We start from the raw sequence: 53,716 nt of genomic DNA, 5'->3' as shown, positions 1-53,716 counted from the left end.
GACCGGGTGCCGTGACGGAGCTGTTCGCCATGGTGGTACGGCCCGCGCCGACCCGGTACGCGGGCGCCTTGGCGCGGTCGGTGATCCCGCCGGGCGCCCATTCGGACCAGGGCCCGCGCGCGATGCGGATCTGGTATCGGCCGGGCGCGGGCACGGATACGACGAACGCACCGGCGAGGTCGGTGCTCGTCCTGGCCACCTCGACACCGGCCGGATCCGACGGATACACGATGATCGTGGCGTCGCGCACCGCGGCGCCCTGTGTGTCGCGGACGGTGCCGCCGAGCCTGCCGGTAGCGGCCTGCGCGAACGTCGGCGACGCGCCGGCGGACGGGGCCGAGGTCCCGGCGAGAACCGCGGCGAGGACGCTGACGACGGATAGAAGTCGCCGCATGACAATCCCCTTTCTCACGTTCCATTCCGCGGACGAACGGCAACGCCGAGGAGCAGGTCGACGGTGGGGGACAACTCACCGGACCCGGGCGTGGTCGCCCGATCCCATGGTTACGAGGCGCGGCGGCATCGATAAGAGTCGGTGTGCTCTCGAGCGCTGCCGTACGTCCCACCGACGACGAGCGCAGTGCGTGGCCCCGCACCGACACCCGCGACGAATATGGCCGCCACCTCGGCGAATGCATCCCGTCGCAGGTCAAAGTTGCGAATAGTCGCGATTCGCCTGGAGCAAAACGGCCGGTTCCGGCGGGCTGAGCAGCGGGGGCGTCCTCGCTCAGGAACCGGCGGGCGACGCCACGCCGGGCCTAGTGAAGTGGATCCGGTGCCGGTCCTGGCATGTTCGGCGCAAGCGTCAGGTGGGTCTCCTGCTGCGCGGGTGGTGATGCCTCGACCGGTTGGTGGTGCAGGTGACGCGCGAAGCCGATCGCGGTGGGGGTGTCGGGGAAGACGAGACCGGTCCGATACAGGTACGCGGTGCCGGCGACCGTCGACAATACCTTTTCGTGGCGCGGGTCGACTCCGGACAGCAGCACGGTGATTCCCCGGTGCCGCAGGCGGGCGACGGCGTCGCCGAGGATGTGGGCTCCGGTGGCGTCGATGGTGGAGACGCGGGACATGCGCAGGATGACGACGCGGATGTCGGCGACCTCGGTCAGCTGGATCAGAAAGTCATGAGCGGCGGCGAAGAAGAGCGGCCCGTCGAGGCGGTACGCGACGATGTGTTGTGCGAGAAGGGATTGTTCCTCGGCGGTGAAGTCGCCGGTCTCCAAGGGGATCTGTTCGATCCGGACCGACCGGGCCACCGACCGCAGAGCGAGCAGGGCGGCCACGCCGAGGCCGAGCGCTACGGCGGTGACCAGGTCGAACACGAGGGTGACGGCGAAGGTCAGGACCAGCACGACGGCGTCGCGGCGGGTGGCGCGCAGCAACGCGAGGACGGATGCGGCCTCGACCATCCGTACGGTGGTGGCGATCAGGACGCCGGCCAGCGCCGCGAGCGGGATCCGCGAGACCAGCGGGGCGGCGGCCAGGACGACGCCGGCCAGGACGACGGCGTGGGTGAGTGCGGCCAGTTTCGAGCGGGCGCCGGCCCGGACGTTCACCGCGGTGCGCGCGATCGCCGCGGTGGCGGGGACGCCACCCATGATCGGGGTGATGATGTTGGCCAGGCCTTGGCCGAACAGCTCCCGGTCGGGGTGGTGCCGTTCGTTGACGGTCATGCCGTCCGCGACCGTGGCCGAGAGAAGACTTTCGAGGGCGGCGAGCGCGCTGACGGCCAGGGCGGCGGTCATCAGGTCCGGCAATGCGTGCCAGTCCCAGAAGCTGATCGACGGGGCGAGGAATCCGGACGGCAGGGCACCGATGCGGGCCAGGTGCAGCGGGGCCAGTTCGGCGACGATCGTGCCGGCAGCGACGGTGAACAGTGAGAACGGCAGGGCCGGGCGCCACCGGGCACCCGCGAGGATGACGCCCGCGACCACCACGGTCATCACGACGGGGGCCGGATTCGGCTGCCGGGAAAAGCGGATTACCGCATCGCCGGCGACGGCCCACACCTTGTCCCCGTGGGCGTCGGCGACGCCCAAGGCCGCGGGTATCTGCTGCAGGGCGATCACCGCCGCAATACCCGCGGTGAAACCCTCCACGACCGGAGTGGGCAGATATCGCACGTAGCGGCCGAGGCGGGCGACGGCCAGGGCGATCAGCAGGAGGCCGGCCATGGCGCCGACCATCAGTACGCCCGGTCCGCCGAAGCGGTGCACGATCGGGAGCAGCACGACGGTCATCGCCCCGGTCGGACCGGAGACCTGCAGGTTGGATCCGCCGAACAGGGCTGCGACAGCACCGGCGACCACGGCCGTGATCAGACCGGCCTGGGCGCCCATCCCCGAGGCGACCCCGAAGGCCAGCGCCAGCGGCAGCGCCACGATAGCGACGGTCACGCCGGCCAGGATGTCGCGGCGTGGCGAGCGACGGGCCGCGGTCCAGTCGGAGCGCTGAGGCAGCAGCTCGACGAACCGCGTGGCCATCGGGCTCACCGGGAGGTGCCTTCGAGACGTAGCTGTTCACGCAGGCCGTCCCGGTCGTCGAGCACGGAGGCGAGGATGCGGCGGCCGGCAGCGAGCAGATCGGCCACATCGGTGGTGCTCAGCATGTAGATGACCAGGGCTCCCTCCCGGCTGGAGGCGACCAGGCCGGCCCGGCGCAGCACGGCGAGCTGCTGGGACAGGTTCGACGGCTCGACGTCGATCTCGTGGAGCAGGTCGCGAACCGCTCGCGGCCCGTCCTGGAGCAGTTCCAGCACCCGGACCCGCACTGGATGACCGAGCGTTCGGAACAGCTCGGCCTTGACCTGATGGAGGGGAACACCCACGACATCGTCCCGTCGTCTCGTTGCGGATACGAAGAATTTATCACTTGAAGAATTCTTCAAGTCGAGAGGTAGCGTGTCGCCAGGTCGCGGTCCGGCGGCAACCACACGCCTACGACGTCACCGAGCAGGTCCGGCTCGAACAGCAACTGAGCGTACCGGCGTAGCGACGCTCGTCCGGCCGTGCTTTCCTCAAGCCCATGAACACGGAGGAATGGGTACGGCCGGGGCCGACGGCCGAGCAACGCCGAGCGGATCTCTGGATCGGGCTCGGCGTTGCCGCCGTCGCCGTGCTCAACGTCTTCGTCACCCGCAGCGCCGGCGTACTGGCGACCGAGCATGCTCCGGCCGTCGCCGAGCAGATCGCGTGGTCGGTCGCCACCACCCTGCCGCTCGCCTGGCGCCGCAAGTATCCCGAGCTGGTGGCCGTCGTGGTGGCCGTCGCCTTCGTCGGCGGGCAGTTGCGGCTGGCCCAGGAGCAGCAGATCGCCTCCGGTGCGCTCTTCGCCGCGATCTACACGCTCGGCGCCTGGGGCCGGAACCGGCAGCGCTCTCGCGTCCTGCGGCTGGGGATCATCGCGGCGATGTTCCTCTGGCTCAACGTCGCCTTCTTCATGGCGCACGACGAGATCACCGCCGCCCGGCAACCGGACGCCTCCGGCGAGCTGCCGGTGATCTGGTCGTTCCTGCTGTTCCTGATGATCGTCAACGTGGGCTTCTTCGCGTTCGGCTACCTGATGGGCGATGCCGTGTGGCAGAGCGCCCGGCGGCAGCACCGCCTGGAGAGCCAGGCGGCCGAGCTACGTGCCGCGCAGGGCCTTGCCGAGGAGCGCGCGGTCATCGACGAGCGGGTCCGGATCGCCCGCGAGCTGCACGACGTGGTCGCGCATCACGTGTCGGTGATGGGCATCCAGGCCTCCGCGTCGCGCCGGGCGCTGGACCGCGACCCGGCCCGGGCCCGTGACGCGCTCGTCACGATCGAGGAGAGCGCCCGGACGGCGGTCGACGAGCTCCGGCGGATGCTCGGTGCGCTGCGGGCCCCGAGCGCGGAGGTGATCGCCGGCGCGGACCTCGACCACGCCGGTGACCTGGTCGAGAGCGCACGGGAGACAGGCATGCAAACCCACTTCGAGGTGTACGGCGATCCGGTGCCCGTGCCGGACTCGGTATCCATGGCCGCCTACCGGATCGTGCAGGAGGCCGTGACCAACACGCTCAAGCACGCCGGCGCCGCCGCCCTCGACGTCCGGATCCGCTACCTCGCCCGGGAGCTGGAGATCGACGTCTCGGACGACGGCCGGGGCGGCCCGGCCACGACCGGCGGGATGGGCCTGATCGGCATGCGGGAGCGGGTGGCCATCCACGGCGGCACGCTGGAGTACGGCCCGCGTTCCGGCGGCGGCTTCCGGGTGCGCGCCCGCATCCCGTACGCGCGAGAGCTGGCCACCCGATGATCCGGGTCCTTCTCGCGGACGACCATCAACTCGTCCGCACCGGTTTCCGGGTGATCCTGGAGATGGAGGACGACATGACCGTCGTCGGCGAAGCCGCCGACGGCGAGGCCGCGGTGGAACTGGCTCTGCGGCTGGACCCCGACGTCGTCCTGATGGACGTGGAGATGCCGGAGGTCAACGGGCTGGAGGCCACCCGCCGGATCGCGGCGAAGAACGGTCCGTCGGTGCTCATCCTCACCACCTTCGACCACGACGAATACCTGTTCGAGGCCCTGAGCGCCGGGGCGAGCGGGTTCCTGCTCAAGAACGGCACCCCGGAGGCCCTGATCGAGGCGGTACGGGTGATCGCCGCGGGAGACGCGCTGCTCGCCCCGGCGATCACCCGGCGCGTGATCGCCGCGTTCTCCGCGCCCCGCCCCCGCGTCCCGGAGCCGGGGGTGCGGCTCGGCGAGCTGACCCCGCGCGAGCACGAGGTGCTGGTGCTGCTGGCCGGCGGTGCCACCAACGCCGAGATCGCGGCCGCCCTGCACCTCGGCGAGACCACCGTGAAGACGCACGTGAGCCGGGTGCTGATGAAGCTCGGCGCCCGGGACCGGACGCAGGCAGTCGTGCTCGCGTACGAGCTGGGCGTGGTCCGCCCCGGGACGTGAGGTCCTCCGCAAGGAGGACCCCCGCGGGTCCTCCCCCGGCCGGACGACGCAGCCGGTCCGCTCCACCTACGTTGATCACATGACCACCACCGTGCTCGTGGTCGGGGCCGTCGACCGGTCGTTCGGTGACCGGCAGGTCCTCAAGGACGTGTCGTTCTCCGTGGCGGCCGGGCGCCTCACCGGCTTCGTCGGCGCGAACGGCGCCGGCAAGACCACCACCATGCGGATCATCCTGGGCGTGCTCGCCGCCGACTCGGGCACGGTGACCTGGCGCGGCGCGCCGGTCACCCGGCAGGCTCGGCAGCGCTTCGGCTACATGCCGGAGGAGCGCGGGCTCTACCCCAAGATGGCCGTTGCCGACCAGGTGGTCTACCTGGCCCGCCTGCACGGGCTGAGCGCCGCCGACGCGCGCCGGCGCACCACCGCCCTGCTGGACCGCCTGGAGCTGGGCCCGCGGGCCGGCGACCTGGTGGAGAAGCTGTCGCTCGGCAACCAGCAGCGGGTGCAGATCGCCGCCGCGCTGGTGCACGACCCGGAGCTGCTCGTCCTCGACGAGCCGTTCTCCGGCCTGGACCCGCTCGCCGCCGACTCGGTGGTCACGGTGCTGCGTGAGCGGGCCGCCGCCGGCGCCGCGGTGCTGTTCTCCAGCCACCAGCTGGAACTCGTCGAGCGCCTCTGCGACGACCTGGTGATCATCGCGGACGGCACGATCCGGGCCGCCGGCGCCCGCGACGAGCTGCGCGGCCGGCACACCCTTCCCCGGTACGCGATCGAGGTCGAGGCCGACGCCGGCTGGCTGCGCGACGAGCCCGGCGTCACGATCATCGACCTCGACGGCGCCCGCGCGGTCCTCGAACTTGCTCCGGGCACCGACGACCAGCAGGTCCTGCGGGCCGCGCTGGCCCACGGCCAGGTCCGGTCGTTCGGGCCGGTCCGCCCCTCGCTCGCCGAGATCTTCCGAGAGGTGATCAAGTGACCACGTTCGCCGCCGCCCGGCTGGTCCTCGGCCGCGAGATCCGGGCCAAGCTGCGGGACAAGGCGTTCCTGTTCAGCACCGTCTCCTTCCTTCTCATCATCATCGCGTCGATCTCCATTCCGGCCCTCATCGAGAGCGGTGCCACCAAGGTCGCGGTGGTCGACAGCGGCTCGGGCGCGGCGCTGCGGCAGGCCGGCTTCGAGATCGTGGCGGTCCCGGACACGGCCGCCGCCGAACGGCTGGTCCGGGACGGTGACGTGGCGGCGGCCGTCGTCCCGGGCCCGCGCGTGGTGGCCCTGGACGAGACGCCCGACGAGGTGGTGAAGGCGCTCAGTACGGCGCCCGAGGTGCAGTTGCTCGACGCGCTCGGGTACAACCCGGCGCTGGCGATCTTCGTGCCGCTGGCGATCGCGATGCTCTGCTACCTGACCTCGCTCCTCTTCGGATTGCAGATCGCGCAGAGCGTGGTCGAGGAGAAGGCAACCCGGATCGTGGAGATCCTGGTCTCCAGCGTGTCGCCCCGGGCCCTGCTGGCCGGCAAGGTCGCCGCGATGTCCATCCTGGCCTTCGCCCAGATAGCGCTGCTGGCCGTGGTGACCGTGGTCGGGTTGACGGTGACCGGCACCGACGCGGGCCTGCTCGACGTCCTGGCGCCGGCGCTCGGCTGGTTCCTGCCGTTCTTCGTGCTCGGCTTCGTCATGCTGGCCACCGTCTGGGCCGGCGTGGGCGCCCTCGCCGCCCGGATCGAGGACCTCGGCAGCACCTCCGGGACCGCGCAGATGATCGTGCTCATCCCGTTCTTCGCGGTGCTCTTCCTGCGGGACAACGCGGCCGCGCTGACGGCGCTCTCCTACTTCCCGCTCTCCTCCCCGATGGCCATGCCCATCCGGATCTTCCAGGAGGGCGCGGCGGGCTGGGAGCCGTTCGTGGCGCTCGCGATCCTCGCGATCACGGCGGTCCTGCTGCTCGGCGTCGGCGCCCGGATCTACGAGGGTTCGCTGCTGCGCACCAACACGCGGACCTCGATCCTGGCGGCCTGGAAGACCCGCCCCACGGCCGGCTGAGCCTCACCAGCGCACATTCGCGACGCCCGTCACAGATACTTTATTTCCGATATTTCGGCCTGCGCCGTTGAGGATAATTTTCGCGACCGGATCCACCGTCGTGAAGAGGAAGCCCCAGCGTTGCCGCAGTCGCCGATCACGATCGTCGCCGCGAGCCTCGTGCTCTGCGCGGTGGTCGCGGCGTTGCTGCGCCGCAAGGTCAAACCGGCTGCCGAGGCGGCCGGCCGGATCGTGCTCGACCGGGTGCGACCGTATCTGCCGGCCGGCGTGCGCCGGGTGGCACGCCGGTGGCACGAGCGGATCGACCACGCCACCGTCCGCACCGTGGTGGTGGCGGCGATCGCCGCCGGCATCGCCTGGTTCGCGGCCGAAACCCTGCATCTGGCGGGCGCGGTCACCGCGTCGATCTCGGCGATCCTGTCGGTGCACCTCAGCTCGCACGCCTCGGTGCGGGACGGCACCCGGCGCATGATCGGCACCCTCGCCGGGGTCGGCTTCGCGGTGAGCGTGTGGGGGGTGTTCGGCCCGAGCCCGCTGTCGATCGCCGCGATCGCCGGGTGCGGGCTCGTCGTCGGCCGACTGCTGCGCCTGGGCGACGGCGCGGTCACCGTGCCCGCGACGTCGCTGGGCGTGCTGGTCGCCGGCAGCGCCGGCACCGAGCACCTGGTCTGGGAACGGGCCGGGGCGACCGGGCTGGGCATCGTGGTCGGCGTCATCCTGTCGCCGCTGGTCGGCGGCATGACGCCGCTGGAACGGGCACACTGCAAGCTGGCCTACCTGTCCACCGAGATCGCCCGGCTGCTCGGCGACCTCGGGGCCGGCGCGGCCCGCGGGTACGGCCGGGACCAGGCCACCCAGTGGCTGGCGCGGTCCCGGGCGCTCGGCGAGACCCTCGGCGAGGCGGTCGACGCGGTGGAGGACCTGGACCGGCAGGCCCGCTGGTCGCTCACCACCCCCATCGCCGAGGTGGCCCCGGTGCACCACACGTTCCGAGTCCTCGAGCACGGGGTGCACCAGGTCAACTCGGTGGCACGGTCGATGTTCGACGCCGCCGCGACACCGGACCACCCCGGCGTACCGGACCAGATCGGACCGCTGCTCGCGGCCGCCTCGGAGGCGTTCGCCGCGCACGCCTCGCTGGAGACGGACCCGGACGCCGACCCCACCCAGGACGCCGACAGCCTCGAGGATCTGCTCGACGGCCTGCGCGAGGTGCGCCGGGAGACGCTGCACAAGGTGCGCACCCAGATCGAGGACACCGGGGTGCTGGTCCTCACCGGCTCGATCATCACCGACATCGACCGGATGGCGGGGTCGCTGGAGCGGTCGGCGCCGGCACTCGCGGTCGGCGCCCGCGAGACGGGCCCGGGCATCCCGGCGGTCTCCGAGGTCGTACCCGCCGTCCGTAGCTTCTGGGAGAAGGCCGTGGTCACGAAGGCCGACCCGGACACCGTCAACCGGCGGGCGTCGTCATGAGGGCCAGCGCGGTCAGGAAGTCGCCGAAGGCTCCGTCGGCTCGGGCTTGTCGCCGGTCGCCTCGATGTCCACGATCAGGCCGCGGAGGTAGGGGCGGCCGCCGAGCCGGTCATCGCCTGCCATGTGTGCCGCAGCGTGGTCAGGTAGGGCTCGCCCGGCGACTATCGCCGACATCGTGGCCGCTGCCTGATCCGACCAGCCCTCGGAGAGCACAGAAGGTCACTGGCGTGACCCTGACCAATCGACGACGATGCGTGGATGACCGTCGCCGCCCGGCGCATCCTCGCCGTACTGCTGCTGCTTGCTGGTTTTGTCGTGGTTCCGGTGGGATCCGCGGCCGCTGCGCCGCCGGATGATCCGATCGCGCATGACCCGACGATCATCCGGCAGGGGCATTACTACTACAGCTTCATCACCGGTGACTCGGCTACGCGTACCTATCTGCCGATGCGTCGCTCGGCCGACCTCGTGCACTGGAGCGATCTCGGGCCGGTCTTCGCGACCGTGCCCGGCTGGGTCACCGCGGAGCTCGGCACGACGCCGCCGGATTTCTGGGCGCCGGACATCAGCTGGTTCGGCGGTGCCTATCACCTCTACTACTCGGCCTCGTCGTTCGGCACCAACAACTCGGTGATCGGGCTGGCGACCAACGTGACGCTCGACCCGGCGAGCCCGGCCTACCGCTGGGTCGATCACGGCCTGGTGCAGCGGTCGGGGCCGGCGGACAACTTCAACGCCATCGACCCGGAGCTGGTCCTGGATGCGGGCGGCGGGGCGTGGCTGGCGTTCGGGTCGTTCTGGGACGGCCTCAAGATGCGCCGCCTCGACCGGACGACCGGGATGCCGGCCGGCGATGTCATCGGGCTCGCCTCGCGCGGTGGGGCGTCGATCGAGGGTGCGTCGATCACCCGGCACGGCGGTTACTACTACCTGTTCGCGAGCCTGGACTTCTGCTGCCGTGGCATCAACAGCGATTACCGCGTGGTGGTCGGGCGGTCGACGAGCGTCACCGGGCCGTACGTCGATCGCGCGGGAGTGCCGATGCTTGCCGGCGGCGGCACCGAGCTGCTCCGCGGCTACCACGAGTTCCGTGGTCCGGGCGGTGGTGACGTCTTCGGCGATTTCTACGCCCATCACTACTACCACCTCGACGACAACGGGCTGCCCAAGCTCTCGGTCCGGCCGATCCGGTGGGCGGGCGGGTGGCCGGCGCTGGGTGATCCGCTGTCCGGCAGCCGGGAGATCGGCCACGGACCGGCGTACGTGACCCTGGTGAACCGGGTCGACGGCAGCGTGGTGGCCAACCCGTCCTGCGGTTACGAGGGCGCGGACATCACCCTGGCGGCGCCGGTCGCCGGCGACCCCTGCCAGCAGTGGCGGCCGGACGCGCGCGGCGACGGGGTGGTGAGCCTCGGCAACCGGTTCAGCAACAAGGTCGCCGAGGTCGCGGCGTGCGTCAACGCCGACGGCGCACGGGTGGCGCAGTGGGGCTGGCTGAACAACGACTGCCAGCGCTTCCGGTTCGAGGCCGGGCCGGACGGCTGGTCGGTGGTGCGGAGCGAACTCGCGGGCCGGGTCCTGCAGGGAGCCGGCTGCGGTGGCGCCGGGACACCGGTGCAGACCGCGACCCCGACCGGCCAGGCGTGCCAGCAGTTCCGCCTTCAGCCCGTCGGCGAGGTGCTGCTGGTAGACGCGGACGGGCGGCTCGCCCTCGACGGATGCTTGGCTAAAGCCGCATATCGTCCATATCGCTCCGGCGGCTGCCAGCGGTGGCGCTTCGAGCATGTGGCGGACGGTTACTACCGGGTGGTCAACCGGAACCGGTCCACCCTCGGCGGATCCGCACTCTGGCGCATCGAGTCCGGCCGGCTGGTCGATGGGCTCGGGCACCCGCTGCCGGCCCGCATCGAGGAGCCCTGATGAGCGACTACCCGCAGGCGATTGCTCAGGTCAACCACAGGGAGCCGGTGCCGCGGCGGATCCGGGCCATGCTCGCGGGCCGCGTCGTGCTGGACACCACCCGCGCCGTCTACCTCTGGGAATGGCCGCCCTATCCGCAGTTCTACGTCCCGATCGACGACGTCGCGGCCGATGTCCTGGTCGACGAGCAGCATGAGCAGCGGCTCAGTCGCGGGCTCGCCCGGCGGTTCGGGCTCCGGGTCGGCGACGCATTTCTCCTAAGCGGGCACGATGGTCAGGCCGACCTGGGCGCCTCGCTCGACGGTCCGGCTGACCGTGCACTGCCGTTCGACGGCGGTCCGCATCGCCCGGATCACGCGCCGGCGGGTGTCCTCGTCGAGGAAGTCGAGATCCGCGCGCAGCAGCACCTCCAGCCGCTGATACTCGCGGCCGCCCTCGGCCCGCTCGTGCGTCACGGTCGCGACCATCCGCGCGTCGTCGCCGGCCCGGCGGGTGATCAGCTCCTCGGTGGTGACCGCGGTACATCCAGCGGTAGCTATCTGTAACAGCTCGCCGGGGCTGAACGAGCCGTCCGCGCCGGCCCGGCCGATCCGCACGATCGCGCCACGATCGTTGCGACCTAGGAATTCGTGTGTGCCGATCCGTTCAACCGAAAGCTCTGCCACTCCGTATCCCTTCACGCCGATCCCCCTTGGTTCGTCGACAAAGAGTGACGGCCGACGCAGTTGTGTGTCGCGTGATCAGGGTAAACTGCCGCCACGACGGGGAGGTCGCTGTGCAGATGCTCGCGGGGCGTTACGGGTTGGAACACGCCCTGAGTCAGGGTGGCGACACCGTCGTGTACGGCGGCTACGACAGCGTCCTGATGCGCGCGGTCGCCGTCAAGATCTTCTACGGGGCCGGTGCGGCGGTCGAGGTTCTCGGCGAGGCACGCACCGCCGCCGGGCTCAACCATCCGAACATCGCGCAGATCTACGACTACGGCGAGTTCGGCGACGGACGTCGTACGCCGTACCTCGTCATGGAATTTCTTGATGGGGAGACCCTCGCCGACCGGCTGGCCCGCACCGGCGCCTTCCGGTGGCGCGAGGCCGCCGAGATCTGCGCCGACATCTCCGCCGCGGTGGCCGCCGCGCACGCGCAGAACCTCGTGCACGGCGACGTCAGCGCCCGCCGGGTGATGCTGACCCCGGACGGCGTGAAGGTCCTCGGTTTCGAGACGGCCACCGCCGGCGACCCGGACGGGACCGGCATCGCCGCCGACATGGCCGCGCTCGACCTGCTGTTCACCGAATGCCTGATGGGGTCGCCGGGCATGCGGGACGTCGCCCGGCTGCCGCGCGCGCTGCACGACTTCCACCAGGCCGGCACGGCCGCCTCGGTCACCGAGGTCCTCCGGCGGGCCACCGGTCCGACGCCGCTCCCCCGCACCAGAAGGCCGGCGAGCAAAGGCCGGTCCCGGCGGCGCGCGGCGGTCATGGGGTCGGTCGCGGTCGTCACCGCGGTGGTGAGCATCATCGGGCTGCAGCTGGCCAACGGCACGACCACCCCCGGCGGCCAGTCGGCCGAGGCGGCGGTGGAAGCCCCGCAGCCGGCCCGGACCACCACCCCGCACATCAGCAGCCTGGCGCCGTCCGACCCGGCGGTCACCCCGGCCCGCAAGCGCACGGCGCCCACCACCGGGACCGTCCGCAAGAAGGTCCGGACCACCACGCCGACGACGCCGAAGGTCACCCCGACGGCGAAGCCGACCAAGACGCCCGGCAAGCCGACGACCTCGCCGACCACGTCGCCGACTCCGGAACAGACCGAGCCGACGACCGAGCCGACCACCCCGGAGACGACCGAGCCGACCCCGGAGGACACCCCGACGGACACCCCGACCAGCGAGGGCCCGACGGCTACGACGCCCGTGGTCTGAGCAGGGTGATCCGGGAGGCGCCCAGCTCGGACACGTAGAGGTTGCCCTGGTTCTGGGTCACGTCCAGCGGCTGGCTGAAGCCGGTGAACCCGGTGATGCCGACGGTCCGGTTGGACAGCGCGCCCGACGCGGCCACGTCGAACGTCTCGATGTCCTGCCCGGCCGAGTAGCGGACCACCAGCAGCTTGCCGTCGAGCGCGCCGCCGCGGTATTCGATCGCCCCGTCGGCCGAGGCGTGCAGGCCCGCGTCGTACGTTCCGGCCAGGTCGAAGTTGGGGTCGGGCGCGGTGCCGGCCGGATAGGCGGCGACCTCGAACGGGTCGGCGCCCGCGGTCGGATTGCCGGCGGCGAGGACCCATTCGCAGCGCACCGGGTTGGGATGGCCGTAGTAGCGGCCGGTGCGCACGTCGAAGACGTAGTCGGTCTCGGCGGTCGGCACGTTGGTCAGCCCCGGCACGGCCGGTCCGGTATAGCCTCGCCGGGCACACGCGGCGGGCAGGGTGGCCGGGGTGGCGGGCGTGTTCCCACCGGCCGCCGAGCCGTTGGTCGGCGCATACAGATGACCATTTCGATGCCAGACCAGATCGAACGCATTGCGTACGCCGGTGGCGTACAGAGTCAGCGGCGCTCCCACGGCGTACGGGTCATAAGTTCCGCCTTCGTCGGTTTTGACGTCGAGTGGCAGCGAGGCCGGCAGCCGCGCCCGGTCGAGCCGGAGGATCGCCGCACTGAGCAGCCGCTCGGGCCGATTGCCCCAGGTCGAGTCGGCGGCGCCCATCGCGTTGTTGGCGCCCTGCGACACGTAGAGCGCGCCGTCCGGCCCGAAGGCCAGCGAGTTCGTCTCGTGGTCCTTCACCGACCGCGGCAGGTTGACCACGACCGGCGTGTAGGTCGCCAGGTCGGCCCCGGTGAGCCGGCCGATCCGCCCGGACCAGTCCGGCACGTTCAGCGGCCCCACGTACTCGTAGTTGTCGGTCACCCAGAGGATCGGCGCGGCGGCGGTCGACGCCGGGTCGAACACCATCCCGATGACGCTACGAGCCGGAGCACCCGGCAACCCCAGGGCAGAAGCGTTTTCCCGTACGGCGTTGATGACCGTCGCCGTGCCGAGCGTGCCGTCGGCGTTGATCGGGAAGCGGAAGATCCGCCCGTCGAGGGTGCCCGCGTAGAGCCGCCCGTCCGGCCCGGTGACCAGGGTGGTGAAGGAGGCGCCGGTGGCCACCCCGACGGTCTTGTCGAAGGCGACCGAACCGCCGGTGGTCCCGCCGCTCGCGGTGGTGAAGACCATCGAGTACGGCGCGAACGGCTTGCCGGTCACGTCGGTGACGCCGCCGGTGACGGTGAAGCGGTACGCGGTCAGCGGCGCCAGCGGTGCGGTCGGCGAGAGGTTGATGACGTCACCGCCGCCGCTGGTGATGACGGTCGCCGGCACGGCCGCACCGTCGGACAGCCGGGTCAGCGTGACCGTCGAACTCGACAGCGAGGCGGCCCGGACGCCGCCGTTGGGCAGCACGAGATCCTCGACGACGCTGCCGGTCAGCGGCACCCCGGTCGCACCGTTGGCCGGGGTGCTGGTGCGCACGGCCGGGATCGTCTCGCCGCCGGCCACACCGGCGATGTCGGCGTACGCGACCTTGGTGTTGCTGCCGCCCGCCGGGCTGATCGTCAGCCGCCCGTCGGTGACCCGCACCGTCCGGGTGGCGGTCGCGAACTTGGTGGTGGCGGTCGGGGTGAACGCCGCGATCGCGTTCTGGTCCTCGATGGACACCCAGTTCGTGCTGTCCACCGCGGTGCCGGCGTCGCCGACCGCGACGGTCACCGTGTAGAGCCCGGCCGGGACGGTGGCCTCCCACGCGCCCGGCGTCGCCACCCCGGCCGAGCCGGCCGGCAGCTGCGCGTGCATGAAGGTGGCGAGCCGCTGGTCGGCCTGCCCGGCGGCCGGGTTGCGGTTGCGGCCGTTGCCGGTCAGGTCGACCGGCGTGCGCTCACCGAGGTCGACCCAGCCGTAGCCGCGGGCCGCGGTGAACGCGCCGCCGGAGTCCCGGACGTAGCCGGTGGCCGGCGCGGTCGCCGCGTCGGAGAAGTCGACGTTCAGCGCGACGTCGGCGGTGACCCGGCTGACGTCGACGTAGTTCAGCTTGGTGTTGGTGCCACCCGCGGCGTCGAGGGTGAGCCGCCGGTCCGCGACCGCGACGGTCACGGTGGCCTGCCGGAACTCGGCGGCCGCGGTGGACACGAAGCCGTCGACGGCCAGGACCCCTTCGGCCCGCACGGTGTGCCGGCTGTCGTAGGCGGGCTGGTCCCCCACCGAGACGGTGACCTGATAGGTGCCGTTCGGCACCGCATACTCCCAGGCACCCTCGGTCAGCACCCCGTTCGTCCCGCCCACGTCGCCGTACTGCACGTGGATGAGCGTGTTGAGCCGCGCGTCGATGCCGGCCCGGGCCCGGTCCCGGGTGTTACGGGTCAGGTCGAGCGGCGTGCTGGTCCCCCGCTGCACCCAGCCGTACCCGCGGCCGGCGTCGAACGCCGCCCCGGTGTCGGCGGTGTAGCCGGCCGGCACGGCCGAGGCGGCGGGCTGGAAGTTGACCTTGGCGACCGGCGTGACCGCGGCGGCGGCCGGGCGGGCCGGCAGCGTGAGACCGGAGACGACAAGGACGGCGGCGACTATCCACGAACGACGGCGCATGCCCGTCAACGTCGCACAGCGAAAGACCATCGCCGGAGTCGGAAATTGGCAGCCGGGCCGGTTTCAACATCAGCGGGAACAGCGACAGTTGGGGCAGACCCCGTAGTGCGGACAGGTACCAACCTTGACTTTCTTGGAAAGCCGCAGAAACACTAAGGAAACATTTCTGAGAGCGCTCTCCGCGCCGCCATCGCGGGCAGGCCACAAGAAAGAAGGACGGCACATGAAGGTTGTCCCTCGACGGCGCCGCCGCGGTTTGCTCGCGGCTCTGGTGCTCGCGATGGTCGCCGCACTCGGCCTCATCGGCCTCCAGTCCGCCTCCGCCGCCGCCATCGTCGGCAACACCATCGCCGGGCCCGGCGGGAAGTGTGTCGACGTCGGTGGTGACGACACCGGGGTCAACGGCACCGCCGTGCAGCTCTGGGACTGTCAGACCAACAGTGCCGACCAGCACTGGAGCTGGAGCGGCACGGCGCTGACCACGATCGGGCGCTGCCTCGACATCGTCAGCGGCGGCACCGGCAACGGCACGCAGATCCAGCTCTACGACTGCAACGGCACCGGCGCCCAGCAGTGGGCGCAGCAGACCAACGGCTCGCTCAAGAACCCGCAGTCCGGGCGCTGCCTGGACGCGCCGAGCGGGGCCACCGCCAACGGCACCCGGCTGCAGATCTGGGACTGCAACGGCACCGGCGCCCAGGCCTTCACCGTCACCACCGGGACGACCCCGCCGACCGGGACCTGCCCGACCTACTCCGACACCCCGGACTTCGGGGCCAACGTGCACATCTACGACCACTCGATGACCGACGCGGCCATCCAGTCCTCGCTGGACAGTGTCTTCAACGCGCAGAAGGACACCCTCTCCGCGCAGTTCGGGACCCGCCGGGACGCGCTGGTCTTCAAGCCGAGCACCACGCCGTACGCGGTCGGGGCGAACCTCGGCTTCAACACGTCGATCCTCGGCCTCGGGCAGAACCCGGACGACGTACGCATCAATGGTGCCGTCACGGTCGACGCGTTCAACGCCAGCGATGCCGGGAACGCCACCCAGAACTTCTGGCGGTCGGCCGAGAACCTGTCGATCAACTCGCTCGGTGGCGCCGACCGGTGGGCCGTCGCCCAGGCCGCGCCGTTCCGGCGGATCCACGTGGTCGGCGGGCTCAACGCCTACCCGGCCAGCTACGGCTGGGCGAGCGGCGGCTACATCGCGGACAGCAAGATCGACGGGACCGTCGAGTCGGCCTCGCAGCAGCAGTGGTACTCGCGGGACAGCACGTTCGGCGCGTGGAGCGGCTCCAACTGGAACATGGTGTTCTCCGGGGTGAACGGCGCGCCGGCCACCAACTTCAACACCGACCCCGCCTCCGGGCCGCGCTACACGACCCTGGCCACCACGCCGGTGTCCCGCGACGTGCCCTACCTCTACCTCGACTCGGCCGGGAAATACCGGGTCTTCCTGCCCTCGTTGCGCACCAACGCTTCCGGGCCCAGCTGGGCGAGCGGCAGCACCCCGGGCACCTCGCTGCCGATGAGCAACTTCTACGTGGTGAAGCAGGGTGACACCGCCGCCAACATCAACACGGCGCTCGCCAACGGCTGCAACATCTTCTTCACGCCCGGCATCTACCACGTCAACCAGACCCTGCACGTGACCAAGGCCAACACCGTCGTGCTCGGCATCGGTTACCCGACCATCATCCCGGACAACGGGGTCAACGCGATGGACGTCGCCGACGTCGACGGCGTACGCCTCAAGGGTTTGCTCTTCGATGCCGGAACCACCAACAGCGACACGCTGCTGAAGGTCGGCCTGGCCAAGACGTCGGTGGCGCACGCGGCCAACCCGACCACGGTGCAGGACGTGTTCTTCCGGATCGGCGGCATGGTGGCCGGCAAGGCCACCAACAGCCTGGTCGTCAACACCAACAACACGATCATCGACCACACCTGGGCGTGGCGGGCCGACCATGGCGCCGGCATCGGCTGGACCGTGAACACCGCCGACAACGGCCTGACCGTCAACGGTGACAACGTCCTCGCCACCGGCCTGTTCGTCGAGCACTACCAGAAGAACGAGGTCGTCTGGAACGGTGCCAACGGCAAAATCATCTTCTTCCAGAACGAGATGCCGTACGACCCACCGAACCAGGCGGCCTGGATGAACGGGACGACGCAGGGCTACCCGGCGATCAAGGTGGCGTCCGGGGTCACGACGTTCGAGGCCTGGGGTCTCGGCAGCTACTGCTTCTTCAACGTCAACAATGCCGTGGTCTCGGCCCGCGCGTTCGAGGTGCCCGCGGTCGCCGGCGTGAAGTTCCACAACATGGCGGTCGTCTCGCTCGGCGGCGTCGGCACCATCTCGCACATCATCAACAACACCGGCGCGGCGGCCAACGCGAGCTACAACAACTCCTACCTGGTCAACTTCCCCTAGCAAGGCAGGCGGCCGGGCCCTCGGGCCCGGCCGCCGGCGCTCAGCTGAGGGCGAACCGCTGGTTCGCCTGCCCGCTGCAGTCGTAGAGCTGGACCTGCTGGCCGTTGGCAGTGCCCCAGACATCCAGGCAGCGTCCGGATTGCACGCCGGTGATGGTGCCGTTGGAGTTGACGTTCCACTGCTGGTTGGCCTGGCCGTTGCAGCTGTAGATCTGGACCGCCGCGCCGTTGCCGGAGCCGGCCGCGTCCAGGCACCGGTTGCCGTACACCGTCAGTTGCTTGCTCGACGTCAGCGTCCAGGCCTGGTTGCTCTGGCCGTTGCAGTCATACAGCTGGACCCGCGTGCCGTTGGTGGTCGACGAACTCGGCACGTCGATGCACCGGCCCGACTGGGCGCCGAGGATCCGGCCGCCACCGCCCGGCGAGACCGTCGGCGAGGTGGTGGTGCCCGGCGAGGTCGGCGACGTCGTCGGGTTCGGGGAGGCCGAGTTCAGGGCGTTCAGCACCGAGGTGTACGCCGCCTTCTTGTTGCCGCTGTTGTCGAACAGCAGCGGGCTCTCGCTCGACCGCCAGGAGTCGCTGTCCCGCACGCCCCAGACGGTGATGCCGATGCAGCGCGGCACGTTCATGCAGGCCTGGGTGAGCCCGGCGTACTGCGACGTCGACGCGCTGGTCACGTCGACCTCGGTCAGCGCCACGTCCACCCCGAGGGCGGCGAAGCTCGACAGCGTGGTCGGGAAGTTGCCCGGCAACGAGCTGCCGCCGGTGAAGTGGGTCTGCAGGCCGACGCAGTCGATCGGCACGCCGCGGGACTTGAAGTCCCGGATCATGTTGTAGACGCCCTGCGTCTTGCCGTAGGACCAGTTCTCGATGTTGTAGTCGTTGTAGCAGAGCTTGACCGACGGGTCGGCGGCGCGCGCCGTGCGGAACGCCACCTCGATCCAGTCGTTGCCGGTGCCCTGCAGGTTGGACGACCGGCGGCTGCCGTCCTCGTTGAACGCCTCGTTGACCACGTCCCAGGCCGCGAGCTTGCCCTTGTAGTGGGCCATCACGCCGTTGATGTGGTCGATCATCGCCTGGCGCAGGCTGCTGCCGTTGAGGCTCTGCATCCAGCCCGGCTGCTGCGAATGCCAGGCGAGGGTGTGACCGCGGACCTTGAGGCCGCGCTGGGTCGCCCAGTTGTAGATCTGGTCGCCCGAGTTGAAGCTGAACTGCCCGCGGTTCGGCTCGGTCGCGTCCGGCTTCATCTCGTTCTCGGCGGTGACCATGTTGAACTCGCGCCCGGCGATGGTGGTGTAGGTCGAGTCACCGAGGCGGCTCGCGGCGATCGCGGTGCCGAAGTAGCGGCCGGACTGGGCGGCGGCCGCGCCGAGCGTGCTCGCCGCGGCGTTCGCGTCCGGCATCACCATCACGACGCCGAGCGACGCGACGGCGGCCACGGCCGCGGCGATCAGCGGCCGGACCCGCGGCGACCGCGCACGGGGGGATTCGGGGATTTGGGCAGGGGAGCTCGTTGCCACGATGGCGTCCTTTCAGGGAATGGGGAATGACGCGACCGGAACCGGAGAACAACGGATTTCGATGTGAGGCGATGCTGTCACGGTAACAACAGTGAAACAACAGCTTCCGGAGAACTTCCGGAAGTTATCGGTCGCACTCATCCGGAAAAGAGCGAAATAAACAGGCATTACGGCCGCCGAGATCGCCGTTCCGACCCCTCTCAAGATCCATCATTTCGAAACTTCCGGACTACTTAAAAGCGTTATCCGGACGACCGCTGGAAAGTCGTCGAATTGCTATCGGCTCAGCCCGGCGGCCAGATCGGAGACGGTATGCGCCCGGATACCGGCGAGCCGGCCCGCCGCCGCGCGTACATGTTCCTGGGCGGCCACCGCCAGTCCGTCGTAGACCGCCGTGAAGAGATCCCGGGCCGGCTCACGCAGCCAGCCCGGTGGCAGCAGCGCGATCGGCAGGTGCGGGTCGAGGATGGGCAGCCGGCGGTAGGTGTCCATCACCTCGGTGCGAGCCCGGACCGCCGCCGCGCCGGTGATCGCCGGGGGCAGCGCCGGGCTCCACCGCCGGATGAACAACTCGTACTGCCGTGCGATCTCCGCCGTGTCCCACGCGTCGAGCGGGTTCCGCCGGACGGTCGCGTCGAGCTCGACGTGCCGGGCGCGGAAGACGGTCAGGGTGCCGAGGGTCAGCTCGGCGAGCCGCGCTCTGGTCTTCTCGCTGAGGTCGTGCGGGGAGATCCACAGCCCGTCGTACAGCGGCGCGTACCCCATCCAGCGCAACTGGCCGCGCAGCCCGCGCCGGAGCGCGCCCTCCTCCTGCGGGAGCGAGAAGGCGATCAGCGTCCAGTTCCCGTCCCACGACGCGCCGGGCGCTCCGGCGATGGCGCTGCCGCCGATGGCCAGGAACGTGGCGGCCGCCGCGGCCAGCAGGGCCGTCACCGCCGCGCCGGTGAGTTTCCGGAGGGACATCACGATGCCTCGATTCGGCGATGGGGAGCTCGCCGGCCCCGGGGAGCCGGGCCGGCGAGGGGACGGGTCAGCCCTTGCCGAGGCCGCTGGTCAGGCCGCCGATCAGCTGACGCTCGGCGAGCGCGTAGCAGATCAGGGAGGGCAGCATGGCGAGCGTGACGTAGGCGAGGATGCGGGCCGTGTCGGCCGAGTACTGCGACTGGAACTGCTGCACGCCCAGCGGCAGCGTCCACCAGCGGGAGTCGTTGAAGACGATCAGCGGCAGCAGGTAGTTGTTCCAGCTGCCGACGACGGCGAGCACCGAGACGGTGCCGAGGGCGGGCCGGGCCATCGGCAGCAGGATGCGCCAGAAGAACCGGAACGGTCCGCACCCGTCGAGCACCGCCGACTCCTCGACCTCGGCCGGGATGGTGCGGAAGAAGCTGCGCAGGATGACGATCGTGATCGGCAGGCCGAACGCCACCTGCGGGAGGATGACGCCGAGCGGATTGCCGAGCAGGTTCATGCCGCGCAGCAGCACGAACAGCGGGAGGATGGCGACCGCGAACGGGAACATCAGCCCGATCGCGAACAGCGTGAACAGGAACTCCCGGCCGGGGAAGGCGAAGCGCGCGAAGATGAACGCGGCCATCGCGCCGACCCCCACCACCAGGGCCGTGCTGGCCACGGCGATGACGACACTGTTGGCCGCCTGCTGCCAGAACGCCGTCGAGCGGAGCGCGTCGAGGTAGTTGCCGGGCAGCCACGGGTCGGGCAGCCCGAACGGGTTGGTGAACAGCTGGCCGTTGTCCTTGAACCCGCCGAGGATGCCGAAGACGATCGGCACCACGACGGCGGCACCGACGACGAGGCTGGTCGTGTGCAGGGCCGCGGAACGGGTCCGGGTCATCATCGCTGGTCCCCCATCGTGGTGACCGCGCCCTCGAGGTCGCGGCGCAGCACGAACCGCTGGTACAGCAGGCCGAAGGTGACGCTGATCAGGAAGATGACCATGCTGATCGCGCTGGCGTAGCCCACGTGGTACCGCTTGAAGCCCTCCTGGAACATCGTCACGGCCAGGGTTTCCGAGGATCGGATCGGCCCGCCGCCGGTCAGCACCCAGACCATGTCGAAGAGCTGGATCGTCCCGAGAACGGACAGGAACACGCTGATCCGGATGGTCGGGCCGAGAAGCGGCAGGGTGATGTGCCGGAAGGCCTGCCACGGCCCGGCACCGTCCATCGCGGCCGCGTCGTGCAGCTCCGGCGGGATGCTCTGCCGGCCGGCCAGGTAGAGGATCGTGTGGAAGCCGAAGTACTTCCACGAGATCACGAAGAACAGCGCATACATCACGGTGTCGGTGTCGGCGAGCCAGGTCCCGGCGATCAGGCCCTGATTGGGCGAGAAGACCATCGTGAACAGGACCGCGGTCACCACTTCGGACAGCACGTAGGGCGCGAAGAACAGCATCCGGTAGACCCGGCGGCCGCGCAGCGGCTCGTTGAGCAGCATCGCCAGGGCCAGCGAGATCGGGATCTGAATGCCCAGCGACAGGGTGATCAGCAGCAGCGTACGGCGCAGGTCGCCGACGAAGATCTCGTCGGTGAGCAGGCGCCGGAAGTTGTCCAGCCCGACGAAGTTGCTGGGCGCGCCGAAGCCGTTCCAGTTGAAGAAGCTGGCGTAGGCGGCCACCACGATCGGGGTGAGCACCAGGAGTCCGAAGAGGAACAGCGCCGGGCTCAGGAACAGCGCCACGGTCGGCCAGGGACGGCGCCGCCGGCGGACGGCCTCGGCCGGCGGCGGTATCGCGGCCGGAGCCGGCCGTCGCTCGTCGGTGAGCACCGCGGTCAGCCCTGCTTCGCCGCGGTGGTGATCGCCTGGGCGACCTTCTCCGGCGTCGCCTTCCCGGCCAGCAGCTCGGCCACGCTGTCGTTGACCTGCTGGCCGACGGCCGGCGCGTAGGCCTGGTCGAGGTAGAGCTGGAAGCCAGTGGACGCGGCCAGCGCCTTGCCGACCAGTTTGAGGTTGGGGTCGGTCACCGCGTCCCCGGCCGCGGCGACGACCGGCAGCACTCCCGCCGTCTTGGCCTCGATCCGGGCGTTCTCGGGCTGCGCGATGAACTTGAGGAACTCGATCGCCTCCGGTGGCGCGTCCTTGCCGACGGCGAACCCGCCGCCACCGCCGAACACGTCCGTCCCCTGCCCCTTGCCGCCGTCGACCGCGGGGAAGGCGAAGAAGCCGAGCTTGTCGCCGAGGCCTTTCTTGCCGGCCGAGTTGTCCCGCTGCACCACCGGCGCCCACTGGCCCATCAGCTCCATCGCGGCCTTGCCGTTGCCGACCGTGGCCGCCTGCCCGTCGGCGGTGGAGTAGCCGGCCGCCAGGAACCCGGTCTGGAACGGCTGCAACGCCACCAGCTCGGCCAGCCGGGTGCCGGCCGCCACGAAGTCCGGCGTGCTGAAGTTCTTGTCGGCGGCGGCCTGCCGCAGGGCGTCCAGACCGCCGACCCGCATCGCCAGGTAGGCCCAGTAGTAGTGGCCCGGCCACTTCTCCTTGCCGGCGAGGGCGATCGGGGTGGTGCCCGCGGCCTTCAACCGGCGCACGGCGTCGAGATAGTCGGCCCAGGTGGCCGGCGGGGCGTTGACGCCGGCCCGGGCGAAGAGCTCCTTGTTGTACCAGAACCCGACCATCCCGGTGTCCACCGCGGACGCGTAGGTCTTCCCGCCGCTGCTGTAGGCGTCGAGCGCGGTCGGGATCAGGGTGTCCTTCCAGCCGCCGACGTCCGCGGTGAGGTCCTTGACCATGCCCGCCTCGGCCTGCTGGAAGAGCACCCCGCCACCCCAGGTGTGGAAGATGTCCGGCGGGTCGCCGGCCTGGATGTTGGTGGTCAGCTTGGTCTTGAACGCCTCGTTCTCCAGTGGAGTGATCTTGAATTTCACGCCCGGGTGAGCGGTCTCGAAGCGGCTCGCCATGGCGGCCCACTGCGAGAGCATCGGGTCGGTGTTGGCGATGTGCCACCAGCGGATCGCCCTGGTCCCGGTGGACGACTCGCCCTCGCCGTCACTGCAGCCGCCGAGGACCGCAGCCGCGGCGCCGGCGCCGGCGAACTCCAGGAACGTTCGTCTATTGAACCGGATCGACGACATCACGGATCTCCCTTCCAGGCAATTCACGGAATAGGAAGCAGCGAAAGTTGCGGACATTGATCCTCGCCACTTTTCGGCTGCAAGCGCACGTTACGGCCGTATGTCTGGTCGGTCAAGACCGTTTGCCGTCAATGGCAATTGCGGAAAGTTCGGGGGCAGATCGATACTTTCGGAACACAATTGCCCGCTGAAAAGTCGTTATGAAAAGCCATGCCGGGAAGTCGTGTGCAACCCTGTGACCGGTCCGGGTGTGTAGTGGCCGTGACAGCAATCGCCGGAACGAGACCGGAGGCGCTGCCCGCCGTGCCGAACGAGACATCGTCCTTCGACGAGATCTATGCCGCGCACTACGGCGACCTCACCGTGCAGCTCTATGCCTACTTCGGGGATCGGCAGGAGGCCCAGGACGTCGTCCAGGAGGCGTTCTGCCGGGCGTACGCGAAGTGGCGCACCATGTCCCGCTACGACGACCCGGTCGCCTGGGTGCGCCGGGTCGCCTGGAATCTGGCCATCAACGGATGGCGCCGCAAGCGCACCGCCGGCCGTTTCCTGCGCCGCCAGCGGCCGGCCGAGCCGCAGATCGACGGGCCCGGCCCGGAACGGGTCGCGCTGATCGCGGCCCTGGCCACCCTCCCCGACCATCACCGCCGCGCGGTCGTGCTGCATTACCTCGCCGACCAGTCGGTCGCCGAGATCGCCGACCGGCTGGGCGTCGCCGAGGGAACTGTGAAGTCCTGGTTGCACCGGGCCCGCACGGCCCTGGCCGCCCAGCTCGATCTCGCCGAATCGGAGGACCCGCGATGACCGACGAACTCGAGAAGCTCTTCAAGGACCTGCGCACCACCACCCTGAGCGAGATCGTCCCGCCGGGCACGCCGCAAATTCGAGCCACCGTACGCCGCCGGCGCGGGACAACCGCACTCGTCGGCACCGGGGCCGCGGTCGCCACCGTGCTGCTCGGCGCGGGCGTGGCGCTGTATCCGGGCTCCGGCACCGAATACGACGTGGGTGACCCCACCCTGCCCAGCGTCTCGGCGTCGGACGTGCCGGTGATGCCGGAGCCGTCCGGGCCGGCGTTCGACCGGATGCAGGCGGCCGGCGAGCTGCTCGCCGACCGCGACAAGACCCCGACGTCGATCAACGCGACCGCCGCGGTGGTCGCCGCGTCCTACGAGAACCGGATGAACGACATGCCGGCCGACACCTACACGTTCCACTTCTACTGCGTCGGGGAAGGCTCGGTCGACGTCGTGGTCAAGCAGGGCGACAGGGGCAACACGGTGCTGGGCCAGGGCACCGCGACCTGCGCCGAGCACGACGCCACGCCGCTCACCCTGACGATCCGCCAGCCGAAGTGGGACAGCCTGCGGATCTCCGCCGCCGGTGACGCCCGATCGGCCGGCCAGGCCGGCTTCGCCTTCGAGTTCCTCAGCGCGACCGGCCGGACCACGTTCGGCCCGTCCGGCCCGCCGTCGTCGGTGCTGCCGACCGTGGCGATCTCGAGCGGGCGATAGGAAGCGGGGGCCCGGCTTTCCGCGTACGGACGGAAGCCGGGCCCCGGAAATTCACCAGCGCAGGAAGTTGTCCTGGGTCTGGGCGTTGAAGACGTTCGTCCGGAAGTGCTTGGCGATCGCCGTGCGCGGGTCCTTGAGCTCGAGCACGTCGACGCCCTTGGCCATGTCGTTGGAGTAGATGAAGCCGTTGTACCAGTACGCCGACCAGGAACCGCCGACGACGAACTGGGTGGCCGAGATCGGGCCCCGCTCCCAGTGCGCGAGCTCGCGCGGGTGGCGCGAGTCGGTGAAGTCCCAGACCGAGATGCCGCCCTGGTACCACGCCTGCACCATGATGTCGCGGCCCGGCACCGGGATCAGTGAGCCGTTGTGCGCCACGCAGTTCTCGGTGTCGGCGTTCGTCCGCGGGATCTTGAAGTAGCTGCCGAAGACGAGCTTGCCGCGGACGATGTCGTAGACGGCGTCGGCACCGCGGTCCGGGCCGATCGTCGGGTTGCAGGTCGCCGCCCCGCCGCCGCCCAGCTCGTCGGTGAAGACCACCTTCGTGCCGCTGTTGTTGAACGTCGCCGAGTGCCAGAACGAGAAGTTGACGGTGTCCCGGACCGACGTGATGACCCGCGGCGCGGTGCGCTTGGAGATGTCGAAGAGCACGCCGTCACCCATGCAGGCGCCGGCGGCGAGGTCCTTCTCGGCGTACACGGTGATGTCGTGGCAGCCGGTCGTCGGCGAATGGCCGGTGCTGCCGCCGTAACCGCCGTCCGGGAACAGCACCGGCGCGGCCACCACCGTGGCGGCGGCCGGGTTGCGCTCGGGCACCTGGATGATCGAGATCTTGTCGTGCGGGAGCGCGCAGTTCGGCTGGTCGACCCCGGCCAGGTTGTACGACGAGATGTACAGGTAGAGGTTCGGGTCGTGGCGCTTGCCGGGCACCAGCGTCTGGGTGTGCGAGCCGCAGTCCGTCTTGACCGACTTCAGATACCGCGGGGTCAGCGGGTCACTGATGTCGAAGATCTTGATGCCTTCCCAGCGCTCGCCGGGCGCGGCCGTGGTCGAGGCCACGTTGTCGCAGGAGTCGTTGCTGCGCTGCGAGTCGGTGCCGAGGAAGAGCAGGTGGCCGCTGATCGAGATGTCGTTCTGCGAGCCGGGGCAGAGCACCTGGGTCGCCACCGTCGGCGCCTTCGGATTCTTGATGTCGTAGACGGCGAATCCGTTGTAGTTGCCGCCGTAGGCGTAGCGGCCCTGGAACGCCCAGTCCGAGTTGATGGAGGTGGCGAACGGGCCGGTCTTGTCGAGGTGGGCGACCTGGGTCAGGTTCGGGCTGCTGACGATCTCGTCGACGCCGGGGATCGCCGTGGTTGCTCCGCTCGCGGGCGCCGACAGCAGCGCTGCGACCAGCATGGCTGCGCCGGTGAGCAACCACCCTCGTGAGGCGGTGTGCTTCATACAGCTCCTTCCGAATAACAGTAAGTATTCGCTTAAGTCGGTACAGTAGCGGAGTGATTCGACGATCATCGATTGTTATCGCCGGACTCGCGGTCGCGGCGGCAGCCGGATTAGCGGTCGCGGCAAGGGCCGGCGCGGGCGGATCGGCGGCGGCGCCCAGGTCTTCGGCGGCCTCGGCCTCGGCTTCCAGCCCGGCGGTCCGCGTCGTGCTGCCCGGCCGCCCCGGCGAATCCGCCCGGGTCAGCGACTCCGACAAGGTGGCGGCGCCGGACGGGTCGACCTACAACGTGATCGACACCACGTTCGTCCAGATGATGATCGTCCACCACGGACAGGCGATCGAGATGGCGTCGCTGGCCGGCACGCGGGCCGGCGACGATCAGCTGCGCGCGCTGGCCGGCCGGATCGGCGCGGCCCAGGGCCCCGAGGTGGCCTGGATGCGGGCCTGGCTGCGGGATCGGGGCCTCCCGGAGAGCGACCCGGGGCACGACCACACCGGCATGCCGGGCATGCAGAGCGCGGCCGACCTGACCGCCCTGGCCGGTCTGAGCGGGCCGGCCTTCGACCGCCGCTTCGCGACCATGATGACCGCCCACCACCAAGGCGCCGTCCAGATGGCCGGCGACGTCCTGGGCGGCGGCAGCGACGAGCGGCTGCGCGAGGTGGCCGGCGAGATGGCGGTCGAGCAGAGCAGCGAGATCCGCCGCATTCAGGAACTGGACCTGGCCGCCTGATCGCGCAACCACGCGACGACGTCGGCGGCGCCGCTGCGGGTCGCCGCATCCAGCGGGGTCAGCCGTTCCCAGCCGGGGATCCCGTTGAGGTCGGCGCCGTGGCCGAGCAGGACCTGCGCGGCGGCCAGTTGCCCGCCGTGGCAGGCGCCCCAGAACGCCTCGTCGACCGCGGCCGGCGCCGGGCGGGTGGTCTCGGTGAAGTAGGCCGCCAGGCGGTCGAGCAGGCCCAGCGCCGCGGCGTGCCACAGTGTCGTCCGCGCCCCGCGCTCGACCAGGCGCCGCGCCGCCCGCCACTGCGCGAAGGCGGTCGCGTCGTCCAGTGGGGTGCCGCCGGCGATGACCGCGCCCGGGGCGTCGATCTCGGCGCCGGCGTCCAGCAGCGCGTCGAGCACGCCGACGTCGTCGCAGCTGGCCGCCCAGTGCAGCGGCGTCTCGGTGTGCGCTCCGGCGAACCGGGCGTTGACGTCGGCCCCGGCCTCGACCAGCACGGCCACCATGGCCGGCCCGTCCGGGAAGTGGCCCGGCCAGTCGGTGAGCACGTGCAGCAGGGTCCGTTCGCCGATCCGGCCGGTGGCCAGGCCGGGCTGCTCGGCCAGCAGCCGCCGCAGCGTGCCGGTGTCGCCGCCGCGGATGGCCTCGGCGACCGTCACCGCGAGGGGGTCTTCCCGGTCGAGGACGAGCACAAGGGAACTTTAGAGGATCGGGCGGCCGACGTTCCGGCTGCGACCGCGGAACTCGGCGATCGGCTCGCCCGTACCCAGCCGGAACACGGTGACGTCGTAGACCCCGGTGCGGCCCTTCAGGGCTCGCTCCTGCGCGCGGGCCAGCAGGTGGTCGCCGATCCGGCCGGGTTCGAGGAAGGTGATGTCGAACCCGGCCGCGAGCGACAGGACGCCGTAGGAGTTGCAGGCGACCGCGAACGCCGTGTCGGCGAGCGTCGCGATCAGGCCGCCGTGGCAGATGTCCCAGCCGTTGGCCATGTCCGGCCGGACCAGCATGGAGACCTCGCCGGTGCCGGGGGCGACACTGCGAAGCTCGATGCCCAGCGACCGGGCCGCTCGGTCGGCGGCGAGCATGGTCTCGGCCGATCGCCGGGCGGTCTCCTCGGGACTCATGACTGGCTGAATCCCATCCGGGCCAGCACGGCCGACTCGACGACGCCGAGCGCCTGGTAGATCAGCAGCGTCGCGAGGGTGATCAGCACGGCCAGGGCCCATACCGCGCCGATCTGCGACTCGCCGACGGCGGCGACGATCGCGTACCCGATGCCCTTGCCGGTGGCCAGCCACTCGGCGATCAGGGCGCCGGTGATCGCGCCCGGTGCGGAGATGCGCACCGCCGCGAACAGTGCCGGCAGCGCGGCCGGGACCGCGATCTTGCGGAGCGTCTGCCAGCGGCCGGCGCCGTAGACGGTGGCCAGGTCGATCGCGGCCCGCGGCGCGCTGCGCAGGCCGAAGGTGATGTTGACCAGCGCCGGGAAGAGCACCACCAGGCCGCCCATCACGGCGACCGTCGCGGTGCTCCGGCCGAAGATCAGCACCAGGATCGGCGCGATCGCGATCAGCGGCACCGACTGGAGCAGCAGCACGATCGGCAGCAGCGCGCTCTCCAGCGGCCGGACCAGCAGGAACAACGCCGCGACGAGCAGCGCTACGCCGAGGCCGGCGACGAACCCGATCAGCGAGTCGGCGAGGGTCGCGCCGAGCAGGTGCACCGCCTCCGACCGGTTCTGCGCCGCCTTCGGCAGGGTGAAGAAGTAGTCGACGACGTCCATCGGGCTCTTGCCGACGAACGCGGGGACCCCGAAGACGCGCAGCCCGGCCACCCACAGCACCAGGATCGCGACGATCGAGATGGCGGCCCGGCCAGTGCTGCGGCCGATGGCCCGCGCCACGCGCAAGCCGGTCATCGGCCCTCCTTCGTTCCGGCCGCCCACGGCGCGGCGAACCGGCCGATCAGCGCCACGATCAGATAGCCGGCCAGCGAGACCAGCCCGGCGACGAGTGCGATGCCCCAGGTCCGCGGGATCTGCAGGGTCTGCTGGGCGTTGATCAGGGCCGGCCCGACACCCACGTCGACGCCGCCGAGGTATTCGCCGAGCACCGCGCCGAGGAAGGCCGAGGGGGCGGCGACCTTCAGCGCGGTCAGGATGCTGGGGATCGCCGCGATGATCCGCACCTTGGTGAGCTGCTGCCAGCGGGACCCGCCGTACGCGGCGACCAGGTCCAGGGTGGCCTTGTCGGCCGCCTTGAGACCGAGCAGCGCGCCGACCACCGTGGTGAAGAAGACCAGCATGCCGGCCAGGAACACCGCGGTGCCGGCCACCTCGCCGCTCTGCGGCGGGTCGATCAGGATGCGCAGGATCGGGCCGATCGCCACGATCGGGATGCAGTAGGAGACGACCGCGAGCTGGGAGACGATCCCCTCCAGCTGCCGGACCACCATCACCGCCGCGGCCAGCGCGATCGCGATGAGGTTGCCGCCGACGTAGCCGATCACCGCCTCGCGCAGGGTCAGGGAGACGTTCGGGCCGTAGAACGAGAAGCCGTCGCGGACCGCGGTGGAGACGACCCGGGCCGGGTCGGGGATCGATCCGCCGCCGTCGGCCGAGGCGGCACCGACATGCTTCAGGACGGTGTCGGCCAGAAGCCACCAGATCGCGATGAGCCCGGCCGCCCCGGCGCCGGCGCGCAGCCACCCCCTCACGAGGTGCTCGCCGCCGGCGTCGCGCCCTCGAACAGCAGGGCCGACGCGCGGTCCTGCAGCGCGTGGAACTCCGGCGTCCGCAGCATCTCGGCGGTGCGCGGCCGGGGCAGGTCGACGTCGATCACCTCGACCACCCGCCCGGGCCGGGCGCTCATCACCGCGACCCGGTCGGACAGGAAGATCGCCTCGCCGATGCCGTGGGTGACCATCAGGGTGGTGGCCGGCTTCTCGCCGAGAATGCGCAGCAGCTCGCCGTTGAGCCGCTGCCGGGTCATGTCGTCGAGCGCGCCGAACGGCTCGTCGAGCAGCAGCACCGACGGCTTGAGCACCAGCGACCGGGCGATCGCGACCCGCTGCCGCATGCCGCCGGACAGCTGCGCCGGCTTCGCCTTCTCGAAGCCCCGCAACCCGACCAGCTCGATCAGCCCGGTGATCAGGCCCGGTTCCGGCTTGACCCCGGCCACCTCGAGCGGCAGCCGGATGTTGCTCTCCACCGACCGCCAGCTCAGCAGCGCCGCGTCCTGGAACGCGATGCCGAGCGCGTGCGACTCGCGCAACTCGCGGGGTGTCTTCCCCTCGACGGTGGCGGTGCCCTCGGACGCCGTCTCCAGACCGGCGAGGATCCGCAGGATCGTCGACTTGCCGCATCCGCTCGGACCGAGCAGGGAGAGGAACTCCCCCTGCCCGGTCGAGAGGGACACGTCCTGCAACGCCGTGACGACCGACCCGCGGAGGGAGAAGCTCTTGCTCAGGCCGCGGATGTCGATGCCGGTTTCAGGCATGTCGTGGTTCTCCGATCGACGAGCAGGTCACTTGAGCAGGTCCGGGTGGTCCTTGTAGACCTCGGCGATCAGCGAGGTGTCGAAGAGGTCGCCGGCCGCGATCTGGACGCCGGACGCCTTCAGCGTCGCGAGGCTGGTGGCGATCGCCTGATCCGAGATGGTGAGCAGGCCGTTGGTCGCCGTCTCGTCGCTCTGGATCAGCTTGTTCGCCTCGGTGGCCTGCAGTTTCTGGGTCGCGGCGTCCAGGTCGAGCGTCTTGCCGTAGTTTTTCACCGCCAGGTCGACGGCGCCGTCGGTATCGGCGACCGCGTCCTTCCAGCCCCGGATCGTCGCGTAGAGGAAGTCCTTCAGCGCCGCCCGCTTGGTGTTGATCGAGTCCGTGCTGACCACGAAGCTCTCGGTCACGAACGGCAGCCCGTTGTCGGCGAACGGGAGGTTCTGCACCTGGAAGCCGCGCTGCTTCAGGGTGATCGACTCGCTGGTCACGAAGGCCAGGTAGCCGTCGACCTCGCCGTTGGTGAGCACCGACGGGTCGTACTGCACCGGCACGATCGTCACGTCGGACTCCTTGAGCCCGTTGACCGCGAGCAGCGCCTTGAACAGGCCCTCGTTGCCGGTCTGCACGCCGATCTTCTTGCCGGCCAGGTCCTTCGGCGTGGTGATGTTCGCCTTGTTCGCGAGCGACAGGATGGTGAACGGGTTCTTCTGGTAGGTCGCGCCGATGATCTTCAGCGGGGCCTGCTCGTTGTTCACCGCCTGGGCGACGGTGATCGGGTCGCTGATGCCGATCAGCGACTTGCCCGAGGCGACCTGGGTCTCGGTCGAGCCCGGGCCGGCCACCAGGTTCACCGAGCTGAACCCGGCTTCCTTGTAGTAGCCCTTCGAGTCGGCGAAGTACTCGCCGGCGAACTCGATGTCCTTGACCCAGGACAGCTGGACGGTCAGCGCGCCGTGGTCGCCGCCGGCCGAGGTGGCGGCGGAGTCGTCCCCGCCGCCGCAGGCGGTCAGGGCGAGGGCGGCGGCGGTGAGAACGGCAACGAATCGAGGCGTTGAGAATGACAGCACCGTCATAGCGGCGGCTCCTAGACTCAGAAAGGTGGGGGGCCGTGAAATTCCATCTTTAATGGAATTTTGTTCACCTATACCGAACACTAGGGACAGCAGATTTCCACCTGCGGCGCCCGTGTTTCGGTGATGTAACAGCTGGCCTGGCCAGCAAGAACAACGATCAGTACGAAGGTGGGGCACTCGAGAACAGCAGCACGGCCGGTTCGTCGGTCGGGTTCTCGAGGCGGTGCGGGCAGCTCGGGTCGTAGGACAGGGTGTCGCCCTGCCGGAGATCGAAGCGCTCGGGGCCGAGCCAGACGTCGACCCGCCCGCTCTCCACGAACACGGCCGTCTCGGCCGCGCCGTAGGCCAGCATCCCCTCGCCGGTGGTGCCGCGCGGCGCCAGCGTCGAACGGATCACCTGGAGCTTGGTGAACGCTCGTGGCGTCAGCAGCTCCTCGTCCCACTCCGCGTTGGGATGGACCAGTCGCGGACCCTGGCCGGCTCGCACCAGCCGGGAGTTCGATCGGCTCTCGAACATGCTGCCGATGGTCTGGCCGAGCGCCTTCGCGATCCGCATCAGCGTGGCGATCGAGGGGCTGGCCTCGCCCCGCTCGACCTGGGACAGGAAGCTCACCGAGACGCCCGAATCGGCGGCCAGCGACCGCAGCGACACCTTGCGCTCGAGCCGGAGCTCGCGGATGTAGGTGCCCAGCTTCCGCTCGAAGCCGGCAGCATCCGTCGTCACGTCCTCGGGCGTCGTCACGAGAGCACAGTATCGGTCGGGTGGGTTCCGGACAGTGGTGTCCACGCCGCGGTCAGCGCGTCCACCTTCGCCCCGATCTCCTGCACGTCGACGGTCAGCAGCCGGCCGTCCCGCACGACGGTCCGGCCGCCGACGACCACCCGCTCCACCGCTTCCGGCAGCATCGAGTAGACGACGTTCTGGGTCGCGGTCCGCCGCGGCCGCAGCGACGGCGCGGTCAGGTCGAGGCCGACCAGGTCGGCCCGGTAGCCGGGGGCGATCAGCCCGACCGGCAGGCGCAGCGCCCGGCCGCCGGCCGACGTGCCCATCCGCAGCGCGTCGGTCGCGGTCAGCGCGGTCCCGTCCCGGTCGAGCGCCTTGGCCAGCAGGGCGGCCATCCGCATCTCCTCGAACAGCGACTGGCGGCTGTTCGCGCCGCCGGCGTCGGTGCCGAGGCAGACCGGGATGCCCCGGTCGAGCATGCGGCGCACCGGCGCGATGCCGCCGCCGAGGAACGCGTTGGCCGACGGATTGTGCACCACCGTGCTGCCGTGCTCGGCCAGCAACGCGAGGTCGCCGTTGTCGACCCGGACCGCGTGCACGGCCAGGGTCCGCTCGTCGAGCACGCCGAGCGCGGCCATCCGGCCGATCGGGGTGACGCCGAACCGGGTGATCGACGTGTCCACCTCGCCCTGGCTGTCGGCCAGGTGGACGTGCACCGGGACGTCGAACTCGGCGCCGAGGGCGGCGCCCAGTTCCAGCATGACCGGGCCGGCCCCGAGCACCGAGTGCGGCGCCGGGTGGATGTCGATCAGCGGGTCGCCGGCCACGGCCGTACGCAAATCGCGGAAGTTCTTCTCGAAGAGCGCCGGGGATTCCCGGTAACGCGGCGGCCCCGGATCGGCGTCGAACATGCACCGGGCGAGCACCGCCCGCAGGCCGACCTCGCGGGCCGCCTCGATGATCGCGAGGGCGTTGTCGTTGCCGCCGTCGTGCAGGTAGAAGAACTCGACCGCGGTGGTGATGCCCATCCGGAGCATCTCGGCGAAGTCGTAGCGGGCGGCCAGCGCGATCGCGTCCCGGTCGAGCCCGGCCGCGGTCGGATGGACCAGCCGGCCCATCCAGTCGGCGAACCGCAGGTCGTCGCCGAAACCGCGGATCAGCGCCTGGAACGTGTGCCCGTGGCCGTTCACGCCGCCGGGCACGATCGCCCGGTCGGTCCAGACCTCGGCACCGTCATGATCGACGGCGATGGCGGAGGCGGGCCCGGCGGCCACGATGGTGTCGCCGTCGACAGCGATCGCGGCGTCGGCGATCCACTCGTCGCCGACGAACGCCAGGGGCGCCGTGATCAGCCGGGTCATGCCGACAGCACCTGGTCGACGAGAGCCTGGTCGCCCTCGAAGAACCGGACGGTGGCGAGCTTGCCGTCGCGGACGGTGGAGAGGATCAATCGGCGCCAGCTCACCCCGTTGGCGCTCGCCGTGGCGACCGTGACGACGTGCTCCTCGCCGGCCAGCAGGTCCTCCGGGACGAGCCGGAACGTGCCGCCGGTCAGCCGGGCCATCGTCGCGCCGAACTCCCCGACGCCGGCGTGGCCCCGATAGATCCCGGCGGCCGGGTGCGCGCCGGGCACTTCCAGCACCACGTCCTCGGCGTAGAACGGCATCGCCGCCGGCGGGCCGCCGGCCTTCATGGCGTCGAAGTAGCCGCGGAGCACCGCGAGGTTGTCGTTCATGCCACGTCCCGGATGTACGAGCCGTGGCCGGACCTGCCGACGAGTTCCTCGTCGCGGACCACGAACTGGCCGCGGACCATGGTGTGCCGGGGCCAGCCGCGCAGCGGCATGTCCTCGTAGAGCGAGTAGTCGGAGAACGTGCCCAGCCACGCCGGGTCCGGGGTGCGGGTCTTCTGCAGGTCGACGATCGCGAGGTCGGCGTCGAGGCCGACCGCGATGTCGCCCTTGCGGTGGTCGGCCTGGATCAGCTCGGCCGGGTTCTTCGCGGTGAGCTCGGCGATCCGCTGCAGCGGCAGGCCGCGGCGGTGGTAACCCTCGGAGAGCAGCACCGGCAGGGTGGTCGGCGCGCCCGGGAAACCGGCACTGGCCTTCCAGATGCCGCCCTCCTTGGCGACCCGCTGCCGGCCGACGTGGTCGGAGCCGAGCGTGTTCACGGTGCCGTCGGCCAGCGCGGCCCACAGCGCCTCCGGGTGCCCGGCCGTGCGCAGCGGCGGGTTGACCTTGCCGACGATGCCGCCGGCCCAGTCCGAGGTGTGCGTCAGGTAGTGCGGGCAGGTCTCGGCGAACAGGGAGTCGGAGGCGAACTCGAGCCGGGCCTTGCGCAGCTGGTCGAGCGAGTCGGCCGTGCTGACGTGCACGAAGTACATTCGGCAGCCGGTCTGCTGGGCGAAGAACGTCGCCTTGCGGATCGCCTCGGCCTCGACGAACGGCGGGCGGGACTCGTCCCAGGCGGCCAGGTCGTCGCGGCCGGCCGCGATCAGCTGGTCGCGCAGCACCCAGACGATCTCCGGGTTCTCCGCGTGCACGAGCAGCAGGTCGCCGCGCTCGGCGACGGCCTTGGCGATGCCGAAGAAGCGCCCGTCGTGGGTGCCCTCGACGTTGAGGTACGCGCCCTCGTCGCCGCGGAAGTGCATGAAGTACTTGAACGACCGGAGCCCGTAGCGGCTGCGCAGCTCGTCGATCTGGCCGACGTGCTCGTCGGTCATCAGCGTGCAGTGGTAGCCGAAGTCGATGTACGCGAACGCGTCCGCCGTCGTCGTGTGCTCTTCGAGCATCGGCAGGTAGGACCCGCCGTTGGAGAGCATGTACATCATCGTGGTGACGCCGCCCTTGGCCGCGGCGGCGGTGTCGGTGCGGTACTCCTCGAGGCCCGAGGTGGACAGCGCGATGTGGTTGTGCGGGTCGACGCCGCCCGGGAAGACGTGCAGGCCGGTGACGTCGACCGTCTCGGCGGCCTCGACCGCGGTGCCCGGGGTGAGGACCGCCGCGATCCGGCCGTCCCGGATACCGATGTCAGCGAGGCGGGGTACGTCGCGGGGGCGGACGACCGTGCCACCGGTCAGCAGTCGTTCGAACGGGGGTTCCATGAAAACTCCTAGAGGCCGAGAAGGCTGAGCGGGCGGTCGTCGATGATCGACTCGAGCAGCGCGGAGTCGAAGTCCAGCGACCGGAACTGGGCCAGGCAGTCGGCCGGCCGGTAGATGGGAAAGTCGGAACCGAACAGCACCCGGTCCTGGACGCCGTAGTCGAGCAGGTTCTGCAGGATCTGGGTGAGCTGCGCCGGGCGCCCGTAGCGGGCCGACAGGTCGGTGAAGACGTTCGGGTTCTTGAACATGACCGCGGCGGTCTCGAACGACCACGGCTGCCCGGCGTGCGCGATGATGATCTTCGTGTCGCGGAACGTGCGTGCCACCCGGTCGAGCAGCATCGGCTGGGCGTATTCGAGGTAGCCGCTGCGCAGGAACACGCCGCCCTGGTGGAACGTGAGTGCCAGTCCGTGGTCGGCGGCGGCCCGGTAGACGGCGAACGCCTCGTCGCTGTGCGGGTGGAAGCCCTGGTAGGGCGGGGAGAGTTTGAGCCCTGTGAGCCCGAGGTCGGTGGCGGCGTAACGCACCTTTTCGACCGCGTGCTTGTCGGACGGGTCGACGCTGCCGAACCCCCGCAACTTATCCGGATTTTTCATTACGAGACCGGCTATGTACTCGTTGGGGATGTCCAGGTCGATCTCGCAGGCGACCAGACCCAGGATCACCGCGGCGTCGATGCCGGCCTCGCTCATCGCCTCCTGGTGGGCGTCCCAGTCGCCGTCCGCGCTGGGGTGGGCGGACACGTTCGCGTCCAGCTCCGGGCCCCAGTGCGGGCCGAGGTGCTCGGGCAGCCAGGTGTGGCTGTGCCAGTCGACCCTCATGCCAGGCCGCCCAGGTATGCGCCGGCCGCTTCGGTGGTCAGCAGGTCGGCGTACTTGGACGCCAGGTCGAAGAGGGCGACCTCGTGCACCACGTCGAGCCGGTCGAAGACCGCGTCGCCGACCACGCCGACCCGGAAGCCGGCCGAAAAAGCGTCCACCGCGCTGGCCCGCACACAGCCGCTGGTGGTCGCGCCGGCCAGCAGCACGGTGTCGACGCCCCGCTGGACCAGGTGGGTGAGCAGGCCGGTCGCGAAGAACGCGCTCGGATGATCCTTGGCGATCAGCACCTCGCCGTCGTGCGGAGCGGCCTCGGCGACGAAGTCGTACGCCCCGGCGCCGGTCGAGGCCAGCGTCGGGGTCTTGCCGGCGTAACCACCGGCGGTGAGCTTCGTCTTCGGGGCGACGTGCGGGTGGAAGACCGGGATGCCGGCCGCCCGCGCCGCGGTGAGCAGCCGGGCGATCCGCTCGACGGCCGTCCAGCCGCGGTCACCGGTGGCGGTCGGGAACTCGGTCATCGCGTCCGCGATCGGCACCCGTTCGTGGCCGACCGTGCGGTACTGCACGTCGATCACGAGGAGCGCCGGGCGTACACCCAGACCGGACACCCGGCCGAAGCCGGCCCGCTCGTACAGGGTCTCGTCCGCCGCGGCGATAGCGGTCGGCCACCAGGAACTGGACATGGCGCCGAGGCTAGGTTGCCTGCTCGGCCGGTGTCAACCAATACAAGAATTTTGTCAAGAGCCACTGGACACGTATCCCGTGGGCCTGTAATCCTGTCCGGCATAGGTTCACGGCTGGTGGGAGGACGTTGTGCAGTTCGATTACTTGTTCACGATGGACAACCCGGGCAACGCCCGGTCCTATCGCGAACTCCTCGACATGGCCACGGAACAGATCGTGCATCTCGACGAATCCGGGTTCGGCACGTTGTGGCAGGGCGAGCACCACTTCGGTGGCGAGGGCTTCGAGATCAACCCCAACCCGATCCTGGCCGGGGCGTATGTCGCCGGGATCACGACGCGACTTCGGATCGGAACCGGCGCGGTTACGCCGCCGTTCTGGCACCCGCTGCGGCTGGCCGAGGACCTCGCCCTGCTCGACCAGATGAGCCGCGGCCGGCTGGACATCGGCGTCGCCCGCGGCATCCAGCGCCGCGAGTTCACCAACTTCTACCCGGCCGCCGACCGGGGCGCCGACGAGCAGCGCAACTGGCGCTTCTTCCTGGAGCACATGGAGATCCTGAAGAAGGCCTGGACCCAGGAGGCGTTCAGCCACCAGGGCGAGTTCTGGACCTTCCCGGCGCCGGGCATCCCGGACGGCGCGACGTGGTACCCGCGCAATCCGCTCTGGCGGGCCGAGGACGGCGAGTACATCGCCATGTCGATCATCCCGAAGCCGTACCAGAAGCCGTACCCGTCGCTGTGGAATCTTTTGGATAAAACGCCCGGCTTCGTCACCTCCGCGCAGGAGCGGATGAACGTGATCACCTGGCTGCGCTCCCGCGAGGGCCTTCGCGAGGTGATGGACGCCTATCAGGGCGCCCTGTCCGAGACGCTCGGCCGGCCCGCCGCGCGCGGTGAGGGCGTGTCGCTGATGCGCATGGTCTACGTCGCCGAGACGGACGCCCAGGCCGAGGCCGACACCCGCGAGCTGATCAACGCGCTCTACTCCTACGTCGGCGGGGTCCGGCCGCGCGGCATGTTCGCCAACCCCGGCGAGAAGCTCACCGACGAGGAGCAGACCGGCGAGTGGTGGAAGTTCCTCTTCCCCCGCGAGCACCTCTTCATCGGTTCGCCGGAGACCGTAAAAGCACAGATCAAGAACTTGCAGGATGAGTACGGGGTTCAGCGGCTCGTTCTGTGGTCGTGGATCCCGGGTCTCGACCAGGAGCAGGTCATGCGCTCGAACCGGCTCTTCGCCGACGAGATCATGCCGCACTTCCCGGAGCCGGCGCCCGAACCGGTCCGGCCCGAGATGCCGGCCGGCTTCGGCCCGCTGACCGGGGACTGAGGCCGTCGTGCGCCGGATCATCCGGGTGCCGCAAGGGCCCCAGTACGACGACTCCTATCCCCTGTCGCAGGGCGTCGAGACCGAGACGATGGTCTTCGCGAACGGCATGGCGTTCGACAACGACACCCGGACCCGGATGGCGGCGGCCGCGTCGATCGCCGACGAGACCCGCATCGTGCTCGACGCGCTGACCGCGATCCTCGCCGACGCCGGCTCCTCCCTGGCCGACGTCGTGAAGACCACGGTCTACCTCGCCGACCGGGCGTTCTACGACGAGATGAACAGCGTCTACCGCACCTACTGGGCGCCGGGCGAGTTCCCGACCCGCGCCACCGTCTACGTCGGAATCGGAAGTGAGTGCCGCGTGGAGATCGACGTGGTCGCCGTCAAGGAGGTGCGCTCATGAGGGCGCCGAATCTGATCGGCGGCGCCCTCGAACCGTCGACCGGCACCGACATCCCGGTGACCGCGCCGGCCACCGGCGAGCCGATCGGGTCGGTCGGCGCCGGCGACGCCGCGACCGTGGACCGCGCGGTCGCCGCGGCCCGGGCGGCGCTGCCCGGCTGGCGGTCGACGCCGTCCACCCGGCGGGCCCGGGTGCTGGTGCGGCTGGCCGGCCTGATCGAGGCGAACGCCGGCGAGCTGGCCGCGACCATCTCCCGCGACAACGGCAAGTCACTCGCCGACGCCCGGGCCGAGCTGGACCGGGCCCGCGAGCACCTGGAGGCCGCGGCGACCGCCCCGGCCCTGCTGGCCGGCGAGCACGTGGTCGACGTCGTGGCCGGGATCGACGCCACCCTGGTGCGCGAGCCGATCGGCGTCGCGGCGATCGTGGCGCCGTTCAACTTCCCGATCATGACCGGGCTGATCTACTGGTCGTGGGCGCTGGCCTGCGGCAACACCGTGGTGATCAAGCCGTCCGAGCAGACCCCGTTCGGTGGTTCCGCGCTCGGCCGGCTGTTCGCCGAGGCGGGCTTCCCGGACGGCGTGGTGAACATCGTCCAGGGCGGCCGGGCGGCCGTGGAGGCGCTCTGCGACCACCCGGACGTGGCGAGCGTGTCCCTGGTCGGCTCGTCGGCGACCGCCGCCGCCGTCTACGCCCGCGCGTCGGCGGCCGGCAAGCGCGCCCAGGCAGCCGGCGGTGCCCGGAACCCGCTCGTCGCCCTCCCGGACGCCGACCCGGACGTGGTCGCCGCCGCCGTCACCACCTCGGCGTTCGGCATGTCCGGGCAGCGCTGCCTGTCCAGCAGCATCCTGGTCACGGTGGGTGCGCAGCCCGCGCTGGTCGACGCGGTCCTGGCCAGGGCCCGGGCGACCACCGACCTGCCGCCGATGATCTCCCGCGCCGCGGTCGAAGCCGTCGAGGGCGTGCTGACCGGCGCCGACGTCCTCGTCGACGGCCGTGACTCCCGCGGCGAGGGCTACGCGATCGGCCCGTCGGTGGTGCGGGCGACCGTGGACAGTCCGCTGCTGACCGACGAGATCTTCGGGCCGGTGCTGTTCGTCGTCGACGTGCCGACCCTCGACGCGGCCATCGAGTTCGTCAACGGCAGCCCGTTCGGCAACGCGGCCTCGATCTACACCCGGGACGGCGCCGCCGCCCGCGCGTTCACCGGCCGCGCCGACGTCGGCAACATCGGCGTCAACGTGGGCGTCGCCGCCCCGACCGCCCAGGTCGGCTTCGGCGGCCGGCGGAAGTCGTTCCTCGGCACGATCCACTCCCAGGGGCGCACCGCCGTCGACTTCTTCACCGACCTCAAGTCGGTGTCGGCGAGGTGGGTCAGCTGAACGTGTTGACGACCGGCATCGACCTCGGCCCGGCCCGGATCAGGAACCGCATCTTCGTCGCCCCGCACACCACCAACTTCGGCGAGGCCGGCCGCAACCTGGTCACCCAGCGCCACCTCGACTACCACCGGGAACGAGCCCGCGGCGGGGCCGGCCTGATCATCACCGAGGGCATCCGGGTGCACCCGACCAGCCTGCGCCGGCTCGGCGTGCACGCCTACGACGACGAGGCCCTGGCCGGCCTGACCGCGCTCGCCGGCGTCGTGCACGCCGAGGACACCCGGCTGTTCGCCCAGATCCTGCACACCGGGCGGCACTCCGGCGACGAGCACCACGGCAGCTGGGGAGCCGGCCCGGCGCCGTGGAGCACCGGCGCGCACTCGCCGCACGTGATGAACGCCTTCGACCTCGACGCCGTGGTCGCCGGGTTCGCGGCGGCCGCGGCCCGGGTGGTCGCGGCCGGGTTCGACGGCCTCGAAGTGCACCTCGGGCACGGGCACCTGCTCCAGCAGTTCCTCTCGCCGCTCACCAACGACCGGACCGACGGCTACGGCGGCTCGTTCGCGGCCCGGGTCCGCCTCGCCCGGGAGGTGCTGGTCGCGGTGGCCGACGCGGTCGGCGGCCGGGCCGCGGTCGGGGTGCGGCTGTCCGCCGACGAGTTCCTGCCCGGCGGGCTCGGCCCGGACGACGTGGTCCGGATCGTCGAGCACCTCCGCGGTTCGGTGGCGATCGACTTCCTGCACGTGAGCCACTCCGCGTACGTCGGGGCGGCCTCGCTCAGCACCCAGATGGCCGACATGAGCTACGGGCGGGCGCCGTTCCGGCATCTGCCCGCCCGGTTCAAGCGGGAGTTCCCGGACGTGCCGGTGCTCGCCGTCTGCCGGATCGACACCCTGGAGACCGGCGCCTCGATGGTGGCGGCCGGGGAGGCGGATCTGGTCGGGTACGCCCGGGCGCACATCGCCGAGCCGGCCCTGACCCGGCGCACCCTCGCTCAGGACTCCCCACGGCACTGCATCGCCTGCAACCAGGGCTGCAACGCCAACCTGGAGGCGATCACGCCGATCACCTGCACGGTCAACCCGGCGGTCGGCAACGAACGAGCCTGGCTCGCTGCTTCATCCACCCAGCCGTCGCCGCAGTCCGTGCTGGTGGTCGGGGCCGGACCGGCGGGGCTGGAGGCAGCGATCACCGCGAGTCGCCGCGGCCATCACGTCGTCCTCGCCGATGCCGCCACCGAGCCCGGTGGCGCACTGCCGGACGTCGCCCGGGTCCGCGGCGGGTTCGGCCTGCTCCTCGACGACCTGCGGGCCGAACTGGACGCGAGCACCGTGGTCCGTTGCTTCGGGGCGGAGGTCACCGCCGCGACGGTCGCCGGGCTCGCGCCGGACGTCGTCGTCATGGCGACCGGTGCGGCCACCCACCCGGACGACGCATTGTCGCTGCCGGGCGGGCCACCGGTGCTCGAACTCGCCGGCGTCGTGCGGCAACCGTCGTGCGCCGGGGCGACCACCGTCGTACTCGACGAACTGGGGTCCTGGGAAGCATTTGCGCTCGCCGAGGTTCTGGCAGCGCGCGGCACCGCGGTTCGGCTGGTCAGCCCGCTTGCGAGCATGGCGCCGCGGATCACCGTCTACTCCCGGCTCGGCCTCGCCGAACGACTCCGCGCGGCCGGCGTCCGGATCTTCACCATGCACCGGCCGGCCCACGCGGACGGCCGGACCGTCACCATCACCCACACCGTCGACGGGTCGGAACAGACCCTCACCGGCGTCGACTCGATCGTCCACGTCCGACCGGCCCGATCGCGCGCCGGTCTGCTGGACGAGCTCGCCCGGTCCGGCTGGGCCGGCCAGGTGCATCTGGTGGGCGACGCGTTCGCGCCGCGCACCGTCCAGGAAGCCGTCTACGAGGGCCGGGCCGCCGGCCTGCTGATCGGCGCCCCCACCATCACCCAAGGACTGTCCATGCGCCCTCCCTACGCCCTGGTCGCGGCATGACGACCGCCCTGATCACCGGCGCCGCCGGGGCGATCGGGCAGGCCATCGCGGCCGCGCTCGGCGCCACCGGGATGCGGCTCGCGCTGGCCGACACCGACGTCGCCGCCCTTGCCCCGCCGGCGAACGAGCGCACCACCATCCACCGGCTCGACGTGACCGACGAGGCCTCCTGCGCTGCCGTGGTCGCCGCGGTCGACGGGCTGTCGCTGCTGGTCAACGCGGCCGGCATCATGGTGCGCCGCACCGCCCTGGAGACCGACGTCGCCACCTTCCAGCACGTGCTCGACGTCAACCTCACCGGCGCCTACCGGATGGCGAAAGCCGCCCACCCCGCGCTCGCCGCGAACGGCGGCGCGATCGTCTCGATCTCCTCCACGCACGCTTTTCTGGCGGCAAAGAATTCCTTGGCGTACGGCGTGAGCAAGGCCGGACTCAGTCACCTGACCAGGCTGCTCGCCCTCGAATGGGCGGCCGACGGGATCCGGGTCAACGCCGTCGCGCCGACCGTCGTGCCCAGCGCGATGACCGCCGACGTCCTCGCCGACCCCGGCTACGTCGACCGGAAGATGGCCGCGATCCCGCTCGGCGCCCCGATCGCCGCCGCGCACGTCGCCGCGGCCGTGGCCTACCTGGCCTCCCCGGCGGCGGCGTCGACCACCGGCCAGATCCTCGTCCTCGATGGTGGTGAGAGCCTTGCGTAAGACGATCGTGGTGATCGGCAGCGGCGCGGCCGGCCTGTTCTGCGCGGACGGCCTCGTCGCCCGCGGTGACGCCGACGTGATCCTGCTCGAAGCGGGCGACGACCCCGGCACTCCCCCGCCGGACTGGATGCGCCGCGACCTGGCCACCCCGGCCGACGTCGACTGGGGACACGTCGACGCCGACACCGGCCGGCCGCTGCTGCGCGGCCGGGTCACCGGCGGCTGCACGTCGACGAACTCGGCGGCGGCGCTGCGCGGCCAGCCCTGGTGCTTCGACGAGTGGGGCATCGAGGGCTGGCGGTGGAACGACGTCGCCCCCTATTTCCGGGCGCTCGAGACCGACGCGCAGTTCGGCGACCGACCCGCGCACGGCAACAGCGGCCCGATCCCGATCACCCGGCTGAGCTTCGGGCCGGTCGACACCGCGTTCGCCGACTGGGCCGGCGAACAGGGCCACGCCTGGGTCGAGGACCAGAACGCGCCGGGCGCGCTCGGCGTCGGGCACTGGCCGACCAACACCATCGACGGCGCCGTGCGCTACGGCGTCCACGAAGCCCTGCTCCCCCGCCTGCGCCAGTACCTGCGCGCCGGAACCACGGCGCAGCGCCTGCTGTTCGACGGCACCCGCTGCGTCGGCGTGGAGACCTCGACCGGAGTCATCGACGCCGATCACGTCGTCGTCTGCGCGGGCTCGGTCGAAACCCCGGCGCTGCTGCTGCGCTCCGGCATCGGCCCGGCCGCCGACCTGGCCGCGGCCGGCGTCCCGCTCGTGCACGACGCCCCCGGGGTCGGCGCCAACCTGCAGGACCACCCGTGGACCGTGCTCCAGGTCCGGGCGGCCGACCCGGCCGCGCCCGGCCTGCGCCCGGTCAACGGCGTGCTGCTGCGCTACGAGATCCTCGCCGACGACCGGGTCGAGGTGCACCTCTACCCGCACCAGGCGAAGCCCTACCTGCCCGGCGAGGACGCGGCCGAGGTCTTCCTCGGGCTCGGGCTGATGCGCGCGGTCAGCCGCGGCTCGGTCCGGCTCGCGGCGGACGGCAGCACCGAGGTGCACCTCAACCACCTCGGCGATCCGCAGGACGCCAAGGCCTTCGACCTGCTGCTGGACGACGCGCAGGCGGCGCTCGACGCCCTCGGCGACGTCCTGATCGAACCGGAGAACCCCTGGTGGCGGGACCGGGAGCGGCTGCCCGACCACCTCGAGTCGTACGGCCATCTGGTCGGCACCTGCCGGATGGGCACCGACCCCGGCGCGGTGGTCGACCCGGCGCTCGCCGTCGTCGGCGTCACCGGCCTGTCGGTCGCCGACGCCTCGATCATGCCGGTCAGCCCCCGCGCCAACACGATGCTCGCCTCGATGATGATCGGCCTGCGCGGTGCCGCGCTGGTCCTGCCCGAGTAGAGGACTGCCATGCCCCTGATCGACCCCGACCGGCTGCCCACAGTTCTGTACGCCGGCACCGCCCAGCCGGCCGTGACAACCGCGGACATCACCGAACCGGCCACCGGCGCCGTGCTCGGCCAGATCGCGACCGCGTCCACCGAGGAGCTGACCGCGGCCGTGGCCCGGCTCGTCACCGGCCAGCGCGCCTGGGCCCGGCGGCCCGCGTTCGAGCGGTCCGGCATCCTCCGCGAGGCCGGCCGGCTGATCGAGGCCACCATGCCGGAACTCGCCGACTGGCTGGTCCGCGAGGGCGGCGCCACCGTCGGCAAGGCGATGTTCGAGCTGACCATCAGCGCCCAGGCCCTCTACACCGCGGCCGGTCTCGCGCTCGAACCGACCGGCGAGACCTACCCGTCACCGGAAGGCCGGCTCAGCATCTCCCGCCGCCTCCCGGCCGGGGTCGTCGGCGTCATCGCGCCGTTCAACTCGCCGCTGTTCCTCGCCCTGCGCAGCGTCGCGCCGGCCCTGGCCGTCGGCAACAGCGTCGTGGTCAAGCCGGACCCGCGCACCGCGGTCAGCGGCGGCACGATCATCGCCGAGGCGCTCTTCCAGGCCGGACTCCCGGCCGACGCCCTCGCCGTGCTGCCCGGCGACGGCGCCCTCGGGGCCGCGCTGGTCGACCACCCGGACGTGCCGATCATCGCGTTCACCGGCTCCACCCGGGCCGGCCGGGCGATCGCGGTGCAGGCCGCGCAGCGCCTCAAGCGGGTGCACCTCGAGCTCGGCGGCAACTCCGCGCTCGTCGTGTTCGACGACGTCGACCTGGACGCCGCGACCAGCGCCGGCGCCTGGGGCTCGTTCCTGCACGCCGGGCAGATCTGCATGTCGTCGAGCCGGCACCTGGTGCACGAGTCGATCGCCGAGGAGTACGCCACCCGGCTCGCCGCCCGCGCCGCGGCCCTGGAACCGGGCGTGGCGATCGGGCCGATCATCGACGCCCGGCAGCGCGACGCCGTCCACAAGATCGTCACCGACACCCGGGGCGCGGGCGCTTCGGTGGTCACCGGCGGCACCTACGACGGACTGTTCTACGCCCCGACCGTGCTCACCGGCGTACGCCCCGGGATGAGCGCCTACGACCTGGAGATCTTCGGGCCGGTCGCGCCGATCACCACGTTCGCCGACTTCGACGAGGCCGTCGAGCTCGCCAACGGCACCGAGTACGGCCTGTCGGCCGGGGTGCTGACCGCCGACGTCGGCCGCGGGCTCGCCTTCGCCGACCGCATCGTCAGCGGGAACGTGCACGTCAACGACCAGACCCTGGTCGACGACGTGCTGCAGCCGTTCGGCGGCGTCCGCGCCTCCGGCAACGGCAGCCGGGTCGGTTCCACCCGCTACAACGCCGAGGCGTTCACCGAGCAGCAGTGGCTCACCAGCCAGGCCGAGATCGCCCGCTACCCCTTCTAGGAGTCGTTGTGTCACACATCTACACCGCAAAAGCCCACGTCGCCGGCGGGCGCAACGGCCACGGCCGCAGCGACGACGGCCACCTCGACGTCGACCTCTCCCGGCCGGCCACCGGCGGCCCCGGCACCAACCCCGAGCAGCTGTTCGCGGTCGCCTACGCCGCCTGCTTCGAAGGGGCCCTGGCCACCGTGGCCCGGCGCGCCCGGGTCGACCTCGGCGAGACCAGCGTCGACTCGACCGTCTCGCTGTCCTCGGTCGACGACGGCAGCTTCCGGATCGGCGCCACCCTGGCGGTGACCATCCCCGGGGTGACCGACCCCGACCGGGCCGTCGAGCTGGCCATCGAGGCCGACCGGGTCTGCCCCTACTCGAACGCCCTGCGCGGCAACGTCGACGTGGCGATCACCGCCAACGGCCGATGGGTGGCGGGTCCCCGTGACTGACGACCTCGCCGAACTCCGCCGGGCCTTCACCCTCTACCCGCGCGGCGTGATGGCGGTGGCCGCGCAGATCGACGGCGCGCCGGTCGGGCTCGCGGTCAGCGCGTTCGTATCGGTGTCGCTCGACCCGCCGCTGCTCGCGCTGTGCATCGACGCGGCGTCGCGCACCTGGCCGGTGCTGAGCACCGCCGACACCATCGGCGTCAGCGTGCTCACCGAGGAGCACGCCTGGCTCGGCCGGCAGCTGGCCAGCCGCAGCCGGGACCGGTTCGCCGGCGCGACGTTCGACCAGACCAGCCGCGGCGCGCTGCTGCTCGACGGCGCCGCGGCCCGGTTCGAATGCCGCACCGAGACCGTGGTCCCGGGCGGCGACCACCTGATCGTGCTGCTCCGGGTCCTGTCGATGGCGGCCGACCCGACCCGCGCGCCGCTGATCTGGCACGACTCGGAATTCCGGGCGGTGGCCCCGCTCACCCCCGGCGGCGCCGCTTCGGATCGGCCGGCGGCATCAGGCGACGCTCGCCGAGCCGGGTCATCGCGTTCAGCGGCCCGGTAGCGAAACCGACCACCCGGGCCGGACCGGACCGCCCCTGGCGGCGCAGCAGACGCGGACCGATGCCGGCCATCACCTCGGTGAGGGCCGGCATCGGGCGCCCGAAGTCCGCGATCACCCTGCTCTGCGCACCTGTCCCCATGGATCCATCGTGCGCTGGTCGGTGACCCTCTGCTCCAGGACTACGGTGTAGCCGAGGAGACTGCCCGGTCCGAAGTGGGCGGTCGTGCCTCCCGGCTGCAGCACCCGGCTCTCCTCGCCGAGGGCGCGCCCGGTCGCGGCGTCGATCACGAAGCGGTGCTCGATCGAGCCGGTGAAGGCGTTCGTCGCGGTGAAGGCGAAGCCCTGCCCCTCGCGGCCGTGCTGGTCGGCCACGACGCCCAGCGGGCGCACCCCGTCGAGGCCGGCGATCAGGCGGAACGCCGCCGCCCGCACCGGGCCGCTGACCGGGATCTCGGCGATCAGCGTCGACGCCACGCCCAGCAGCCACTGCTCCCGATCGGTGGGCAGGTCACTGCCACCGCCGTCGAAATTCTTCAGCAACGCGGTGCGCAGGGCCGCCGGGTCGGCCGGGAGCTTTTCCAGATCCCGTACGGAAATGCTCGTGGCGCCGAGGGCGTAGATGTTCGCGCCGTCGGTCGTGGAGGTGCGTCGCGCGCCGCCGGCGACGCCGGCCGGCGTGCCGGGGCCGAGTTTCCCGGTCGGCAGCGGCTTGCCGACCAGCACCTGTGCGGGCGACCCGGCGGCCTGGTAGGCGGCGGCGTCGGCCGGGGTGGTCGGCGTCATGCCGAGGTCCTGCGAGATCACCCGGGTGGGTTCCGTCCCCGCGCGGGACAACCAGGTCTCGTTCGACGTCCGGTCGGTCATCTGGTAGGTCGAGGAGCCGGAGCCGACCGTCATCACCGTGCCGCTCTCGGTCCGGAACAGCAGGTACTTCCCGGTGCCGGGATGGTCCTGGCTGCTGTGCTCCGCCGCGGTCAGCAGGATCTGGGAGGCGGTCAGCGGCGCAGCGGACGGCGTCGGCCCGCTGGGCGCCTCCCCCGAGCCGATCACCAGCACAGCAACCGTGGCAGCCGCCGCAGCGGCGAGTCCGCCGGCCGGGATCAAAGCAGCAGCCCGGAAGCGCCGCGACTTTTCCGGCATTTCGGTCAAGGCGAAGGTCAGTGGCGGCGTTCCCGGCGGGTCCAGCCGGGCCGGGCGCGCGTCGGCGAGGGACTTCATGTGGTTCTTCATCGGTTCGACTCCTGGGTGACGACGGTAAGGGGGTAGGCGGTCGCGGATTCCGGGGTGGCCGCGGATTCCGAGGCGGCCTCGACGGCGCGGATGAGGCGGTTGCGGGCCCGGTGCAGGCGGACCAGGAACGCCGGGGCGGAACAGTTCACGACCCGGGCCGCGGCCCGGGCCGACAGCCCGTCCCAGGCGGTCAGGGTCAGCACTTCCCGGTCGTTCTCGGACAGGCCGGCCAGCGCGGCCAGCAGCGCCGATCGTTCGGCGACGCCGTCCGCGACGTCGGGCGCGTCGGCGACCCACGCCAGCATCTCGGCGGCGACGGCGCGTTGCCGCTCCTCGGCGCGATATCGCTCGCGGAGCACGTTGCGGGCGACGCCGAGCAGCCACGGCAGGGCCGCTCCGCGCGGCATCTGCGCGAACCGCCGCCAGGCGACCAGGAACGTCTCGGCCACCACCTCGTCGGCGAGTGACCGGCCGGCGCGGGCGACGGCGTAGGCGTACACGCGTCGGTGGTTGTCGGCATAGAGCGCGGTGAACTCCTGCGCGGTTTCAGGTTCTGCCACTGATGGGCCGTCCTTAGGGAAGGTGATCGGTCACCAGGGAGTGCGCGGGCGAGCCGATTTCTTACACGGCGACTACCGTCGATCCTCCGGAGGTGTTCGCATGGCCATTCGCAGCACACCGGGGCCGGGCGGCTTCGGCCCCTCCCCCGCGTTCGGGCACGGCCGCGCCGGGATCACCCTCGACCCGGCCCGGACCACGCCGCACCCCGGTGTCCACAACGGCGCCGCCACCGGCGCCCACCTCGGGTGGTGGGTGGCCCTCGTGGTGGCCGCGGCCCTGCTCACCGTGGTGGTGGCCGCCGTCCGCACCCGCCGGTGATGCAACCCTGACCGGCGCTCAGTCGTCATGGGGGAATGAGATCACCCGCGATCCTGAGCGCTGCGATCCTGCTGATGGCCGGCTGCGGCACGGCGGTCCGCGCGGAACCGGGGAGCTCCCCGCCGCCGGTTTCCGCATCGCCGTCCGCGTCTCCTTCCGCGGCCGCGAAACCGGAGATCACCTACCCGGCCGGCGGCGGCCGGAAGTATGCGGTCGCCGCCGGTGAGGCCGCCGCCCCGGCCGGGACGAAGGGCACCCTCCTGCGCTACCGGGTCGCGGTGGAACGCGACATCCACGGCCTGACCGCCGCCGAGTTCGCCGCCACGGTCACCGCCACCCTGCGGGATCCGCGCAGCTGGACCGGCAGCGGCGACTGGCGCCTGCAACGCGTCGGCCCGGCCGGCGACGCCGACTTCACGGTCCGGCTGGTCACCCCGAAGACCCGGGACAGCCTCTGCGACGGCGCCGCCGACGGCTACACCTCGTGCCGCAGCCACGACGAGGTGGTGGTCAACGTGGCCCGATGGGTCAAGGGGGTGCCCGGCTACGGCGCGAGCCTCGACGTCTATCGCCGATACGTGATCAACCACGAGGTCGGGCACCGCCTGGGCCAGGCCCACGAACTCTGCCCGGGAAAGGGCGAGCCGGCCCCGGTCATGCAGCAGCAGACCCTCGGCCTGCACGGCTGCACGGCCAACCCCTGGCCGATCCTCGACGGCGAACGCCACCGCGGCCGGATCGGCGCCTACGACGATCCGGTGCCGCCACGCGATCGCGGCCGTTCTTGATCAATGCGCGAATTCAGTCCTCGTCGCTGAGTTGAATTCGCCCTTTTTTCCTACTGTCCTGAGGGGTCAGCTTGAGACGGACGGTGTGGGTCCGGCCCTGGGTGTGGGTGATGTCGCCGCCGGCCGTCACCACCGTCCAGAGACCGACCTTGGCCTCGCCCTTGTGCGCCAGGCTGACCGTCAGTTGAAGGTCGATCTCGACCGAGTCCAGGGAAAACGTGAGTTGCTCGCCCTCCCCCCAGGCCGACGCGTCGAGCAGTTGCGACCGCAGCGAGTCGATGGCCTCGGAGATGGTCAGCTCTTCCCGGGCGGACGGTCTCATGCGGACTCCCCACGTGCATATTGAAAGATATAAGCCATTTCGGAACGGCGATGGATCGTACCCAGAACGGCGGCGACAGCGCACTTGCCCGAACGTGTATTGCATTCCGGTGGTGCGTCCTCTGTGTTCTGCCCGGGGGTGCCCCTAGGGTGATTCTGAGTGATCGGCCACCGCCGCAAGAGTGATCCGGGAGCGTGGTGATGGCGCAGCGTGCGGAGCAGGTCAGCCTGGACGCCGGCAAGCCCCGCCGGGGATCGGGATATCTGATCGCCCCCGGTCTGGTGGTCACCGCCCGGCACCTGCTCGACGGCCTCGACGGCCCGGCCGGTCTGCGGGTCACCCGGCTGACCGGCGGCGACCTCACCGTCGCCGAGATCATCCGGCCCGGCGACAAGGCGCTCGACGTGGCCCTGCTCCGGGTGCAGTCCGACGAGACCGACGAGACACCGACGATCGCGATCACCGACGTCGACGAGCCGGTCGAGGTCCTCACCACCGGCTTCCCGCGGGTCCAGCGGGAGGCCGCGGACCGCCGGCCGGAAGGGGTCCGCGGGACGAGCGCGCCGCTGTCCGGCCCCCGCGACATGATCTCGGTCGACGTCATGTCCTCGGCGCCGATCGAGGAGGCCGGCTGGTCCGGTTTCTCCGGTGCGGCGCTGTTCACCCTCGGCGGCGTGCTCATCGGCGTGATCGTCGCCGACCACCGGGGCTTCGGCGGGCGCCGGCTGGAGGCGGTGCCGGTGAGCCTGCTCCTCGCCGACCCGCGGCTGCGGCCCGCGCTGCCGCGGGACTGGCAGAGCGGCAGCGCCCGGCAGTACCTCAGCAACCTGCTCGCCTTCCGGATGGGTTCCGGCCAGGCGATCCGGGTCCGCAGCTTCGCGCCGATGATGACCGCCGCCCTCCGGGAAAGCCTGCTGACCTCCTGGATCCGGCCGCTGCGGGCGGAATACCAGGTGGTGCCGTTCATCGGCCGCGAGGAGGCGCTCGCCGTGCTGTCCGGATGGCTGGCCGGGCCCACCGACCGGGTCAGCTTCGCGGTGGTCACCGGCCCGGCCGGCAGCGGGAAGAGCCGGACGGCGGCGGAGCTGTGCCGGCGGGCGATCGCCGACGGCTGGGTCGCCGGGCCGACCGAGACCGGCAGCGAGCCGGCCGGCGCCGACCTGGCCAACCTGCGCATGCCGGTGCTGCTGGTGCAGGACTACATGGACAACAGCGCGGAGCCGGCCGCGAAGTTCATCGAGTCGGCGGTGGTCACCGACCGCAAGGAACCGGTCCGGATCCTGTTCCTGGTCCGCTCGGCGGAGCGCTTCCTCAAGCGGCTCCGGGCCGCCATGCAGCTCAGTTACCTGAAGCCGGCCGAGGTGGTGCGGCTGCAGGCGCACGAGCTCACCGCGGCCGAGCGGGCCGAGCACTACGCGACGGCGTCGGCCGCGTTCGCCGCCCTGCGCGGCGTCGAGCGGCCGGCCGGCGACCGGCCGCTGGCCGCCTTCCCGACCCCGCTGCTGGTGCACGCGCAGGCGCTCGCCGACCTGCAGGACGGCCCCGGCCCGGCGGGCCCGGCGGACCCGGACGCCCGGGCGTACGAGTTGCTCGACCAGCTGCTGTTCCGCGAGGACGACAAGGTCTGGGAGCCGGCCCTAGCCGAGTTCACCGGCAACCCGGACACCCGGGAGGACTGCTTCGCGATCGCCACCGTGGTCGACGCGTACTCGGCCGGCGACGCGGGCCGGCTGCTGACCCTCGCCCACGGCCTGACCCGCAAGGTCGAGGTGGCCACCGGGATCGCCGAGCGGATGGCCGAGCTGTATGCCGACGAGGGCTTCCTGCCCCCGGTGCAGCCCGACCTGCTCGGCGAGCGGCTGGTCGAGCGCCGGCTGCTGGACAGCCGCAAGATCGACGAGCTGTTCGTGGTGGCGGACGCCCCGGCGCAGCGCTCCCGGATGCTGGAGATCCTGTTGCGCATGTGCGGGTCGCCCTACCCGACGGCCCGCAGCAAGGCCGTCGCGGCGCTGGAGCGGATCCTCGCCGCACACCTCACCGCCCTGGTCGGGCAGGCGATCGCGCTCAACTCGGCCGCACCCGACCCGGCCACCGACGCGCTGCCGGACCGGGTCGCCGCGGCCCTGTCAGTGGCCCGGGTGCCGGCCGCGGCGGTCGAGGCCGCGGGGATCGAGTTCCCGCTCGGGAGCCGGATGCAGGCCCTGGCGGCGGCGGTCTACGAGCAGGCCGCGCAGGCCGCCGAGGAAGGGCAGGACCAGGACGCCCTGATCGAACTGCTGCAGAAGGCGACCCGGGCCCGGCTCTTCGCCGGTCAGCCGGACGCGGCGCTGCCGCTCTCCGCCCGGATGATGAGCTTCACCGGCCGGCTCCCGGCGGTGGGCCGGCACCAGCAGCTCGGCAAGATCCTCGGGTCCCAGTCGCTGGTCCGGATCTCGGTCGGCAACGTCGAGGGCGCCCTGGACTCGGCCCAGCGGGCGGTGCGCGCGATCGAGGACGCCATCCAGGAGTCCGCCGACCCGGACCGCTTCGCCGCGACCCTCGCCGAATCGCGGAACATCCTGGCCCAGGTGCTGATGGCCGCGGCCGAGCCGATCCAGGCGATGCAGGTGCTCGCCGTCACGATCGACGACATCGACCTGCTGCCCAGGGCGGCCGCCCTGGAGACCCTCGGGGTCCGGACGATGCTGGCGTTCATGCAGGGCGACCTGGCCGGGGCGCAATGGGCATCGACCCGGGCCCGGGAGCTGAGCGGGCCCGGCTCGCACCACTACGCCGCGCACACCGGCCAGCTCGCCCTGCTGCACGCCATGGCCGGCGACGGTCCGGCGGCGCTCCGGTTCGCCGCCGAAGCGGTCGAGGCGGTGGACGCCCTGCCGGACCAGCCGGCCGAACCGGTCCGCCTGCAGAGCGCCACGGTGCGTTTCCAGGCCGCGATGGCGTTCGCGGATCATGACGAGGACATCGCCACCCGCTATCTCGGCGAGGCGGTCGACCGGATGCGCCGCCTCCACGACGAGGCGCCCGAGCTGTACGGCTTCTTCTACGTGATGTACAGCCTGATCTGGGCCGTCCTGCAACCGGAGGGCGAGGTTCTGCGGGAGGTGTCGATCATCGCCGGCATCGCCGACGAGCTCTTTCACCAGCGCCCCGGCGTCAACTGGCCGATGCTGCCGATCACCGCCGCGGTGCACGCGGCCGCGCTCGTCGACGCCGAGCGCGCGGACGACGCGCCGGCCGTCTTCGACGAGGCGATCGCCAAGCTGCGCCGGATCGAATCGCCGGTCCGGGCGGCCGTCATCGCCGACCTACTCACCCAGAAGGTCCAGCTGATGTTCGAGCATCTTGAGGACGACAGTGCCGCGCTCGGCCCGGCCGTCGAGGCCCGCCGCGCCTACGAGGTCCTGGCCGCGGACGAGCCGGAGCGGTTCCTCGCCCAGCTGGTCGATACCGAGATCGGCGAGATGCTCGCGCTGGGGATGTCCGATCGGGACGAGGACGCGCTGCGGGCCGCCGGCAACGCGGTCCGGAACGCCGGCCGGCTCGTCGAGCTGACCGGCGGCGACGCGAGCCTCCGGGTGCGGTCGCAGGCACTGTCGGTGCGGGGCAAGCTCCTCCGCGCGTACGACCGGCCGGCCGAGGCGCTGACCGATTTCCGGCAGGCACGCGCCGACCTGCTCGGCGTCATGCCGATCGACGACGACGAGGACGAGGTGGACGAGCTGGACCAGAACATCCGCGAGCTGGAGGAGGAGCTCGGTGCCGGACCACCGGCCGGCCGGGCGGCATTGCCGGCTCCGGCGCGCGTCCACGCACCGGAGCCGGAGCAAGCCTCGGTGGCGGAGCACCACGACGTGCCCGCCGACCTCCGGCTCCCGCCCGGGCACCGGCCGACCGCGGCCCCGGAGGCCGAGGCCGAGCCGGAACGGCAAGGCCAAGGTCGTCGTCGCGATCGACTTCGGCACGCACGGCAGCGGCTTCGCGTGGACGCTGGTCAGCCCGGAGAACGACGACCCGCGCAACCGCCAGATCCTGCACCGGCGGAACTGGCCCAAGGCACCCGGCAGCTCGATCAAGGACCTGTCCGCACTGGTGGTCGACGAGCAGAACCGGCCGGTGGCCTGGGGTTACGAGGCCCACGAGCTGTGGTGGCTGAGCTCAGCGTACAAACGGGAGGAACTCGGCCTGCACGGCTACGCGTACGCCTTCAAGATGGCCCTGGCCGGCCGGCCGACCAGC

48 protein-coding genes and 3 pseudogenes (1 of these 51 cut by a window edge) are annotated in these 53,716 nt (G+C 71.4%); 25 read left to right on the top strand and 26 right to left on the bottom strand.

Annotated features, from left to right (window positions below):
- From Adu01nite_RS14585 to Adu01nite_RS14575, 3 genes are all read right to left on the bottom strand, one after another.
- The coding region (locus tag Adu01nite_RS14585; protein ID WP_203727330.1) for a carboxypeptidase-like regulatory domain-containing protein at positions 1-394 on the bottom strand (394 nt) is incomplete at its 3' end.
- 364 nt (positions 395-758) lie between these two features.
- Positions 759-2,483, bottom strand: a complete 1,725-nt coding sequence (locus Adu01nite_RS14580) for a SulP family inorganic anion transporter (protein ID WP_203727329.1) — start codon at positions 2,481-2,483, stop codon at positions 759-761.
- Positions 2,484-2,488: 5 nt separating this feature from the next.
- On the bottom strand, positions 2,489-2,827 hold the full coding sequence (locus tag Adu01nite_RS14575; RefSeq protein ID WP_203727328.1) for an ArsR/SmtB family transcription factor: 339 nt from the start codon (positions 2,825-2,827) through the stop codon (positions 2,489-2,491).
- A gap of 197 nt (positions 2,828-3,024) precedes the next feature.
- Between Adu01nite_RS14575 and Adu01nite_RS14570 the strand changes: the two genes are divergently transcribed.
- From Adu01nite_RS14570 to Adu01nite_RS48905, 7 genes and pseudogenes are all read left to right on the top strand, one after another.
- Positions 3,025-4,278 carry a sensor histidine kinase gene (locus Adu01nite_RS14570; RefSeq protein ID WP_203727327.1) on the top strand — a complete coding sequence of 418 codons (1,254 nt, stop codon included), beginning with the start codon at positions 3,025-3,027 and terminating at the stop codon, positions 4,276-4,278.
- Positions 4,275-4,928, top strand: a complete 654-nt coding sequence (locus tag Adu01nite_RS14565) for a response regulator (RefSeq protein ID WP_203727326.1) — start codon at positions 4,275-4,277, stop codon at positions 4,926-4,928. The genes Adu01nite_RS14570 and Adu01nite_RS14565 overlap by 4 nt, the downstream gene beginning before the upstream one ends.
- Before the next feature lie 79 nt (positions 4,929-5,007).
- The gene (locus Adu01nite_RS14560; RefSeq protein ID WP_203727325.1) at positions 5,008-5,904 is read left to right on the top strand and encodes an ABC transporter ATP-binding protein; all 897 of its coding nucleotides are present in this window, start codon (positions 5,008-5,010) and stop codon (positions 5,902-5,904) included.
- On the top strand, positions 5,901-6,968 hold the full coding sequence (locus Adu01nite_RS14555) for an ABC transporter permease (protein WP_203727324.1): 1,068 nt from the start codon (positions 5,901-5,903) through the stop codon (positions 6,966-6,968). Before Adu01nite_RS14560 ends, Adu01nite_RS14555 begins: the two co-directional genes overlap by 4 nt.
- Before the next feature lie 120 nt (positions 6,969-7,088).
- A complete protein-coding gene (locus Adu01nite_RS14550; protein ID WP_203727322.1) occupies positions 7,089-8,444 on the top strand; it encodes an FUSC family protein in 1,356 nt (451 codons plus the stop codon).
- Between the two features lie 258 nt (positions 8,445-8,702).
- Positions 8,703-10,364 (top strand): family 43 glycosylhydrolase, encoded by a 1,662-nt coding sequence (locus Adu01nite_RS14545; protein ID WP_203727320.1) that lies wholly within the window; start codon positions 8,703-8,705, stop codon positions 10,362-10,364.
- Positions 10,364-10,573 (top strand): annotated as a pseudogene (locus Adu01nite_RS48905) (DUF427 domain-containing protein); the annotation flags it as partial. The gene Adu01nite_RS14545 and the pseudogene Adu01nite_RS48905, both read left to right, overlap by 1 nt.
- Before the next feature lie 48 nt (positions 10,574-10,621).
- Here Adu01nite_RS48905 and Adu01nite_RS48900 read toward each other — a convergent pair.
- Entirely contained in the window at positions 10,622-10,960 is a 339-nt protein-coding gene (locus Adu01nite_RS48900) for an OsmC family protein (protein WP_369076817.1), read from the bottom strand.
- A gap of 185 nt (positions 10,961-11,145) precedes the next feature.
- On the opposite strand from Adu01nite_RS48900, the gene Adu01nite_RS14530 reads away from it, so the two are divergent.
- Positions 11,146-12,285, top strand: coding sequence for a protein kinase domain-containing protein (locus Adu01nite_RS14530; RefSeq protein ID WP_239132401.1), 1,140 nt, complete (start codon positions 11,146-11,148; stop codon positions 12,283-12,285).
- Here Adu01nite_RS14530 and Adu01nite_RS14525 read toward each other — a convergent pair.
- Entirely contained in the window at positions 12,266-14,974 is a 2,709-nt protein-coding gene (locus Adu01nite_RS14525) for a PQQ-dependent sugar dehydrogenase (protein WP_203727313.1), read from the bottom strand. The two genes, Adu01nite_RS14530 and Adu01nite_RS14525, sit on opposite strands and share 20 nt — an antisense overlap.
- A gap of 223 nt (positions 14,975-15,197) precedes the next feature.
- Here Adu01nite_RS14525 and Adu01nite_RS14520 point away from each other — a divergent pair, with 223 nt between their 5' ends.
- Complete coding sequence (locus Adu01nite_RS14520; protein ID WP_203727311.1) at positions 15,198-17,411, top strand: pectate lyase-like domain-containing protein; 2,214 nt, start codon at positions 15,198-15,200, stop codon at positions 17,409-17,411.
- A gap of 40 nt (positions 17,412-17,451) precedes the next feature.
- On the opposite strand, the gene Adu01nite_RS14515 is transcribed toward Adu01nite_RS14520, so the two are convergent.
- The 5 genes from Adu01nite_RS14515 to Adu01nite_RS14495 form a co-directional block, all read right to left on the bottom strand.
- A complete protein-coding gene (locus tag Adu01nite_RS14515; protein ID WP_438871080.1) occupies positions 17,452-18,819 on the bottom strand; it encodes an endo-1,4-beta-xylanase in 1,368 nt (455 codons plus the stop codon).
- Positions 18,820-19,206: 387 nt separating this feature from the next.
- Positions 19,207-19,893 carry a PaaX family transcriptional regulator C-terminal domain-containing protein gene (locus Adu01nite_RS14510; protein ID WP_203727349.1) on the bottom strand — a complete coding sequence of 229 codons (687 nt, stop codon included), beginning with the start codon at positions 19,891-19,893 and terminating at the stop codon, positions 19,207-19,209.
- A 67-nt stretch (positions 19,894-19,960) separates the two neighbouring features.
- Entirely contained in the window at positions 19,961-20,785 is an 825-nt protein-coding gene (locus Adu01nite_RS14505; RefSeq protein ID WP_239132394.1) for a carbohydrate ABC transporter permease, read from the bottom strand.
- Positions 20,782-21,714, bottom strand: coding sequence for a carbohydrate ABC transporter permease (locus Adu01nite_RS14500; RefSeq protein WP_239132393.1), 933 nt, complete (start codon positions 21,712-21,714; stop codon positions 20,782-20,784). Before Adu01nite_RS14500 ends, Adu01nite_RS14505 begins: the two co-directional genes overlap by 4 nt.
- A 5-nt stretch (positions 21,715-21,719) precedes the next feature.
- On the bottom strand, positions 21,720-23,015 hold the full coding sequence (locus tag Adu01nite_RS14495; RefSeq protein WP_203727309.1) for an extracellular solute-binding protein: 1,296 nt from the start codon (positions 23,013-23,015) through the stop codon (positions 21,720-21,722).
- A 261-nt stretch (positions 23,016-23,276) separates the two neighbouring features.
- Between Adu01nite_RS14495 and Adu01nite_RS14490 the strand changes: the two genes are divergently transcribed.
- Together Adu01nite_RS14490 and Adu01nite_RS14485 are read left to right on the top strand one after the other, a co-directional pair.
- Positions 23,277-23,819 carry an RNA polymerase sigma factor gene (locus tag Adu01nite_RS14490; protein ID WP_438871078.1) on the top strand — a complete coding sequence of 181 codons (543 nt, stop codon included), beginning with the start codon at positions 23,277-23,279 and terminating at the stop codon, positions 23,817-23,819.
- On the top strand, positions 23,816-24,529 hold the full coding sequence (locus tag Adu01nite_RS14485; protein WP_203727305.1) for a hypothetical protein: 714 nt from the start codon (positions 23,816-23,818) through the stop codon (positions 24,527-24,529). The genes Adu01nite_RS14490 and Adu01nite_RS14485 overlap by 4 nt, the downstream gene beginning before the upstream one ends.
- Before the next feature lie 51 nt (positions 24,530-24,580).
- On the opposite strand, the gene Adu01nite_RS14480 is transcribed toward Adu01nite_RS14485, so the two are convergent.
- Positions 24,581-25,972 (bottom strand): LVIVD repeat-containing protein, encoded by a 1,392-nt coding sequence (locus Adu01nite_RS14480; protein WP_379137546.1) that lies wholly within the window; start codon positions 25,970-25,972, stop codon positions 24,581-24,583.
- 53 nt (positions 25,973-26,025) lie between these two features.
- Between Adu01nite_RS14480 and Adu01nite_RS14475 the strand changes: the two genes are divergently transcribed.
- Positions 26,026-26,706 carry a DUF305 domain-containing protein gene (locus Adu01nite_RS14475; RefSeq protein ID WP_203727302.1) on the top strand — a complete coding sequence of 227 codons (681 nt, stop codon included), beginning with the start codon at positions 26,026-26,028 and terminating at the stop codon, positions 26,704-26,706.
- Here the strand turns inward: Adu01nite_RS14475 and Adu01nite_RS14470 are convergent.
- The 12 genes from Adu01nite_RS14470 to Adu01nite_RS14415 all read right to left on the bottom strand — a co-directional run bounded on the left by Adu01nite_RS14470 (position 26,682) and on the right by Adu01nite_RS14415 (position 36,592).
- Entirely contained in the window at positions 26,682-27,389 is a 708-nt protein-coding gene (locus tag Adu01nite_RS14470; protein WP_203727300.1) for an ankyrin repeat domain-containing protein, read from the bottom strand. The genes Adu01nite_RS14475 and Adu01nite_RS14470 overlap by 25 nt on opposite strands.
- 9 nt (positions 27,390-27,398) lie before the next feature.
- Complete coding sequence (paaI, locus tag Adu01nite_RS14465; protein WP_203727299.1) at positions 27,399-27,821, bottom strand: hydroxyphenylacetyl-CoA thioesterase PaaI; 423 nt, start codon at positions 27,819-27,821, stop codon at positions 27,399-27,401.
- Complete coding sequence (locus tag Adu01nite_RS14460; RefSeq protein WP_203727298.1) at positions 27,818-28,615, bottom strand: ABC transporter permease; 798 nt, start codon at positions 28,613-28,615, stop codon at positions 27,818-27,820. Before Adu01nite_RS14460 ends, paaI begins: the two co-directional genes overlap by 4 nt.
- A complete protein-coding gene (locus Adu01nite_RS14455; RefSeq protein WP_203727297.1) occupies positions 28,612-29,412 on the bottom strand; it encodes an ABC transporter permease in 801 nt (266 codons plus the stop codon). The genes Adu01nite_RS14460 and Adu01nite_RS14455 overlap by 4 nt, the downstream gene beginning before the upstream one ends.
- The gene (locus Adu01nite_RS14450; protein WP_203727296.1) at positions 29,409-30,194 is read right to left on the bottom strand and encodes an ABC transporter ATP-binding protein; all 786 of its coding nucleotides are present in this window, start codon (positions 30,192-30,194) and stop codon (positions 29,409-29,411) included. The genes Adu01nite_RS14455 and Adu01nite_RS14450 overlap by 4 nt, the downstream gene beginning before the upstream one ends.
- A gap of 27 nt (positions 30,195-30,221) precedes the next feature.
- Complete coding sequence (locus tag Adu01nite_RS14445) at positions 30,222-31,265, bottom strand: ABC transporter substrate-binding protein (RefSeq protein ID WP_203727295.1); 1,044 nt, start codon at positions 31,263-31,265, stop codon at positions 30,222-30,224.
- Between the two features lie 157 nt (positions 31,266-31,422).
- Positions 31,423-32,007, bottom strand: coding sequence for a helix-turn-helix domain-containing protein (locus Adu01nite_RS14440; protein ID WP_203727294.1), 585 nt, complete (start codon positions 32,005-32,007; stop codon positions 31,423-31,425).
- Positions 32,004-33,350 (bottom strand): amidohydrolase family protein, encoded by a 1,347-nt coding sequence (locus Adu01nite_RS14435; RefSeq protein WP_203727293.1) that lies wholly within the window; start codon positions 33,348-33,350, stop codon positions 32,004-32,006. Before Adu01nite_RS14435 ends, Adu01nite_RS14440 begins: the two co-directional genes overlap by 4 nt.
- A complete protein-coding gene (locus tag Adu01nite_RS14430; protein WP_203727291.1) occupies positions 33,347-33,724 on the bottom strand; it encodes a nuclear transport factor 2 family protein in 378 nt (125 codons plus the stop codon). Before Adu01nite_RS14430 ends, Adu01nite_RS14435 begins: the two co-directional genes overlap by 4 nt.
- The gene (locus Adu01nite_RS14425) at positions 33,721-35,091 is read right to left on the bottom strand and encodes a dihydroorotase (protein WP_203727289.1); all 1,371 of its coding nucleotides are present in this window, start codon (positions 35,089-35,091) and stop codon (positions 33,721-33,723) included. Before Adu01nite_RS14425 ends, Adu01nite_RS14430 begins: the two co-directional genes overlap by 4 nt.
- Before the next feature lie 8 nt (positions 35,092-35,099).
- Positions 35,100-35,912, bottom strand: coding sequence for an amidohydrolase family protein (locus tag Adu01nite_RS14420; protein WP_203727287.1), 813 nt, complete (start codon positions 35,910-35,912; stop codon positions 35,100-35,102).
- The gene (locus Adu01nite_RS14415; RefSeq protein ID WP_203727285.1) at positions 35,909-36,592 is read right to left on the bottom strand and encodes an isochorismatase family protein; all 684 of its coding nucleotides are present in this window, start codon (positions 36,590-36,592) and stop codon (positions 35,909-35,911) included. Before Adu01nite_RS14415 ends, Adu01nite_RS14420 begins: the two co-directional genes overlap by 4 nt.
- Positions 36,593-36,722: 130 nt before the next feature.
- Here Adu01nite_RS14415 and Adu01nite_RS14410 point away from each other — a divergent pair, with 130 nt between their 5' ends.
- From Adu01nite_RS14410 to Adu01nite_RS14370, 9 genes are read left to right on the top strand one after another with little or no spacing between them, the layout of a single operon-like run.
- The gene (locus Adu01nite_RS14410; protein ID WP_203727283.1) at positions 36,723-37,922 is read left to right on the top strand and encodes an LLM class flavin-dependent oxidoreductase; all 1,200 of its coding nucleotides are present in this window, start codon (positions 36,723-36,725) and stop codon (positions 37,920-37,922) included.
- A 7-nt stretch (positions 37,923-37,929) separates the two neighbouring features.
- Positions 37,930-38,328 (top strand): RidA family protein, encoded by a 399-nt coding sequence (locus Adu01nite_RS14405; protein ID WP_203727281.1) that lies wholly within the window; start codon positions 37,930-37,932, stop codon positions 38,326-38,328.
- Positions 38,325-39,710 carry an aldehyde dehydrogenase family protein gene (locus Adu01nite_RS14400; RefSeq protein WP_203727279.1) on the top strand — a complete coding sequence of 462 codons (1,386 nt, stop codon included), beginning with the start codon at positions 38,325-38,327 and terminating at the stop codon, positions 39,708-39,710. The genes Adu01nite_RS14405 and Adu01nite_RS14400 overlap by 4 nt, the downstream gene beginning before the upstream one ends.
- On the top strand, positions 39,698-41,710 hold the full coding sequence (locus tag Adu01nite_RS14395; protein ID WP_203727277.1) for an oxidoreductase: 2,013 nt from the start codon (positions 39,698-39,700) through the stop codon (positions 41,708-41,710). The genes Adu01nite_RS14400 and Adu01nite_RS14395 overlap by 13 nt, the downstream gene beginning before the upstream one ends.
- Positions 41,707-42,411 carry an SDR family NAD(P)-dependent oxidoreductase gene (locus Adu01nite_RS14390; RefSeq protein WP_203727275.1) on the top strand — a complete coding sequence of 235 codons (705 nt, stop codon included), beginning with the start codon at positions 41,707-41,709 and terminating at the stop codon, positions 42,409-42,411. Before Adu01nite_RS14395 ends, Adu01nite_RS14390 begins: the two co-directional genes overlap by 4 nt.
- The gene (locus Adu01nite_RS14385; protein ID WP_203727273.1) at positions 42,404-43,816 is read left to right on the top strand and encodes a GMC family oxidoreductase; all 1,413 of its coding nucleotides are present in this window, start codon (positions 42,404-42,406) and stop codon (positions 43,814-43,816) included. The genes Adu01nite_RS14390 and Adu01nite_RS14385 overlap by 8 nt, the downstream gene beginning before the upstream one ends.
- 9 nt (positions 43,817-43,825) lie before the next feature.
- On the top strand, positions 43,826-45,265 hold the full coding sequence (locus tag Adu01nite_RS14380; protein ID WP_203727271.1) for an aldehyde dehydrogenase family protein: 1,440 nt from the start codon (positions 43,826-43,828) through the stop codon (positions 45,263-45,265).
- An 8-nt stretch (positions 45,266-45,273) separates the two neighbouring features.
- On the top strand, positions 45,274-45,708 hold the full coding sequence (locus tag Adu01nite_RS14375; RefSeq protein WP_203727269.1) for an Ohr family peroxiredoxin: 435 nt from the start codon (positions 45,274-45,276) through the stop codon (positions 45,706-45,708).
- Positions 45,701-46,261: a flavin reductase family protein gene (locus Adu01nite_RS14370; protein ID WP_239132392.1), complete on the top strand. Its 561-nt coding sequence runs from the start codon at positions 45,701-45,703 to the stop codon at positions 46,259-46,261. The genes Adu01nite_RS14375 and Adu01nite_RS14370 overlap by 8 nt, the downstream gene beginning before the upstream one ends.
- A gap of 111 nt (positions 46,262-46,372) precedes the next feature.
- On the opposite strand, the gene Adu01nite_RS14365 is transcribed toward Adu01nite_RS14370, so the two are convergent.
- Together Adu01nite_RS14365 and Adu01nite_RS14360 are read right to left on the bottom strand one after the other, a co-directional pair.
- Positions 46,373-47,491, bottom strand: coding sequence for a CU044_5270 family protein (locus Adu01nite_RS14365; RefSeq protein ID WP_203727267.1), 1,119 nt, complete (start codon positions 47,489-47,491; stop codon positions 46,373-46,375).
- Entirely contained in the window at positions 47,488-48,051 is a 564-nt protein-coding gene (locus Adu01nite_RS14360; RefSeq protein WP_203727265.1) for an RNA polymerase sigma factor, read from the bottom strand. Before Adu01nite_RS14360 ends, Adu01nite_RS14365 begins: the two co-directional genes overlap by 4 nt.
- A 100-nt stretch (positions 48,052-48,151) precedes the next feature.
- Here Adu01nite_RS14360 and Adu01nite_RS14355 point away from each other — a divergent pair, with 100 nt between their 5' ends.
- The gene (locus tag Adu01nite_RS14355; RefSeq protein WP_203727263.1) at positions 48,152-48,370 is read left to right on the top strand and encodes a hypothetical protein; all 219 of its coding nucleotides are present in this window, start codon (positions 48,152-48,154) and stop codon (positions 48,368-48,370) included.
- A 35-nt stretch (positions 48,371-48,405) separates the two neighbouring features.
- Positions 48,406-49,158 carry a DUF3152 domain-containing protein gene (locus tag Adu01nite_RS14350; RefSeq protein ID WP_203727261.1) on the top strand — a complete coding sequence of 251 codons (753 nt, stop codon included), beginning with the start codon at positions 48,406-48,408 and terminating at the stop codon, positions 49,156-49,158.
- A 13-nt stretch (positions 49,159-49,171) separates the two neighbouring features.
- On the opposite strand, the gene Adu01nite_RS14345 is transcribed toward Adu01nite_RS14350, so the two are convergent.
- Entirely contained in the window at positions 49,172-49,480 is a 309-nt protein-coding gene (locus tag Adu01nite_RS14345) for a trypco2 family protein (protein ID WP_203727259.1), read from the bottom strand.
- A 200-nt stretch (positions 49,481-49,680) separates the two neighbouring features.
- On the opposite strand from Adu01nite_RS14345, the pseudogene Adu01nite_RS48895 reads away from it, so the two are divergent.
- Both Adu01nite_RS48895 and Adu01nite_RS48890 read left to right on the top strand, forming a co-directional pair.
- A pseudogene (locus Adu01nite_RS48895) lies at positions 49,681-50,157 on the top strand (S1 family peptidase); the annotation flags it as partial.
- Between the two features lie 3,532 nt (positions 50,158-53,689).
- Positions 53,690-53,716, top strand: a pseudogene (locus Adu01nite_RS48890) (Hsp70 family protein) (its annotated part continues 357 nt past the right edge of the window); the annotation flags it as partial.

This window comes from Paractinoplanes durhamensis (assembly GCF_016862175.1).
Classification (GTDB): domain Bacteria; phylum Actinomycetota; class Actinomycetes; order Mycobacteriales; family Micromonosporaceae; genus Actinoplanes; species Actinoplanes durhamensis.
Note: the sequence above shows the minus strand (reverse complement) of the source record. Positions and strands in the feature narration are given on the sequence as shown.

What these genes read in the sequence shown, in the direction of transcription:
- Adu01nite_RS14425 (WP_203727289.1), bottom strand. Translation starts at nt 35,091, where the DNA reads ATGGAACCCCCGTTCGAACGACTGCTGACCGGTGGCACGGTCGTCCGC.
- Adu01nite_RS14530 (WP_239132401.1), top strand. Translation starts at nt 11,146, where the DNA reads ATGCTCGCGGGGCGTTACGGGTTGGAACACGCCCTGAGTCAGGGTGGC.
- Adu01nite_RS14435 (WP_203727293.1), bottom strand. Translation starts at nt 33,350, where the DNA reads ATGACCCGGCTGATCACGGCGCCCCTGGCGTTCGTCGGCGACGAGTGG.
- Adu01nite_RS14420 (WP_203727287.1), bottom strand. Translation starts at nt 35,912, where the DNA reads ATGAGGGTCGACTGGCACAGCCACACCTGGCTGCCCGAGCACCTCGGC.
- Adu01nite_RS14345 (WP_203727259.1), bottom strand. Translation starts at nt 49,480, where the DNA reads ATGAGACCGTCCGCCCGGGAAGAGCTGACCATCTCCGAGGCCATCGAC.
- Adu01nite_RS14430 (WP_203727291.1), bottom strand. Translation starts at nt 33,724, where the DNA reads ATGAACGACAACCTCGCGGTGCTCCGCGGCTACTTCGACGCCATGAAG.
- Adu01nite_RS14560 (WP_203727325.1), top strand. Translation starts at nt 5,008, where the DNA reads ATGACCACCACCGTGCTCGTGGTCGGGGCCGTCGACCGGTCGTTCGGT.
- Adu01nite_RS14495 (WP_203727309.1), bottom strand. Translation starts at nt 23,015, where the DNA reads ATGTCGTCGATCCGGTTCAATAGACGAACGTTCCTGGAGTTCGCCGGC.
- Adu01nite_RS14460 (WP_203727298.1), bottom strand. Translation starts at nt 28,615, where the DNA reads ATGACCGGCTTGCGCGTGGCGCGGGCCATCGGCCGCAGCACTGGCCGG.
- Adu01nite_RS14520 (WP_203727311.1), top strand. Translation starts at nt 15,198, where the DNA reads ATGAAGGTTGTCCCTCGACGGCGCCGCCGCGGTTTGCTCGCGGCTCTG.
- Adu01nite_RS14525 (WP_203727313.1), bottom strand. Translation starts at nt 14,974, where the DNA reads ATGCGCCGTCGTTCGTGGATAGTCGCCGCCGTCCTTGTCGTCTCCGGT.
- Adu01nite_RS14365 (WP_203727267.1), bottom strand. Translation starts at nt 47,491, where the DNA reads ATGAAGAACCACATGAAGTCCCTCGCCGACGCGCGCCCGGCCCGGCTG.
- Adu01nite_RS14350 (WP_203727261.1), top strand. Translation starts at nt 48,406, where the DNA reads ATGAGATCACCCGCGATCCTGAGCGCTGCGATCCTGCTGATGGCCGGC.
- Adu01nite_RS14580 (WP_203727329.1), bottom strand. Translation starts at nt 2,483, where the DNA reads ATGGCCACGCGGTTCGTCGAGCTGCTGCCTCAGCGCTCCGACTGGACC.
- Adu01nite_RS14390 (WP_203727275.1), top strand. Translation starts at nt 41,707, where the DNA reads ATGACGACCGCCCTGATCACCGGCGCCGCCGGGGCGATCGGGCAGGCC.
- Adu01nite_RS14415 (WP_203727285.1), bottom strand. Translation starts at nt 36,592, where the DNA reads ATGTCCAGTTCCTGGTGGCCGACCGCTATCGCCGCGGCGGACGAGACC.
- Adu01nite_RS14445 (WP_203727295.1), bottom strand. Translation starts at nt 31,265, where the DNA reads ATGACGGTGCTGTCATTCTCAACGCCTCGATTCGTTGCCGTTCTCACC.
- paaI (WP_203727299.1), bottom strand. Translation starts at nt 27,821, where the DNA reads ATGAGTCCCGAGGAGACCGCCCGGCGATCGGCCGAGACCATGCTCGCC.
- Adu01nite_RS14570 (WP_203727327.1), top strand. Translation starts at nt 3,025, where the DNA reads ATGAACACGGAGGAATGGGTACGGCCGGGGCCGACGGCCGAGCAACGC.
- Adu01nite_RS14450 (WP_203727296.1), bottom strand. Translation starts at nt 30,194, where the DNA reads ATGCCTGAAACCGGCATCGACATCCGCGGCCTGAGCAAGAGCTTCTCC.
- Adu01nite_RS14505 (WP_239132394.1), bottom strand. Translation starts at nt 20,785, where the DNA reads ATGATGACCCGGACCCGTTCCGCGGCCCTGCACACGACCAGCCTCGTC.
- Adu01nite_RS14545 (WP_203727320.1), top strand. Translation starts at nt 8,703, where the DNA reads ATGACCGTCGCCGCCCGGCGCATCCTCGCCGTACTGCTGCTGCTTGCT.
- Adu01nite_RS14480 (WP_379137546.1), bottom strand. Translation starts at nt 25,972, where the DNA reads ATGAAGCACACCGCCTCACGAGGGTGGTTGCTCACCGGCGCAGCCATG.
- Adu01nite_RS14565 (WP_203727326.1), top strand. Translation starts at nt 4,275, where the DNA reads ATGATCCGGGTCCTTCTCGCGGACGACCATCAACTCGTCCGCACCGGT.
- Adu01nite_RS14355 (WP_203727263.1), top strand. Translation starts at nt 48,152, where the DNA reads ATGGCCATTCGCAGCACACCGGGGCCGGGCGGCTTCGGCCCCTCCCCC.
- Adu01nite_RS14380 (WP_203727271.1), top strand. Translation starts at nt 43,826, where the DNA reads ATGCCCCTGATCGACCCCGACCGGCTGCCCACAGTTCTGTACGCCGGC.
- Adu01nite_RS14510 (WP_203727349.1), bottom strand. Translation starts at nt 19,893, where the DNA reads ATGTCCCTCCGGAAACTCACCGGCGCGGCGGTGACGGCCCTGCTGGCC.
- Adu01nite_RS14515 (WP_438871080.1), bottom strand. Translation starts at nt 18,819, where the DNA reads ATGGTGATGCCGGACGCGAACGCCGCGGCGAGCACGCTCGGCGCGGCC.
- Adu01nite_RS14485 (WP_203727305.1), top strand. Translation starts at nt 23,816, where the DNA reads ATGACCGACGAACTCGAGAAGCTCTTCAAGGACCTGCGCACCACCACC.
- Adu01nite_RS14400 (WP_203727279.1), top strand. Translation starts at nt 38,325, where the DNA reads ATGAGGGCGCCGAATCTGATCGGCGGCGCCCTCGAACCGTCGACCGGC.